General features: G+C 74.7%; 48 protein-coding genes and 1 pseudogene (2 of these 49 only partly in view). 13 read left to right on the top strand and 36 right to left on the bottom strand.

Translation table 11 applies throughout. The features are described 5' to 3' along the window. The 3 genes from menD to PU704_RS06605 form a co-directional block, all read right to left on the bottom strand. Positions 1-79: the start of a 2-succinyl-5-enolpyruvyl-6-hydroxy-3-cyclohexene-1-carboxylic-acid synthase gene (gene menD / locus PU704_RS06615; RefSeq protein ID WP_277550740.1), read on the bottom strand. 1,640 nt of this gene lie to the left of the window's left edge; only the first 79 of its 1,719 coding nucleotides appear in the window; its start codon is at positions 77-79; the stop codon falls past the left edge of the window. 82 nt (positions 80-161) lie between these two features. Continuing rightward, entirely contained in the window at positions 162-2,360 is a 2,199-nt protein-coding gene (locus tag PU704_RS06610; RefSeq protein WP_277550739.1) for a PhoX family protein, read from the bottom strand. A 265-nt stretch (positions 2,361-2,625) separates the two neighbouring features. Then, on the bottom strand, positions 2,626-3,639 hold the full coding sequence (locus PU704_RS06605; protein ID WP_277550738.1) for an o-succinylbenzoate synthase: 1,014 nt from the start codon (positions 3,637-3,639) through the stop codon (positions 2,626-2,628). A gap of 120 nt (positions 3,640-3,759) precedes the next feature. Between PU704_RS06605 and PU704_RS06600 the strand changes: the two genes are divergently transcribed. Continuing rightward, complete coding sequence (locus PU704_RS06600; protein ID WP_047803207.1) at positions 3,760-4,611, top strand: phosphatase PAP2 family protein; 852 nt, start codon at positions 3,760-3,762, stop codon at positions 4,609-4,611. Here PU704_RS06600 and PU704_RS06595 read toward each other — a convergent pair. Next, positions 4,544-5,437, bottom strand: a complete 894-nt coding sequence (locus PU704_RS06595; RefSeq protein ID WP_277550737.1) for an MBL fold metallo-hydrolase — start codon at positions 5,435-5,437, stop codon at positions 4,544-4,546. The genes PU704_RS06600 and PU704_RS06595 overlap by 68 nt on opposite strands. Positions 5,438-5,477: 40 nt before the next feature. On the opposite strand from PU704_RS06595, the gene gluQRS reads away from it, so the two are divergent. Continuing rightward, positions 5,478-6,479 carry a tRNA glutamyl-Q(34) synthetase GluQRS gene (gluQRS, locus tag PU704_RS06590; protein ID WP_277550736.1) on the top strand — a complete coding sequence of 334 codons (1,002 nt, stop codon included), beginning with the start codon at positions 5,478-5,480 and terminating at the stop codon, positions 6,477-6,479. On the opposite strand, the gene aceB is transcribed toward gluQRS, so the two are convergent. Both aceB and aceA read right to left on the bottom strand, forming a co-directional pair. Continuing rightward, complete coding sequence (gene aceB, locus PU704_RS06585) at positions 6,401-8,074, bottom strand: malate synthase A (protein WP_277550798.1); 1,674 nt, start codon at positions 8,072-8,074, stop codon at positions 6,401-6,403. The genes gluQRS and aceB overlap by 79 nt on opposite strands. A gap of 122 nt (positions 8,075-8,196) precedes the next feature. Continuing rightward, positions 8,197-9,480, bottom strand: a complete 1,284-nt coding sequence (gene aceA / locus PU704_RS06580) for an isocitrate lyase (protein ID WP_047803209.1) — start codon at positions 9,478-9,480, stop codon at positions 8,197-8,199. A 171-nt stretch (positions 9,481-9,651) separates the two neighbouring features. Here aceA and PU704_RS06575 point away from each other — a divergent pair, with 171 nt between their 5' ends. Then, the gene (locus tag PU704_RS06575; RefSeq protein ID WP_082157340.1) at positions 9,652-11,133 is read left to right on the top strand and encodes a helix-turn-helix domain-containing protein; all 1,482 of its coding nucleotides are present in this window, start codon (positions 9,652-9,654) and stop codon (positions 11,131-11,133) included. 151 nt (positions 11,134-11,284) lie between these two features. Then, positions 11,285-12,781: a sodium/proline symporter PutP gene (gene putP, locus PU704_RS06570; RefSeq protein ID WP_277550735.1), complete on the top strand. Its 1,497-nt coding sequence runs from the start codon at positions 11,285-11,287 to the stop codon at positions 12,779-12,781. 79 nt (positions 12,782-12,860) lie between these two features. Here putP and PU704_RS06565 read toward each other — a convergent pair whose 3' ends face one another. The 5 genes from PU704_RS06565 to PU704_RS06545 form a co-directional block, all read right to left on the bottom strand. After that, positions 12,861-13,829: an L-lactate dehydrogenase gene (locus PU704_RS06565; RefSeq protein ID WP_277550734.1), complete on the bottom strand. Its 969-nt coding sequence runs from the start codon at positions 13,827-13,829 to the stop codon at positions 12,861-12,863. Between the two features lie 217 nt (positions 13,830-14,046). Beyond that, the gene (locus PU704_RS06560; protein WP_277550733.1) at positions 14,047-16,035 is read right to left on the bottom strand and encodes a penicillin-binding transpeptidase domain-containing protein; all 1,989 of its coding nucleotides are present in this window, start codon (positions 16,033-16,035) and stop codon (positions 14,047-14,049) included. A 225-nt stretch (positions 16,036-16,260) separates the two neighbouring features. Further along, a complete protein-coding gene (locus PU704_RS06555) occupies positions 16,261-17,223 on the bottom strand; it encodes an HpcH/HpaI aldolase/citrate lyase family protein (RefSeq protein ID WP_277550732.1) in 963 nt (320 codons plus the stop codon). A 296-nt stretch (positions 17,224-17,519) separates the two neighbouring features. Beyond that, positions 17,520-20,144 (bottom strand): ATP-dependent helicase HrpB, encoded by a 2,625-nt coding sequence (hrpB, locus tag PU704_RS06550; protein WP_277550731.1) that lies wholly within the window; start codon positions 20,142-20,144, stop codon positions 17,520-17,522. A gap of 94 nt (positions 20,145-20,238) precedes the next feature. Next, positions 20,239-21,048, bottom strand: coding sequence for an alpha/beta fold hydrolase (locus PU704_RS06545; RefSeq protein ID WP_277550730.1), 810 nt, complete (start codon positions 21,046-21,048; stop codon positions 20,239-20,241). 171 nt (positions 21,049-21,219) lie between these two features. Between PU704_RS06545 and dhaK the strand changes: the two genes are divergently transcribed. The 6 genes from dhaK (at position 21,220) to PU704_RS06515 (ending at position 28,655) form a co-directional block, all read left to right on the top strand. After that, positions 21,220-22,221, top strand: coding sequence for a dihydroxyacetone kinase subunit DhaK (gene dhaK / locus PU704_RS06540; protein WP_277550729.1), 1,002 nt, complete (start codon positions 21,220-21,222; stop codon positions 22,219-22,221). Next, positions 22,221-22,853: a dihydroxyacetone kinase subunit DhaL gene (gene dhaL / locus PU704_RS06535; RefSeq protein WP_277550728.1), complete on the top strand. Its 633-nt coding sequence runs from the start codon at positions 22,221-22,223 to the stop codon at positions 22,851-22,853. The genes dhaK and dhaL overlap by 1 nt, the downstream gene beginning before the upstream one ends. Beyond that, complete coding sequence (gene ptsP, locus PU704_RS06530; protein ID WP_277550727.1) at positions 22,850-25,333, top strand: phosphoenolpyruvate--protein phosphotransferase; 2,484 nt, start codon at positions 22,850-22,852, stop codon at positions 25,331-25,333. Before dhaL ends, ptsP begins: the two co-directional genes overlap by 4 nt. Before the next feature lie 109 nt (positions 25,334-25,442). Then, the gene (locus PU704_RS06525) at positions 25,443-26,420 is read left to right on the top strand and encodes a 1,4-dihydroxy-2-naphthoyl-CoA synthase (protein ID WP_277550726.1); all 978 of its coding nucleotides are present in this window, start codon (positions 25,443-25,445) and stop codon (positions 26,418-26,420) included. An 80-nt stretch (positions 26,421-26,500) separates the two neighbouring features. Further along, positions 26,501-27,652 carry an AMP-binding protein gene (locus PU704_RS06520; RefSeq protein ID WP_277550725.1) on the top strand — a complete coding sequence of 384 codons (1,152 nt, stop codon included), beginning with the start codon at positions 26,501-26,503 and terminating at the stop codon, positions 27,650-27,652. A gap of 121 nt (positions 27,653-27,773) precedes the next feature. Then, on the top strand, positions 27,774-28,655 hold the full coding sequence (locus PU704_RS06515) for a 1,4-dihydroxy-2-naphthoate polyprenyltransferase (protein ID WP_277550724.1): 882 nt from the start codon (positions 27,774-27,776) through the stop codon (positions 28,653-28,655). Positions 28,656-28,670: 15 nt separating this feature from the next. Here PU704_RS06515 and PU704_RS06510 read toward each other — a convergent pair whose 3' ends face one another. Beyond that, complete coding sequence (locus tag PU704_RS06510; RefSeq protein ID WP_047804697.1) at positions 28,671-28,958, bottom strand: DUF4229 domain-containing protein; 288 nt, start codon at positions 28,956-28,958, stop codon at positions 28,671-28,673. A gap of 81 nt (positions 28,959-29,039) precedes the next feature. Here PU704_RS06510 and PU704_RS06505 point away from each other — a divergent pair, with 81 nt between their 5' ends. Then, positions 29,040-29,510 carry a PLDc N-terminal domain-containing protein gene (locus tag PU704_RS06505; RefSeq protein WP_277550723.1) on the top strand — a complete coding sequence of 157 codons (471 nt, stop codon included), beginning with the start codon at positions 29,040-29,042 and terminating at the stop codon, positions 29,508-29,510. An 834-nt stretch (positions 29,511-30,344) separates the two neighbouring features. Here the strand turns inward: PU704_RS06505 and ccsB are convergent. The 13 genes from ccsB to PU704_RS06440 all read right to left on the bottom strand — a co-directional run bounded on the left by ccsB (position 30,345) and on the right by PU704_RS06440 (position 42,488). Next, on the bottom strand, positions 30,345-31,418 hold the full coding sequence (gene ccsB, locus PU704_RS06500; protein ID WP_277550722.1) for a c-type cytochrome biogenesis protein CcsB: 1,074 nt from the start codon (positions 31,416-31,418) through the stop codon (positions 30,345-30,347). 13 nt (positions 31,419-31,431) lie between these two features. Continuing rightward, a complete protein-coding gene (gene resB / locus PU704_RS06495) occupies positions 31,432-33,168 on the bottom strand; it encodes a cytochrome c biogenesis protein ResB (RefSeq protein ID WP_277550721.1) in 1,737 nt (578 codons plus the stop codon). Positions 33,169-33,212: 44 nt separating this feature from the next. Beyond that, positions 33,213-33,974, bottom strand: a complete 762-nt coding sequence (locus PU704_RS06490) for a cytochrome c biogenesis CcdA family protein (protein ID WP_277550720.1) — start codon at positions 33,972-33,974, stop codon at positions 33,213-33,215. After that, complete coding sequence (locus PU704_RS06485) at positions 33,971-34,591, bottom strand: TlpA family protein disulfide reductase (RefSeq protein ID WP_277550719.1); 621 nt, start codon at positions 34,589-34,591, stop codon at positions 33,971-33,973. The genes PU704_RS06490 and PU704_RS06485 overlap by 4 nt, the downstream gene beginning before the upstream one ends. A 54-nt stretch (positions 34,592-34,645) precedes the next feature. Further along, complete coding sequence (locus tag PU704_RS06480) at positions 34,646-35,317, bottom strand: histidine phosphatase family protein (protein ID WP_277550718.1); 672 nt, start codon at positions 35,315-35,317, stop codon at positions 34,646-34,648. A gap of 49 nt (positions 35,318-35,366) precedes the next feature. Continuing rightward, on the bottom strand, positions 35,367-35,630 hold the full coding sequence (locus PU704_RS06475; RefSeq protein WP_277550717.1) for a glutaredoxin family protein: 264 nt from the start codon (positions 35,628-35,630) through the stop codon (positions 35,367-35,369). 117 nt (positions 35,631-35,747) lie between these two features. Next, a complete protein-coding gene (locus tag PU704_RS06470; RefSeq protein ID WP_005504750.1) occupies positions 35,748-35,846 on the bottom strand; it encodes a 30S ribosomal protein bS22 in 99 nt (32 codons plus the stop codon). A 161-nt stretch (positions 35,847-36,007) separates the two neighbouring features. Continuing rightward, the gene (locus PU704_RS06465) at positions 36,008-36,826 is read right to left on the bottom strand and encodes a FadR/GntR family transcriptional regulator (protein ID WP_047804688.1); all 819 of its coding nucleotides are present in this window, start codon (positions 36,824-36,826) and stop codon (positions 36,008-36,010) included. Positions 36,827-36,940: 114 nt separating this feature from the next. Then, positions 36,941-38,281: an NADP-specific glutamate dehydrogenase gene (gene gdhA, locus PU704_RS06460; RefSeq protein WP_277550716.1), complete on the bottom strand. Its 1,341-nt coding sequence runs from the start codon at positions 38,279-38,281 to the stop codon at positions 36,941-36,943. Positions 38,282-38,325: 44 nt separating this feature from the next. Next, complete coding sequence (locus PU704_RS06455) at positions 38,326-38,910, bottom strand: ArsR/SmtB family transcription factor (protein ID WP_075872616.1); 585 nt, start codon at positions 38,908-38,910, stop codon at positions 38,326-38,328. Positions 38,911-38,999: 89 nt separating this feature from the next. After that, complete coding sequence (locus PU704_RS06450; protein WP_277550715.1) at positions 39,000-40,211, bottom strand: acetoin utilization protein AcuC; 1,212 nt, start codon at positions 40,209-40,211, stop codon at positions 39,000-39,002. Between the two features lie 89 nt (positions 40,212-40,300). Further along, the gene (locus tag PU704_RS06445) at positions 40,301-41,002 is read right to left on the bottom strand and encodes a potassium channel family protein (protein WP_277550714.1); all 702 of its coding nucleotides are present in this window, start codon (positions 41,000-41,002) and stop codon (positions 40,301-40,303) included. A gap of 46 nt (positions 41,003-41,048) precedes the next feature. Next, on the bottom strand, positions 41,049-42,488 hold the full coding sequence (locus PU704_RS06440; protein WP_277550713.1) for a TrkH family potassium uptake protein: 1,440 nt from the start codon (positions 42,486-42,488) through the stop codon (positions 41,049-41,051). Positions 42,489-42,620: 132 nt separating this feature from the next. Between PU704_RS06440 and PU704_RS06435 the strand changes: the two genes are divergently transcribed. Then, positions 42,621-44,024 (top strand): TrkH family potassium uptake protein, encoded by a 1,404-nt coding sequence (locus PU704_RS06435; RefSeq protein ID WP_277550796.1) that lies wholly within the window; start codon positions 42,621-42,623, stop codon positions 44,022-44,024. Continuing rightward, the gene (locus tag PU704_RS06430) at positions 44,017-44,685 is read left to right on the top strand and encodes a potassium channel family protein (protein ID WP_047804683.1); all 669 of its coding nucleotides are present in this window, start codon (positions 44,017-44,019) and stop codon (positions 44,683-44,685) included. The genes PU704_RS06435 and PU704_RS06430 overlap by 8 nt, the downstream gene beginning before the upstream one ends. 81 nt (positions 44,686-44,766) lie before the next feature. Here the strand turns inward: PU704_RS06430 and proC are convergent, their stop codons facing one another. The 11 genes and pseudogenes from proC to PU704_RS06375 all read right to left on the bottom strand — a co-directional run. Beyond that, entirely contained in the window at positions 44,767-45,603 is an 837-nt protein-coding gene (gene proC, locus PU704_RS06425; RefSeq protein WP_277550712.1) for a pyrroline-5-carboxylate reductase, read from the bottom strand. 49 nt (positions 45,604-45,652) lie between these two features. After that, positions 45,653-46,516: a sugar phosphate isomerase/epimerase family protein gene (locus PU704_RS06420; RefSeq protein ID WP_277550711.1), complete on the bottom strand. Its 864-nt coding sequence runs from the start codon at positions 46,514-46,516 to the stop codon at positions 45,653-45,655. Beyond that, on the bottom strand, positions 46,513-47,490 hold the full coding sequence (locus tag PU704_RS06415) for a Ppx/GppA phosphatase family protein (RefSeq protein WP_075872620.1): 978 nt from the start codon (positions 47,488-47,490) through the stop codon (positions 46,513-46,515). The genes PU704_RS06420 and PU704_RS06415 overlap by 4 nt, the downstream gene beginning before the upstream one ends. A gap of 49 nt (positions 47,491-47,539) precedes the next feature. Next, entirely contained in the window at positions 47,540-50,413 is a 2,874-nt protein-coding gene (gene topA, locus PU704_RS06410; protein WP_277550709.1) for a type I DNA topoisomerase, read from the bottom strand. A 196-nt stretch (positions 50,414-50,609) separates the two neighbouring features. Further along, positions 50,610-51,047 carry a pyridoxamine 5'-phosphate oxidase family protein gene (locus tag PU704_RS06405; RefSeq protein ID WP_277550708.1) on the bottom strand — a complete coding sequence of 146 codons (438 nt, stop codon included), beginning with the start codon at positions 51,045-51,047 and terminating at the stop codon, positions 50,610-50,612. A 70-nt stretch (positions 51,048-51,117) separates the two neighbouring features. Further along, positions 51,118-52,773 (bottom strand): DUF7059 domain-containing protein, encoded by a 1,656-nt coding sequence (locus PU704_RS06400; RefSeq protein WP_277550707.1) that lies wholly within the window; start codon positions 52,771-52,773, stop codon positions 51,118-51,120. Between the two features lies 1 nt (position 52,774). Then, positions 52,775-53,725 carry an oxygen-dependent tRNA uridine(34) hydroxylase TrhO gene (gene trhO, locus PU704_RS06395; RefSeq protein WP_277550706.1) on the bottom strand — a complete coding sequence of 317 codons (951 nt, stop codon included), beginning with the start codon at positions 53,723-53,725 and terminating at the stop codon, positions 52,775-52,777. Between the two features lie 87 nt (positions 53,726-53,812). After that, entirely contained in the window at positions 53,813-54,265 is a 453-nt protein-coding gene (locus PU704_RS06390) for a pyridoxamine 5'-phosphate oxidase family protein (RefSeq protein ID WP_238986104.1), read from the bottom strand. A 180-nt stretch (positions 54,266-54,445) separates the two neighbouring features. Continuing rightward, positions 54,446-55,687 carry a galactokinase gene (galK, locus tag PU704_RS06385; RefSeq protein WP_277550705.1) on the bottom strand — a complete coding sequence of 414 codons (1,242 nt, stop codon included), beginning with the start codon at positions 55,685-55,687 and terminating at the stop codon, positions 54,446-54,448. Further along, the gene (gene galT, locus PU704_RS06380) at positions 55,684-56,784 is read right to left on the bottom strand and encodes a galactose-1-phosphate uridylyltransferase (protein WP_380113007.1); all 1,101 of its coding nucleotides are present in this window, start codon (positions 56,782-56,784) and stop codon (positions 55,684-55,686) included. The genes galK and galT overlap by 4 nt, the downstream gene beginning before the upstream one ends. 112 nt (positions 56,785-56,896) lie before the next feature. After that, a pseudogene (locus tag PU704_RS06375) lies at positions 56,897-57,110 on the bottom strand (carbohydrate ABC transporter permease); its annotated part runs 107 nt beyond the window's last position; the annotation flags it as partial.

The following is a 57,110-nucleotide window of genomic DNA, read 5'->3' as shown; positions in this document are numbered from 1 at the left end:
CGACGACGAGGTGGCGCATCCCGGAGCCGACGAGCTCCTCGAGGACGGCGCGGGCGGTGTCGAGGGACGGTGTGGTCACAGGAGACCAGGGTAGTCCCGGGAACCGGACGGTCCCCGTCCCGCCGGGCGGCGGGACGGGGACCGTCCGGTGCGGAGGTCGCTCAGTAGGAGCGGGCGGCGGTCCGGGCCGCGGCCTTGGTCTCCGCGGTGGCCTTGCCCTTGTAGCCGCGGTAGCGGGGCCCGCGCTCGCCGTTCTTGCGGCGCCGGCCCGCGTTGCGCTCCCGGCCGGGCCGGTCGGAGATCGCCCCGGGGAACTCGGGCTCCCCGTCGCGGCCCACGGGGAAGACCTGGGCGACGGAGGGGCGCGGGAGCGCCCACTCCCCGTCGCCCTGCCGGGTGGGCACGACGTAGTCCGGGAAGTAGGAGCGGGGCTCCTCGAACGAGCCGTCCTCCCCCGGGTGCTGCACGGCCACGTAGACCATCCGCTCGCGGTCGTGGACCACCGGGCCGCAGCACTCGGCGTCCTGAGGGACGGCGAGGAACTGCTCCACGTTCCCGCGCTGGCGCCCGGTCAGGCCCACCTTGTACATGCCGTCGTTGTAGCCGATCGTGCCCGGGGCGCCGTCGGTGGTGATCCACAGGTTGCCCGCGGAGTCGAAGGCGAGGTTGTCCGGGCAGGAGATCGGGGAGACCTTCTGCGCCGGGTAGCCGGAGAAGTAGGTCGACGCGTTCTTCGCGGGGTCCCCGGCGACCAGCAGGATGTTCCAGTCGAACTCCAGGGCGGCGGCGCGGTTGTTCCGCTCGGTCAGCTCGATGACGTGCCCGTCCCGGTTCTGGGTGCGGGGGTTCGCCTCGTCCGGGCCGGCCTTCCCGGCGGTGCCGCGCTGGGTGTTGTTGGTCAGCGCCACGTAGAGCTTGCCGGTCAGCGGGGACGGCTCGACGTCCTCGGGGCGGTCCATCTTGGTGGCCCCGGCCTTGTCCGCGGCGAGGCGGGTGAAGACCAGGACCTCCTCCACGGACATGCCCTCCACGACCGACTCGCCGTCCACGACCAGCGGCAGCCACCGCCCGGAGCCGTCGAACGCGCCGTCGGAGGGCAGCCGCCCGGAGCCGTCGATCTCGGCGGCGGTGTCCCCGGTGAACTGCGCGACGTAGAGATTGCCCTCGGCGAGCAGGGTCATGTTGTGCGCCCGGTCGCCCTCGACGTACTTCTTGGCGGAGACGAACTTGTAGAGGTAGTCGAAGCGCTCGTCGTCGCCGGAGTAGGCGACCACGGTGCCGTCCTCGGCCACGCGCACGTTGGCCCCCTCGTGCTTGAAGCGGCCCAGGCTCGTGTGCTTGACCGGGGTGGAGGACGGGTCCTGCGGGTCGATCTCCACGACCCAGCCGAAGCGGTGCGGCTCGTTCTCGTAGCCGGGCAGGGTCGAGTCGAAGCGGGGGTCCACCTCGTGCCAGCGGCGGCTCGGGTCGTCGGTGGAGATCCCGTAGCGCTTCTGCTCGGCGGAGCCGTTGCCCTTGAAGTACTGGTTGAAGTTCTCCTCCCCGGACAGGACGGTGCCCCACGGGGTGGTGCCGCCGGCGCAGTTGTTCTGCGTGCCCAGCACCACGGTGCCGGTGGGGTCGTCCCGGGTCTTCAGCAGGTCGGACCCCGCGGCCGGGCCGTCCACCGCGAAGGGGGTGCTCAGGGTGATGCGCCGGTTGCGGCTGCCCCCGCGCACGTAGGACCAGGGCCGGCCGGGTCCGGTGCGGGCGATCTCGACGACGGACATCCCGTGCGCGGCCATGGCCACGCGGGCCACGCGCTCCAGGTCCCCGAGCTGGTCGGCCGGGAACATGTTCGCCTCGTTGGTGTACTCGTGGTTGTTCACCAGCACGCCGGTGCGGCCGCCGCGGTCCTGCAGGATGTCCAGGTAGTCCGAGTTGTACCCGAACTGGCTCGCCTGCGCCTCGGGGGTCTGCTCCAGCGGGTCGAACTCCGGGGAGTCGGTGAACAGCGGGTCGCCCCAGCGGATGATCGGGGACCAGTCGTAGCCCTCGGGCACGGTCAGGTCGTCCACGGTGTTCGGGACGGGGGCGATCGGGGTGAAGGACAGTCCGGAGCGGCCGCGGCCGTGGGCCTGGGCCGCCTCGGGGGTGGCCCCGACGACACCGACGGTCACGGCCGCCGCGGCGCCCAGCCCGAGAGCGGAGCGGCGGGACAGGGCGGCGCTCGCGATGTCCCGGAAGTAGCCGTTGCCGGAGGTGTTGCACTCCGGGCCGGCGCAGGCGTTGCCGCACTTCAGTTGACAGGTGAGAGGACTGCGCTTGCCGCGGGCGTGGCCCAGCATGGGAAGGAGGGGGCGCTCGGCGATGTCGGTCATGGCTCTCCCAGGGGATCGGTTCCGCGGGGCGACCGCGGGCGGGGAACGGGTGCTCCGCCACTGCACCACCGCTGCGTGAGGCGTGGGGGGTGCCGAGGGAAAGCCCGCGTTAACGGGCGGTGACGCCCCGGGGCCGCGACGCGCCGATCGGACCCGGAGCCGCCGCTGCGTGACGGCGGGCGCCGCACCGCCCCGCCGGACCGTCCTGCCGGACCGTCCTGCCGGCGCGGGCCCGGAGCTCCGCGGCCCCCACGGGCCCCGCGGCTCAGGCCGGAACGGCCCCCGCCGCGGCGGCGTGCACCCGGCGCACCCGCTCCAGCCACCACCGGCGCCGGTCCGCGGGCACGGCCCGGGCCGCCAGCAGCCCGGGGTCCGGGACGGCATCCCGCAGCTCGAGCGCCCCGTCCACCGGGCGCAGCGGCTCGCGCAGGACGTCCTCGCGCATGAGCGAGACCGTGCCCAGCCCGCACGCGTACGGCAGCTCGGGCAGCGCGGCGGCGAGCGCCAGCCCGGCCCGGATGCCCACCGAGGAGTCCAGCGCGGAGCTGACCACGGCGGGCAGCCCGGCCTGCGCCACCACGTCCAGGGCCCGGCGCACCCCGCCGAGCGGGGCGGCCTTGACCACGAGCAGGTCCGCCGCCCCGGCCCGGGCCACCGCCAGGGGATCGCTCGCCCGGCGCACGGACTCGTCGGCGGCCACGAGCACCGGCACGCCGCGGTCGGCGAGCCCCTCCCGCACCGCGGCCAGGCCGGCCACGGTGGGCACGGGCTGCTCCGCGTACGCGAGCCCGTGCTCCCCCAGCCGCTCCAGCGCCGCGAGCGCTGCGGGCACGTCCCACCCGCCGTTGGCGTCCACCCGCAGCTCCGCGTCCGGGAGCCGGGCCCGCACCGCCGCGACGCGGGCGGCGTCGTCGTGGAGGTCCTGGCCGCGTTCGGCGACCTTGACCTTCACGGCGCGCACCCCCGTCCCGAAGCGGGCCAGCACCTCGGGCACCCGGGCCGCCGGGACGGCCGGCACCGTGGCGTTGACCGGGATCCGGGTGCGCCGGGGCGGAGGGAAGCCGTGCCACGCGGCCTCGACCGCGGCGCGCAGCCAGGCTGCGGCCTCGGTGTCCCCGTACTCGGGGAACGGCCCGAACTCGCCCCAGCCGGCCGGCCCGCGCAGCAGCATCGTCTCCCGCACCTCCACCCCCCGGAAGCGCACGCGCATCGGCAGGGCGACGACGTGCGCGTCGGCGAGCAGCTCGTCGAGCGGGGGCAGGGGCGCGGGCTCGGTCATGGCCACCAGCCTAGGCGCGGTTGCTCAGGCCGCACCGATCCGCCCGTGGAACAATGAGGGCTCCGCAGGCGCGGACCCGGCCGCACCGGCACACCCGCCCGCCCGACCACCAGGAGCTCCATGACCACGACCGCCCACCACCGTCCGGCGCCGACCGTCCTCCAGGCGCTCGCGCACGTGCTCGGCGCCGTCCTGCTGTTCGGCGGCGCCGTGGCGGTGGGCGTCGTGGCGCTGACCACCCCGACCGGCCAGTGGCTCGACGAGCTGGCCCTGCGGCAGGCCACGGGCGCGTTCCCCGGTCTCTCGGACCGGGCCCGGGAGCTGCTCGACCTCCTCCCCTGGGCGGTGGGGGTGGTCTCCGCCGTGTGCCTGGCCGTGCTCGTCGCGCGGTCCCGGCGCCTGGCCCCCGCCCTGACCGGGGCCGCGGTGGTGGTGCTGTCCAACCTCACGGTCCAGCTGCTCAAGCGCGTGCTCGTGGAGAAGCCGGACCTGGGCATCCAGGAGGCGGCCGGCAACTCCTTCCCCTCCGGGCACACGGCCGCCGCGGCCGCCGCCGTGGCGGTGGTGCTGCTGGCCGCGCCGGCCAGGTCCCGCCCGTTCGTGGCCCTGCTCGGGGCGGCGGCGACGACCGCGACCGGGATCGCGACCCTGCTCAACGGCTGGCACCGGCCCTCCGACGTCGTGGCCTCCCTGCTCGTCGTGGCGGGGTGGGCCGCGCTGGGCGGGCTGGTGCTGCGCGTGACCGGCCCGGTGGAGCGCCCCGCGCCCGGCGGGGGCCTGGTCGCGCTGCTGGCCGTCCTCGGCGCCGGTGCGCTGGCGGCCGGGCTGCTGCCGCTGTGGGCCGCGCTGCGGGTGCCGGGCGGCGGCTGGGCGGCGATGGCCGGCTGCGCGGCGATCCTGGGGGTCAGTCTGCTCGCGGCGGCGGCCCTGGCAGGGCTGCAAGCGCCGCGGTCGCGGCGTCCTCGACCCTGATCCGCTCGAGCCGGTCCAGGAGGATGCGCGCCGCACCGGGGTTGTAGGGCAGGCGGAACATCGAGGCCGTCACGGGCCGCAGGCCGTCCGGCTGCGCGGCGGCGGCCTCGCTCGCGTCCACCCGCTCGATCGCCGTGCGCATGGTCTGCGCCAGCTGGAGCACGAAGCCGCGCTCCACGGGGTGGCCGTGGCCGGGGACGAAGACCCGGTACCGGTCGAGGGCGGCGAGGTGCTCCAGGGCGGTGGCCCAGCCCCGCGGATAGGAGTCGTCGAAGCTGGGGTCGGAGCCCTGCTCCACGACGTCCCCGGTGAACACGACGTCGTCCACGCCCACGCACACGTCGTTGTCGGTGTGCCCGCGCCCGAGCGAGAAGAGCACGGCGCCGCGCTCGCCCAGGTCCACCCGGGTCAGCGCCGGGCGCCGGCCGCTGCCCGGCAGGTGCCGGTTGGGCACCACCAGGCGGGTGTCCGGGCCGTCCGCGGCGGCCATCTCGGGCTCGTGGGTGCCCACGTAGGAGCGCTGGTAGTCGCCGTGCTCCTGGATCGCCTCGGCGCAGCCGCGGTGGGCCCAGAACTCCTCGGCGCCGTCGCGCTGGAACACCGCGTTGCCCATGAAGTGGTCGTAGTGCGCGTGGGTGTTCACCACCGTGAGGGGCAGGTCCGTCAGCGAGCGCACCGCCCCGAGGATCTCCCGGGCCTGGCGGGGACCGGCCCCGGTGTCGACCACGAGGGCGCGGCGGGTCCCGAGCACGAGACCGGAGTTCAGTCTCCAGTTGTCCGTGCTCACGGCGAAGACGCCGTCGCGGAGTTCGTTGATGCGGGCCACCCTGCCAGGGTACCGACCGGCGCTGTCTATCCTGGCACCCATGACCACTTCCTCCTCCGGGGGTGCGTCCGGAGGCGCCGGCCGCTACGCGCCGTCCCCCTCCGGGGACCTGCACCTGGGCAACCTGCGCACGGCCCTGATCGCGTGGGCCGCGGCCCGCTCGAGCGGGCGGCGCTTCGTGCTGCGCATCGAGGACATCGACCGGGTGCGGCCGGGCGCGGCCGAGCAGCAGCTGGCCGACCTCGCCCGTCTCGGACTGGACTGGGACGGCCCGCCGCTGCTGCAGTCCACGCGCGAGACCGCCCACCGTGCCGCGGTCGCGGAGCTGACCGCGGCGGGGCGCACCTACGAGTGCTACTGCACGCGCCGGGAGATCCAGGCGGCGGCGAGCGCCCCGCACGGGGCGCCGGGCGCCTACCCGGGCACGTGCCGGGACCTCGGCGACGCCGAGCGCGCGCGCCGCCGCCGCGACCGGCCGCCGGCGGTGCGGCTGCGCGCGGACGTGCGCTCCCGCACGGTCGTGGACCGCTGGGCCGGCCCGTACACGGGTCTGGTCGACGACTTCGTGCTGCTGCGCAACGACGGGCGGCCCGCCTACAACCTCGCGGTGGTCCTCGACGACGCCCACCAGGGCGTGGACCAGGTGGTGCGCGGCGACGACCTGCTGCCCTCGACCCCGCGGCAGGCCTATCTGGCGGCGGTGCTCGGTCTGCCCGAGCCGCAGTGGGCCCACGTGCCCCTCGTGCTCACCCCGGAGGGCCGGCGGCTGGCCAAGCGCGACGGTGCCGTGACCCTCTCGGAGCTCGCCGCGGCGGGCCACGGCGCGCAGGAGGTGCTGGGGTGGACGGCCGCCTCGCTGGGCCTGCCCGGCCCGGTGCGCACGGCACAGGACGTCCTCGCGGTCTTCGCCGAGGACGTCCTGCCGCGCGAGCCGTGGGTGGTGGACCCCTCGGACTGGGCGCCTCAGGCGCGGATCCGGGACCGGGGACCGGCCTCCTCCGGGGCGTGCGGGTCCTCGGGCTCGGCCAGGAACCGCTCGTAGGCCGGGGTCGTCAGGAACGCCGGGTAGTCCTCGCCCAGGGCGACCTCCTCGAAGACCGAGCGGGCGTCGTCGAAGCGGTCGCCCTCGGCGCGCTCGATCCGCCCGAACTCCTCCTCGACGAGCTCCTGCACCCACTCCCGGGTGATCTCCTCGCCGTGGTCCGTGATCGCCCGGGAGTTCACCCACTGCCAGATCTGGGAGCGGGAGATCTCCGCGGTCGCGGCGTCCTCCATCAGGTGGTGGATGCCGACCGCGCCGTTGCCGCGCAGCCAGGCCTCGATGTAGCGGATCCCGACCTCGATGTTGCTGCGGATCCCGGCCTCGGTGATCCTCCCCTCGGCCGAGGCGATGTCGAGGAGCGCCTTGTCGTCGGGCACCACGTCCTCCCGCCGCCGGTCGAGCTGGTTGGGCCGGTCGCCCAGCACCTCGTCGAAGACCTCCCGGCACACGGGCACGAGGTCGGGGTGGGCCACCCAGGACCCGTCGAAGCCGTCCTGGGCCTCCCGCGTCTTGTCGGCCCGCACCTTCTCGATCGCGGCCCGGTTCACCTCCTGGTCGCGGCGGGACGGGATGAACGCGGCCATCCCGCCGATCGCCATGGCCTGCCGGCGGTGACAGGCCCGCACGAGCTGCTCGGTGTAGGCCCGCATGAACGGCTGGGTCATGGTCACGGCGTCGCGGTCGGGGAGGATGAAGCGCGGCCCCCGGGTGCGGAAGTTCTTGATGATCGAGAAGATGTAGTCCCAGCGTCCGGCGTTGAGCCCGGCGGCGTGCTCGCCGAGCTCCCACAGGATCTCCTCCATCTCGAACGCCGCGGTGATCGTCTCGATCAGGACGGTCGCCCGGATGGTGCCGTGGTCCGCGCCGAGCATGGACTCGGCCCGGGTGAAGACGTCGTGCCACAGCCGCGCCTCGCGGTGGGACTCGGTCTTGGGCAGGTAGAAGTAGGGGCCCAGCCCCAGCTTCTTGAGCCGGCGGGCGTTGTGGAAGACGTAGAGACCGAAGTCCACCAGCGCCCCGGCGATGGGCTCGCCGCGCACGGACAGGTGCTTCTCCTCGAGGTGCCACCCGCGGGGCCGCACCACGATCGTCGGGTTGGCCCGCGGGTCCTTGTTCTCCAGGGCGTACCGCTTGCCGTCCGGGTTGGTGAACTCGATGGTCCCCTCGAGGGCGTCGATGAGGTTCAGCTGGTTGGTGACCACGTTGGTCCAGTGCGGGGTGTTGGCGTCCTCCATGTCGGCGAGCCACACCTGGGCCCCGGAGTTCAGGGCGTTGATGGTCATCTTCCGCTCGGTGGGCCCGGTGATCTCGACCCGCCGGTCCTCCAGCCCCGGCGGGGGCGGGGGGACCCGCCAGCAGTCGTCCTCGCGGATCCTCGCGGTCTCGGGCAGGAACGCGGGGTCGGTGCCGCGGGCGATCGCCTTGCGCCGCTCCTCGCGGGCGGCCAGCAGCTCGCGGCGGCGCGGCTCGAACTCGCGGTGCAGGGCCGCCAGGAAGCCCAGCGCGTCGGGGCTGAGCACGCTGTTCTGCCGGGGCACGTGGTGACCGGTGAGGGTCACGCCGTTGATCGTCACGGGATCGCTGGTCATGGTCATCATGGCTGGCTCCTCGCCTGGGGAATGTCGGGGAAGAGATGCGGAGAAGAGGGTCGGGCAAGAGGTCGGGCGGGGCGGCCGGGGACCCGCCCTGGTCCCCGGCCGCCGTGCCCGCGGTCGGCTCAGAACTGGGCGGTCTCCGTGGAGCCGGCCAGCGCCGTGGTGGAGGACTGCGGGTTGAGCACGGTGGAGACCAGGTCGAAGTAGCCGGTGCCCACCTCCCGCTGGTGCCGGGTGGCGGTGTAGCCGCGCTCCTCGGCCGCGAACTCCCGCTCCTGCAGCTCCACGTAGGCCGTCATCTGGTTGCGGGCGTAGCCGTGGGCCAGGTCGAACATCGAGTAGTTCAGCGCGTGGAAGCCGGCGAGGGTGATGAACTGGAACTTGAAGCCCATCGCGCCCAGCTCCCGCTGGAACTTCGCGATCGTGGCGTCGTCCAGGTGCTTCTTCCAGTTGAAGGACGGCGAGCAGTTGTAGGCCAGCATCTGGTCCGGGTGCTCCGCGTGGATGCCCTCGGCGAACTGCTTGGCCAGCTCGAGGTCCGGGGTGCCGGTCTCCATCCACAGCAGGTCGGCGTACGGGGCGTAGGCGTTGCCGCGGGCGATGCACGCCTCCAGGCCGTTGCGCACCTTGTAGTAGCCCTCCGCGGTGCGCTCACCGGTGACGAACGGCTTGTCCCGGTCGTCGACGTCCGAGGTGATCAGCGTGGCCGCCTCCGCGTCGGTGCGGGCGATGATCAGCGAGGGGACGTCGGCGACGTCGGCCGCGAGCCGGGCCGCGCTGAGCGTGCGGATGTGCTGCTGGGTGGGGATGAGCACCTTGCCGCCCAGGTGGCCGCACTTCTTCTCGGAGGCCAGCTGGTCCTCCCAGTGCACGCCCGCGGCGCCGGCCGCGATCATCGACTTCATCAGCTCGTAGGCGTTGAGCGGGCCGCCGAAGCCGGCCTCGGCGTCGGCGACGATCGGGACCAGCCAGTCCTCGACGGTGCGGATGCCCTCCGAGTGCTCGATCTGGTCGGCGCGCATCAGCGCGTTGTTGATCCGCCGCACGACCGCCGGGACGGAGTTGGCGGGGTAGATCGACTGGTCGGGGTAGGTCTGGCCCGCGAGGTTCGCGTCACCGGCCACCTGCCAGCCGGAGAGGTAGATGGCCTTCAGACCGGCCTTGACCTGCTGGACGGCCTGGTTGCCGGTCAGGGCGCCCAGCGAGTTGACGAAGTCCTCGGTGTGCAGCTTCTGCCACAGCTGCTCGGCGCCGCGGCGGGCGAGGGTCTGCTCCTCCTGCACGGTGCCGCGCAGGCGGACGACCTCCTCCGCGCCGTACTCGCGGGTGATGTTCTGCCAGCGCGGGTCGGCGTCCCACTCCTGGCGGATCTCGTCGGCGGTCTTGGGGGCGTTGGGGTAGGACATGTCAGCTCCTCGTCGAGTGGTCCACGGTGGTGCGGCGGTGGTACGAAGGGATTCGTGGGTCCCCGGAAGTTCGCGTCTTCCTGGTGACACACACCACTGTGCGCCCCGAACAACCCCGATGGACCCGGGTTTCGCCGCGAACTTCCCGGATTTTTCGCATATCATGAAGAAATGACGACCAGTGCGTGGGGCTACGAGCAGCCGGCCTCGGACGAGCAGCCCCGGACCACCGACCTCATCGGCCTCGGCCGGCGCATCCGGTCGCTGCGCAAGGACCGCGGCCTGACCCTGGCCGAGCTCGCCGGACGGGCCGGCACGGCCGCCTCGCAGCTGTCCGTGATCGAGAACGGGCGGCGGGAGCCGCGGCTGAGCCTGCTGCAGCGGCTCGCCGAGGTCCTCGGCACGAGCGTGGACGCGCTGCTCGGGGCCGAGCCCGCCAACCGGCGGGAGGCCCTGGAGATCCGGCTCGAGCGCGCCCAGCGCTCCCCGTTCTACGAGCAGCTGGGCCTGCCGACGGTGCGCGTGAGCTCGGCCCTGTCCACGGAGGTGCTCGAGGCGCTCGTGGCCCTGCAGGACCGCCTGGCCCAGGCGCTGGAGAAGAACTCGGCCACCCCGGAGGAGGCCCGCCGGGCCAACGTGCAGCTGCGCCGGCTGATGCGGGAGCGGGACAACTACTTCCCGGACCTCGAGCAGGCCGCCAAGCAGCTGCTGACCCTGGGCGGGTACTCCTCGGGGCCGGTCTCCAACTCGGTGATCTCGGAGATGGTCGGCAAGCTGGGCTACAGCATCCACCACGTCACCGACCTGCCCCACTCCACCCGCTCGGTCACCGACCTGCTCAACCGGCGGATCTACCTGGTGCAGAGCCCGCGGGCGGACCACGACCCCCGCGCGGTGCTGCTCCAGGCGGTCGGCCACCAGGTCCTGGGCCACGAGCCCCCGAAGGACTACGCCGAGTTCCTGGCCCAGCGGGTGCAGGCGAACTACTTCGCCGCGGCGGTCATGCTCCCCGAGGACCAGACCGTACCGTTCCTGCTCGAGGCGCAGAAGAACCGCGATCTCTTCCTGGAGGACCTCAAGGACCGGTTCGCCGTCTCGCACGAGACGGCGGGCCACCGCTTCACGAACCTCGCGACCCGCCACCTGGGCATCCGCACCCACTTCCACAAGGTGCACTCGTCCGGGGTGATCCACAAGGCCTACGAGAACGACGGGCTGGCGTTCCCCACCGACCACACCGGCGCCATCGAGGGGCAGATCTCCTGTCGCAAGTGGTCCGGACGCACGGTGTTCGACCAGCCCAACCAGTTCACCGCCTTCGCCCAGTACACCGACACCCCCTCCGGCACCTACTGGTGCTCCACCCGCACGGAGCTCTCCGGCCAGGGCACCTTCTCGATCGGCGTGGGCGTGGCCTTCACCGACGCCCGCTGGTTCCGCGGCCGGGACACCCCGCACCGCACCGTCTCCACCTGCCCGGACCCCTCCTGCTGCCGGCGCCCGCCGGAGGACCTGAGCCGGGTCTGGGCCGGCCACGCGTGGCCCAACACCCGGGCGCACTCCCACGTGCTCGCCGCCCTGCCGGAGGGGGCCTTCCCGGGCGTGGACGAGCGGGAGGTGTACGAGTTCCTGCAGGCCCACGACGGCGGCTGAGCCGCTCCGGCGCGGGCTCCGGGCGGTCTGCCTATACCCGTAGTAGCTGGTCAGTGACCGGGAGCACGCGTAAAGTGCTGTGGGACCTCCGACCCACCCACCCTCCTGGACGCTGCGCTCCACCGGGCCGGCGCCGGGCGGAAAGGACGCCATGACCCAAGAGATATCCCAGACGATCGCGATCGTCATCTACTTCGCCGCCATGATCGCGATCGGTCTCTACGCCAACAGCCGGACCAAGAACCTCGACGACTACATGCTCGGCGGGCGCAACCTGAAGCCCGGCGTGGCGGCACTCAGCGCCGGGGCGTCCGACATGTCCGGCTGGCTGCTGCTCGGCCTGCCGGGCGCGGTGTTCCTCTCGGGCCTGGTTGAGGCGTGGATCGCCGTCGGGCTGATCGTCGGCGCGTGGGTGAACTGGAAGTTCATCGCGCCCCGGCTGCGCTCCTACACCGAGGTCTCGCACAACTCGATCACCATCCCGTCCTTCCTGGACAACCGGCTCAAGGGCGGGACCCGGATGCTGCGCATCGTCTCCGGCCTGATCATCCTGGTGTTCTTCACCTTCTACGTCTCCTCCGGCATGGTCGCCGGCGGGCTCTTCTTCCAGTCCTCCTTCGGCTCGACCTACCACGCCGGGCTGCTGCTGGTCGTGGGCGTCACCATCGCCTACACCCTCTTCGGCGGATTCCTGGGCGCCACCTACACCGACGTGGCCCAGGGCGTCCTCATGTTCATCGCCCTGCTCATGGTCCCGGTCGTCGGGATCGTCAACGTCGGCGGCTTCGGCCAGATGGCCGAGAACATCACCGCGGTGAACCCGGACGCCCTCTCCATGGTCTCCGGAGCCACGGTCCTCGGCGTGATCTCGGCCCTGGCCTGGGGCCTGGGCTACTTCGGCCAGCCGCACATCATCGTCCGCTTCATGGCCATGCGCTCCCCCGCCGACGCCAAGACCGGCCGCCGGATCGGGCTGACCTGGATGGTCCTCAGCGTCATCGGGGCGATCGCCACCGCCCTGGTGGGCCTGGCCTACTACGGCAACCGCCCCGACGAGAGCCCCACCGACCCCGAGTCCGTGTTCCTGGACCTCGCCCAGGTCTTCTTCCACCCCGTTGTCGCCGGATTCGTGCTGGCCGCGGTGCTGGCCGCGATCATGTCCACGGTCTCCTCCCAGCTCATCGTCTCCTCCTCCGCCCTGGTGGAGGACCTGTACAAGCTGACGGTCAAGGAGACCCCGTCCGAGCGCAAGCAGGTCTGGCTGGGCCGCGCGGGCGTGGCCGCCGTCGCCGTCGTGGCCACCTTCCTGGCCTGGGAGCAGAACAACACGATCCTCGGCCTCGTGGCCTTCGCCTGGGCCGGCTTCGGCGCCTCGTTCGGGCCGATCGTGATCCTGTCCCTGTTCTGGCGCAAGCTCACGAACCTCGGCGCGATCACCGGCATGGCCCTGGGCGCGGTCACCGTGTTCGTCTGGACCGTGACCCCGTGGGCCGACCTCTACGAGATCATCCCCGGCTTCATCGTCTCCCTGGTCTCCGCCATGCTGGTCTCGAAGGCCACGTACCGGCGTGACGAGGACGTCGAGCGCGAGTTCGACGACGCCGTGCGCCTCACCCACGCGGCGCAGGACGAGATGGCCGCGCGCTGACCACCCGCACTGCACGACCGGGGCCCGTTCCGCCGGAACGGGCCCCGGCGCCGTTCCCGGGGCGGTGCCAGCGCGCAGGTCAGTACCCGATCGAGGCGAGGGTCGCCCGGATCGCCTCCGCCGAGCGCTGCAGCATGGCCTGCTCCTGCTCGTCCATGGGCACGACCAGGCGTTCGACGACGCCCTGCCGCGCGACGATCGAGGGCACCGACAGGGCGACCCCGCTGATCCCGCGGTAGTCCTCCAGGACCGTGGACACCGGCAGCACGGCGTGCTCGTCGCGCAGCACGGCCTCGGCCACCCGGGTCGCCGCGAGGCCGATCGCGTAGTTGGTGGCGCCCTTGCCCTGGATCACCGTGTACGCCGCGTTGATCGTCCGGTGGGTGATGTCGTCGAGCCGCTCCTCGGTGAAGGGCCGGCGTCCCTCCACCGTCCAGTCCCGCAGGGGGATCTGCCCGATGTTCGCGTTCGACCACAGCGGGAACTCGGTGTCCCCGTGCTCGCCGACGATCGTGGCGTGCACGCTCGTGGTGGACACCCCGCCCTCCTCGGCCAGCAGCCAGCGCAGCCGGGACGTGTCCAGCACGGTCCCCGAGGCCATCACCCGCCCCGGGGGCAGGCCGGTGAGCTTCTGCGCGATCACCGTGAGCACGTCGCAGGGATTGGTGACCAGCACGTACACGGCCTCGGGCGCCTGCTCCACCAGCCGCGGCATCAGCGTCTCCAGGATCTGCGCGTTGGCGCCCGCCAGCTCCATCCGGGTCTGACCCGGCCGCTGCTTGGCGCCGGCGGTGACGAGGACGAGGTCGGAGCCGGCCAGCACGGCGACGTCGTCGGAGCCGGTCACCCGCGAGCTGGGGGTGAACATCGCCCCGTGGGCGAGGTCCAGGCCCTCGGCGCGGACCCGGTCCCCGGCCAGGTCGTAGAGGGCGACCTCCTGGGCGACGCCCTTGATCAGCGCCGCGTAGGCCAGGGACGAGCCGACGGAGCCGGCACCGACCACGCCGATCTTGGTGCGCGCGGAAGGAGTGGGAACGTTCTCGGGCACGGGGAGCTCCTGAGGGTCGGCGGTCTGCGGCGGCGGACGGGACGTCCTCCCCCATCCTCCGCCAGCGGGGCGCGCGCCGGAAGGGCCCGCCCCGCGGGTCGTCCCCGCACGCGCGGGGCCGCCGGCGCGGACCGGCACCCCGAGGCCCCTCGGCCGGTGCGGGCCGACAGCCCGTCCGGTCCCTCGGCCGGTCCGGTCCCTCAGCCGGTCCGGTCCCTCAGCCGGTCCGGGCCGCGGAGGCGGCCGCCAGGAAGTCGCGCATCAGCGGTCCGCCGGTGATCGAGCCGAGACCGCCGTCCTCGACGAAGACCGCGACGGCCAGGTCCTCGTGCTCGGCGATCACCCACGAGTGGGTCCGGGGCGGGTCCTCGTCGCCGAACTCGGCGGTGCCGGTCTTGCCGATCGCGGTGTCCGGCTCCAGCTCCTGCAGCACCTCCAGGTGTCCCGAGGAGACGACGGCCCGCATCATGGTGCGCAGCTGCTCCGCCTCCGGACCGGTCAGCGGCTCCGCGGGACCGGGCCCGGTCGTGGCGGCGTCGTCGAGCAGGCCCCCGGTGGTGACCAGCCGGGGGGTCACGAGCTCCCCGGCGGCGACCGAGGCCGTCAGGTTGGCCATGGCCAGCGGCGAGACCAGCGTGCGCCCCTGCCCGAACAGCGCGGCGGCGTGCTGGGCCGGCTCCTCCTCCGCCGGGACGGCGCCGGTGAACACCGGCAGCCCGAGGTCCGTCTCGGCGCCGATCCCGAGGGACCCGGCCGCGGCGGCCAGCTCCGCCTGGCTGACCCGCTCGTGCTGGTCCACGAACGCGGTGTTGCAGGAGTGGGCGATCGCCTCGGTGAGCGTGATGGTGCCGGTGAACTCGGGCGGATAGGACTCGACGTTGTCGACCTGCACGCCCGCGGCGGTGGTCGAGGGCGGGCACCGCACCTCGGTGCCGGGCGTGTCCCCCTCGCGGAGCATGCTCAGGGCCGTCACCACCTTGAAGGTGGATCCGGGCGCGTACTGGCCCAGCAGCGCGGTGGAGTAGCCCTCCGACCCCGGCCCGTTGGCCGACACGACGACCTCGCCCGTGGAGGGCCGGACCGCCACGATCGCGGACGGGGACTCGATGCCGGTCAGGAGCTCCTCGGCGGTGGCCTGGAGCCCGCGGTCCAGGCTCACCGTGACCGGTTCGCCGGCCTGCGCGGGGACCTCGAACAGCGGCTCGCCGGCGGAGGCCGGCCCGCCGTCGGCGCCGGGCACGACCTCCTCGACCACCACGCCGGGGGTCCCGCCCAGCCGGTCGTCGAACTGCTCCTGCAGGCCGCCGCGGCCGACCAGCGCACCGGTGGCCAGGTCGCCGCCGGAGGCCTCGAGGTCCTCGGCGGTCGCCGGGGCCACCGCGCCCAGCAGGTCGGCGGCGAAGCCGCGGGAGGGTGCCAGCGGCAGCTCGTCCTCGACCACGAGCAGCCCCGGGACGGCGTCCATCTGCTGCGCGTCCAGCTCCCGGAAGTCCTCCAGCCGCAGCGGGACGGCCTCGACGAACGCCTCGGGCCCGGCCTGCTCGACGGCCTCGGCGTAGGCGTCGGCGTCGATGTCCACGGCCGCGGCGAGCCGGCGGGCCGCCGCGGCGGGCTCCGCCCCGTCGAGCTGCGACCGGTCGATCCCGACCCGGCGGATCGGGCGCTCCGTCACCAGGGTCTCCCCGTCCGCGCCGAGGATGTCCCCGCGGTCGGCGGCGACCGTCCGGGCGCGCAGGGCCTCGCCCTCCTCCAGCCCCGGCCGCACCACGCCGGGTGACCACTCGGGGACCCACTCCCCGCCCGCCGAGCGGACCAGGGGGAGCACGGCGTCGTACGCCCAGTCCCGGTCCGTGCCCGGCAGGTCCCAGGACCAGGCCAGGGTGGCCTCCCGCCGGTCCTCCTGCCCGGTGTCCTCCACCGTCGTGACCTCCACGGACCCGGTGGCCTCGCCCAGCCCGGCGGTGGCCTCCTCGTACTGCTGCTGGGCGAAGGGCCCGGCGACGGCGCCGAAGCCCAGGTCCTCGACGCTGCCCGCGGTCAGCGCCGCCGCGACCCGTTCGGCGCTCTCGCGCCCGTCGTCGGCGGTGAGCGCCGCACAGCCGGACGCCAGGAGACCGGTGCCCAGCGCGAGCGAGAGGGCCGCGGCCCGGCGGGCGGCCGGGGGTCGCGGAGCGGGGCGGGCGGTGGAGGACCGGTGGGTGCGCACCCGCCCAATCTAGCGGGGCGGCCCGGGCCGGACCGGGACCGCTCGTCGCGAGGGGACACGGACACCGGCCGGCCGGGGTCGCGCCCAGGACGGACCGGGCCGGGGCGGACGGCGGAAGGACCGGTGGGCGCCGTGTCTGCACGGCACCCACCGGTCCCTCGGACGCGCGGCAGGGGGTGCGCCGCCGCGCGCGGTCGGGCCGGTGGCCGGCCCCTCACCACCGGGTCAGCAGTGGTACGTGTCGGTCGGCGCCTCGAAGTGGACGTCGTAGCCCTCGGGCACGCTCAGGCCGAAGGCCCCGGCGAGACCGAGGATCTTCCGGGCGCGGGCGAGCCGGGGCAGGTCGGAGCCGTTGCGGATCTCCCCGCCGTCGGCGTCGAACTCCTGCAGGAACTCGGTGGCCCAGGACAGCTCGGACAGGGAGGGGCTCAGGCCCTCGTTGACCGTGGCCGCCTGCTCGGGCATCAGGCACAGCTTGCCGGTCATGCCGAACTCCAGGGTCACGGACGTCGCCTCGGCCAGCTTCGGGCCGAGCGCCCCGACGGCGGGGCCGTCGATGGGCCCGGGCAGGTTGGCGGCCCGGGAGGCGATCGTGAACTGCGAGCGCGTGTACGCCAGCGTCAGGGGGTTCTCGCCGAAGCCCGTGTCGCGGCGGAAGTCGCCGAGGCCGAAGCCGAGCCGGTAGGTGGACCGGGCCCCGGCGATGGCCTGCAGGTGCTGCACCCCGCGGGCGGTCTCGACGAGCGCGACGATCTTGGTGTCCTTGAGCAGCTCCGCGGTGCGGGTCACGTGCTCGGGCGACTCGACCATGGCCAGCATCACCCCGTCGAGGCCGCGGACCCCGGCGAGGGCGCGGAGGTCGTCCTCCCACCACTGCGTGCCGAAGCCGTTGACGCGCACCCAGGCGTGCTGCTGCGCCCCGTGCTCGTCGCGGGCGTCCAGCCAGCTGATCACGTTGCGGCGGGCGCGCTCCTTGTCCTTGGGCGCCACGGAGTCCTCGATGTCCAGGACGACGACGTCGGCCGCGCTCCCCGCCGCGACCGCGAAGCGCTCGACCTGGGCGCCGTTGACGAGCAGCCAGGAGCGGGCGAGCTCCGGGCCGACCGCCGGCGCGGCGACCTGGGGAGCCAGCGGCGAGGTGGTGGTGGTCGAGGTCGTCGTGGTGGACTCGATCGAGGTGGCAGTCATGAGTGCGTACCCATTCCGTGTGGCGCAGCGTGCTGCGGTGCGACAAGCGAGCCGGGGCGCCCGAGCCGGGGGTCGGGGGCTGCCCGGCGGAACCGTGACCGGTGGCGGTCCCGCGGGGACGATGGCGTCGCGGGGGTCCGTCCGGTGCGTGCCTCGGGCCGGGGGTCGCGGAGTGGGCGAGCCGGTCCGTGCGCGCTGGATCGACGCGCTCGGCAGGTGCGGTGGCCCCACCGTAACGCAGATCACACGGTGGCGCCAACCGTGCGGCGTCCACCGTGCGGCGCCGACCGTGCGGCTCAGGCCCGGCGCGTCGTGCGGGCCGTGGCCGCCGCGGACCACGGGTCCTCGGGCCACGGGTGCTTGGGGTAGCGCCCGCGCATCTCGCCCCGCACCTGCCGGTAGGGCCCGGCCCAGAAGGAGGCGAGGTCGTCGGTGACCGCCAGGGGCCGCCCGGCCGGGGAGAGCAGGTGGAACAGCACCGGTGCCCGCCCGCCGGCGACCGCGGGCGTCTCCGCCCAGCCGAAGCACTCCTGCAGCTTCACGGCCAGCACGGGCCGGCCCGCGGGGTCGTCGGCCGCCGGGTAGTCGATCAGGACCCGTGACCCGCTGGCCACGGTGAGGCGCTCGGGGGCGAGCTCGTCGAGGCGGCCGGCCTCCGGCCACGGGAGGAGCCGGCGCAGGGCCCCGGCGAGGTCCACGGGCCCGCCGGCGGCGAGGGTGTCCAGCTCGGGGGCGAGCCACTCGTCGAGCCGGGCCCGGAGGGCGTCGTCGGAGACGTCCGGCCAGGGGGCGCCGAGCCGGTGGTGCAGCAGCGCCAGCCGGCGCCGGAGCCCGTCCGCCGCCCCGGACCAGGCGAGCAGGCCCGGGCCGTGCTCGGCCAGGGCCGCCCGCACGGCCTCGCGGGCCGCCGCGGGGGCCGGTCGCACGGGGGTGGCGGACAGCTGGATCGCCCCGAGGGCGCGGATCCGCCGCGCGCTCACCCGCCCGCCGTCGTACCGGGTGTCCACCGCGTCGGTGAGCAGGTGCTCGGCGCACCGCTCGGCGGTCTCCCGGTCGAGGGCGGCGGCGGTCCGGACGACCGCGCCCGTGCCGGCGGCGGCCCGTCCGGCGGCGCGGGTGGCCTCGGCGACGGCCAGCCACTCGTGGCCGGCCAGGGGGCTGCCCTCCGGGAGGCCGGCCCGGGTGCCGGAGGCGAGCAGCCAGGTGCCGCCCGACCGGTGGGCGATCCGCTCCGGGAAGGCCAGGGCGAGCACCGCGCCGGGCACCAGCTCGCGAGGCACGGGGTCGACGGGCACCGGCGCGGGGCGCTCCGCCCGGACCCGGTCGCGGCTCTCTGCGACCTCGGCCCGGACGGTCCCGGCCTCTCCGGTGCCCGCCTCGCGGGCGGCGCGCCGGAGCCGGTCCGTCTCCTCGGTCCACCGCCGGGCGCCCGGGGCGCGCCCCGAGCGCAGCCCGGCCAGCAGCCGGGCCAGGTCGCCGTCCGGGGCCCGGTGGTCGTCGGCGAGGGCCGCCACCACCTCGGCGGCGGCCCGCTCCCCCACGAGGCGGGAGCCGGCCAGCAGACCGCGGGCGAGCCGGGGGTCGGCCGGCACCCGGGCGAGCGCGCGGCCGGCCGCGGTGGCGCGGCCCTCGGCGTCGATCGCGCCGAGCCCGCGCAGCACCGCCTCCGCCTCGGCGAGGGCGGTGGGCGGGAGCGGATCGGGCAGGGCCAGGCCGCGCCCGCCCGGGGAGCCCCAGCAGGCCAGCAGCAGGGCGGCGCCGGTGAGGTCGGCGGCGGCGACCTCCGGGGTGCCGTGGGCGGGCATCGCCGTCCACGTGCGCTCGTCGTAGCAGCGCACCACGGTGCCGGGCCCGAGCCGGGCCGCGCGCCCGGCGCGCTGCTCGGCGGAGGCGCGGGAGGCGGCGACCGTCACGAGCCCGGTCATCCCGCGGGCCGCGTCCCGGCGGGGCTCGCGGGCGAGCCCGGAGTCCACCACCAGGCGCACGCCCGGGACGGTGAGGGAGGACTCGGCCAGGGCTGTGGCCACGACCGCGCGCGGGGGCCCGCCCGGCGCGCGCCCGGCCGTGGCCCGGTCCTGCTCGGCGGCCCCGACCCGCCCGTGCAGCTCGAGGACCTCGGTGCCGGGGGCCTGCTCCCGCAGCCGGCGGGCGACCTGGGCGACCTCCCACGCGCCCGGGAGGAAGACCAGGGCGTCGGTGCCGGGATCCGCGGCCAGGGCCCGGGCGTGGGCGGCGGCCGCGGTGCGGGCGAGGTGGTCGAGGAACTCCGGGCGCACCCCGCGCTCGTCGGTGCGCCGGCCGGGGCCAGGGGCCCACTCGACGCCCAGCGGGTGCAGGACGGCGGGGCTGTCGACGACGGGCGCCGGTCCGTCCCGGCCCAGCAGGGCCGCGAAGCGGGCGGCGTCCACGGTCGCGGACATCGCCGAGAGCACCAGGTCCTCCCGCAGCTCGCGCAGCTCGGCGAGCATCCCCACGAGCAGGTCCGTCTCGAGGCCGCGCTCGTGCACCTCGTCGAGGACCACGGCGCCGGTGCCGGGCAGCTCGGGGTCGTGCAGCAGGCGGCGCAGCAGGATCCCGGGGGTCACGAACTCCACGAGCGTGCCGGGCCCGGTCCGCCGGTCCCCGCGCACGGTGTGGCCCACGAGCCCGCCGACGCGGGTGCCGGCGAGGGAGGCGAGGCGCCGGGCGGCGGCACGGGCGGCGACCCGGCGCGGCTGGGTGACGACGACCCGCGAGGGGCCGGTCCCGCGCTCGTGCAGCAGCGCGGCCACCAGCGGCGGCACCAGGGTGGTCTTGCCGGACCCGGGCGGGGCCTGGACCACGGCGGCGCCGCCGGCCAGGGCCGCGCGCAGGGCGCCGGCGGCCCCGGCCACGGGCAGGCCGGCGCCGACGGCGTCGAGGTCGAAGGGTGCGTGGCTCACGTCCCTCAGTGTGGCACCACGGCCCGGGACGGCCGGAGCGGACGGCAGGGGGACCGGCCGGGGCGGACCGGGCGGCGCGGCGCCGGCCCGGGGGTCAGGCCTCCGTGTGCGCCAGGAACCCGCGCAGCACCTCGACGAACTTCTCCGGCTCCTGCGAGTGGACCCAGTGGCCGGCCTCGCGGATCGTCACCCGGTGCGCCCGGGGGAACAGCTGCCGCATCCGCGGTGCGTGCTCGTCACGGACGTAGTCCGAGCGCCCGCCGGCCACCCACAGCACCGGCCCCTCGTAGACGGCCTCCCCGGTGTCCGGGAAGCCGCCGATGGCGTCCAGGCTGGACCGCAGCAGCTCGAGGTTCGGCTCCCACGAGAGCCCGTCCGGGCCGCTGCGCAGGTTCTGCAGCAGGAAGCTGCGGGTGGTGTCCCACGGGATGGGCTCCTTGAGGGCCTCGTCCGCGTCCGAGCGGCGTTGCACGGCCGTCAGGTCCACGGCCGCGAGGCTGTCCAGCAGATGGGCGAACTCCCCCTCCCCGCCCCCGGAGCGGGTGGGCGCGATGTCGACCACGACGAGCCGGGAGACGAGCTCCGGGTGGCGCAGCGCCAGCACCATGGCCACCTTGCCGCCGAGGGAGTGCCCCACGACGGCGACCGGGCCTCCCGCGGCGAAGTCCTCCCGGAGGGCCGCGGCCACGGAGTCGGCCATCTGCCGGTAGTCCACCCGGTCCGTCCAGCCGGACCGGCCGTGGTTGGGCAGGTCCACCAGCAGGCTGCGGAAGCCCGGTTGGAGGTCCTTGGCGATCCGGGTGAAGTTCTTGCCCCGGCCGAACAGGCCGTGCAGGAAGACGATGCGGTCACCGTCGTCCCCGACGCGGGTCGTGTGCAGGGTGCTCGTCCGGAAGTCAGCCATCCTCCGAGCTTAGGGTCTCCGCCGCCGCAGGCCCGCACGGCGGGAGGACAGCGCGGCACCCGGGTCCGGCCGCCCGGAGCACGGCGCCCGGGTGGCACGCCGTCGACTCAATGCCCCACAGTGGCACCGAACTGTTGTCACGGCCACCGGCGGAGTGGTCCGATAGTGCACATGAAGAAGCTCATCAACGACCCGGCCGACGTCGTGCGGGAGGCCCTGCTGGGCATGCAGGCCGCGCACGGGGACCGCCTGCGCGTGGACCACTCCAACCGCGTCGTCTTCCGGGCCGACGCCCCCCGGCGCGGCAAGGTCGGGCTGGTCTCCGGGGGCGGCTCCGGGCACGAGCCGATGCACGGCGGGTTCGTGGGCCCGGGCATGCTCGACGCCGCCTGCGCCGGGGAGGTGTTCACCTCCCCGGTGCCGGACCAGATGCTGGCCGCGACCCTCGGCGTCGACGGCGGCGCCGGCGTCCTGCACATCGTGAAGAACTACACCGGCGACGTCATGAACTTCGAGATGGCCGCCGAGCTCGCCGCCGAGAACGGTGTCGAGGTGGTCTCGGTCGTCACCGACGACGACGTCGCGGTGCAGGACAGCCTGTACACCGCCGGACGTCGCGGCGTGGGGGTGACCGTGCTGCTGGAGAAGATCGCCGGTGCGGCGGCCGAGGAGGGCCGTCCGCTCTCCGAGGTCGCCGACATCGCGCGGCGGGTCGACGAGCAGGGGCGCAGCATGGGCATGGCGCTCACCTCCTGCACGGTCCCGTCCGCGGGCAGGCCGACCTTCGAGCTCGACGAGAACGAGATCGAGGTCGGCATCGGCATCCACGGCGAGCCCGGACGGGAGCGGCGTCCGCTCGCCCCCGCGCGGGAGGTCGCGGCCATGCTCGTCGAGCCGGTCCTCGCCGACCTGCCCGTGGCCGACGGCGCCCCGGTGATCGCGCTGCTCAACGGCATGGGCGGCACGCCGCTGATCGAGCTGTACATCATGTACGCCGAGGTGCAGCAGCTGCTGGAGAAGGCCGGCGTCCCGGTCGCCCGCAGCCTGGTCGGCAACTACATCACCTCGCTGGAGATGGCCGGCTGCTCGGTGACCCTGCTGCGCGCGGACGACGAGCTCGTCCGCCTGTGGGACGCCCCGGTCAACACGCCCGGACTGCGCTGGGGCATGTGATGCCGGAGGTCACCGCCGAGGGGCTCGAACGCTGGCTGCGGCGGTTCGCCGACGTCGTCCACGACCACGCCGCGGAGCTGACGGAGCTCGACTCCGCCATCGGCGACGCCGACCACGGCAGCAACATGGACCGCGGCATGCGCGCGGTCGTCGGCGCGCTGGACGGCGGCGCCGCCGGTGCCCCCGACGCGCTCCTGAAGAAGACCGGCATGACTCTGGTCAGCACCGTCGGCGGGGCCAGCGGCCCGCTGTACGGCACGTTCTTCCTGCGGGTCGCCGGCGGGCTGGTCGGTGGGCAGGCCGTCGACGCCGCCACGCTGGGCCGGGCGCTGCGGGCCGGGCTGGAGGGCGTGGTCGCCCGGGGCAGGGCCGAACCGGGCGACAAGACGATGGTGGACGCGCTGGCGCCGGCCCTCGACGCGTACGACGCGGCGGTGGCCGGGGGCGCCGGCATCGCCGACGCGCTGTCCGCGGCGGCCGACGCGGCGGAGGAGGGCTGCGCCGCGACGATCCCGCTCGTGGCGCGCAAGGGCCGGGCCAGCTATCTGGGGCCGCGCAGCGCGGGCCACCAGGACCCGGGCGCCACCAGCACGGCGCTGCTGCTGCGCTCCGCCGCCGACAGCCTGCCGTGATCGGCATCGTCGTCGTCTCGCACAGCCGGGCGCTGGCCGAGGCGGCCGTCGAGCTGGCCTGCGAGATGGTCGACGAGCGCCCGCCGATCGCCCTGGCGGCGGGCGCCGGCGACGGGTTCGGCACGGACGCGGCCGCGGTCGCCGAGGCCATCACCGCCGTCGACGCGCCGGACGGCGTGCTGGTGCTCCTCGACCTCGGCAGCGCCGTGCTCAGCGCGGAGATGGCGCGGGAGTTCCTGCCGCCCGACGTCGCCGAGCGGGTGCGCGTGTCGCCCGCTCCGCTCGTCGAGGGGCTGGTCGCCGCCGTGGTGACGGCGGCCACCGGCGCGCCGCTGGACGCGGTGCTCGAGGAGGCCGGCCGCGGACTGGCCGCCAAGCAGGACCACCTGGGGGAGGCGGCGGACCCGGCGGCGTCCGGGACGCCGGCGCCGCCCGCGGCACCCGAGGTCGTCGCCGAGCTGCCCGTGGACACCCCGCACGGCCTGCACGCGCGCCCGGCCGCCCGGCTGGTCGGGCTCGTGCGGGCCGCCGACGCGACCGCCGCGGTCACGAACCTGCGCACGGGCCGAGGTCCGGTCGACGCCCGCAGCCTGTCCGGGCTCGTGACGCTCGCCGTCCGGCAGGGCGACCGGCTGCGCTTCGAGGCGTCCGGACCCGGGGCCGAGTCGTTGACCGAGGCGGTGCGGGCGCTGGCCGCGGACTCCTGGGGCGACCGGTCCCCCGGCCCGGCAGCCCCCGCGGCCCCCGGACCGGAGGGTGCACCCACGCCGCCCGCCGCCGGGTCGGGCACCGACGTCGCCCTCGGCCCGGCGGTCGTGCGAGGCGGCGCGATCGACCTCTCCGGCTACCGGCCCGGCGATGCGGCCGAGGAGCGGCGGCGCTCGGACGCCGCCGTGGCCCGCGCCCTCGCCGAGCTGGCCGCCCTGCGCCGGTCCGCCGCCGGCGGCCCCGGCCCGGCGGGCGCCGTCCTCGAGGCCCACGAGGCCCTGCTGGCCGACCCCGAGCTGGCCGGCGCGGTGGCCGCCGACGTCGCCGCCGGCGCGGCCGCGCCCACGGCGTGGGGGGACCGGCTCGCCGCGCTGGGCGGGGAGCTCGAGGCGATGGACGACCCCTACCTGCGGGCGCGCGCCGAGGACGTCCGCAGCGTGCGGCGGCGGGTGCTCGCCGCGCTGGCCGGACCCGGCGCCCCGGACGAGGCGGTCCCGGCGGACGGTCCGCCCGTGGTCCTCGTGCTGCGGGAGCTCGACGCCGCGACGGCGGCGACGCTGGACCCGCAGCGGGTCGCGGGCGTCGTCGCGCTGGCGGGCGGGGACACCGGCCACGGCGTCCTGGTCGCCCGCGCGCGCGGCGTCCCGGTGTACCCCGACGCCGGTCCGGCCGCGGCGGCCGTGGCACCCGGCGCGGTCATCGGCTTCGACGCGCGGGACCGGCGGTTCTTCGTCGACCCCGACGAGGACACCCGGCGCTCCCTCCGCGAGGTGTCGGCCGCCCGGGCCGCCGAGGCCGATCGCGCCCTGGCGCGGGCCCACGAGCCGGGCGCGACCGCGGACGGCCACCCGGTGCCGGTGCTCGCCAACGTCACGACGCCCGCCGACGCCGGCCGTGCCGTCGCGTCCGGCGCGCAGGGGTGCGGGCTGCTGCGCACCGAGATCCTGTTCGGCCACCTCGACGACGCCCCGTCGGTCGACGCGCAGGCGGCCGCGTTCGCCGGGATCGCCGAGGCGTTCGCCGGGCGGCCCGTGACCGTCCGCACCTGGGACGTGGGCGGCGACAAGCCGCTGCCGTTCCTGCCGGCGCCCGCCGAGGCGAACCCGTTCCTCGGCGAGCGCGGGCTGCGGCTCATGCGGCGGGCCCCGGAGGTGCTCCTCGACCAGCTGACCGCGGTCTGCCGGGTGGCCCGGGACCACCCGGTGCACGTCATGTTCCCGATGGTCAGCACCGCCGAGGAGGTGGCGTGGGCGCTGGAGCGGCTCGACGAGGCGGCCGCGGCGGCCGGCGGCCGTCCGGCGGGGATGCGGGTCGGCGTCATGGTCGAGGTCCCGGCCGCCGCCCTGGCCGTGCGCCGCGTGGCGCAGGGCCTCGACTTCGTGAGCATCGGCACCAACGACCTCGCGCAGTACACGATGGCGGCCGAGCGGGGCAACACCGCGGTCTCCGCGCTGGCCGACGCCCGGCACCCCGCCGTGCTCGACCTGGTGGCCCGGGTGTGCGCCGACGTGCCCGAGGGCACGCACGTCGCGGTGTGCGGCGACCTCGCCGGTGACCCGGCGGCGGCGGTGGTGCTCGCCGGGCTGGGCGTCGAGGAGCTCAGCGTGGTGCCCACCCAGGTGGCCCTCGTCAAGGCGCGGCTGCGGGAGGTGACCCTGGCCGGCGCGCGGGACCTCGCCCGGCGGGCGCTGGCCTGCGGGTCCGCCGACGAGGTCCGTGCGCTGCTCGCGGGCGCCGCCGGCCCGGCGGACGCGGACCGGGCGGGACGCTGACCGTGCCCGCCCCTGCCCGGCCGTGGCCGCCCGCCCGCCACGGCACCGCTCGGGGCGGTCCAGGGGCCCGGCTCGAGGCCGGCGGGAGCGGCCCCGTAGACTCGGACCCGTGACCGACGCGACCCCGACCCCTGCCGGCAGCCACCTCCCCGAGCGGGTCTCCGAGCTCTTCGACCCGGCGCAGTGGCGCACGGTCGAGGGCTTCGAGGACCTCGGGGACCTCACCTACCACCGCGCCGTGGAGCGGGACGGCGACGGCGCCGTGCTGCGCGACCTGCCGTGGGTGCGGGTCGCCTTCCACCGCCCGGAGGTCCGCAACGCCTTCCGCCCCGGCACCGTGGACGAGCTGTACCGCGCCCTCGACCACGCCCGGATGAGCTCCGACGTGGGCGCCGTGATCCTCACCGGCAACGGCCCCTCCGCCAAGGACGGCGGCTGGGCCTTCTGCTCCGGCGGGGACCAGCGCATCCGCGGCCGCGACGGCTACCGCTACGCCGGGGGCGAGACCGCCGAGTCCATCGACCCGGCCCGCGCGGGGCGGCTGCACATCCTCGAGGTGCAGCGGCTGATCCGCACGATGCCCAAGGTGGTGATCGCCGCGGTGCCCGGCTGGGCCGCCGGCGGCGGCCACTCCCTGCACGTGGTCTGCGACCTCACGATCGCCTCCCGCGAGCACGCCCGGTTCAAGCAGACCGACGCCACGGTGGGCTCCTTCGACGCCGGCTACGGTTCGGCCCTGCTGGCCCGCCAGGTGGGGCAGAAGTTCGCCCGGGAGATCTTCTTCCTCGCCCGCGAGTACGACGCCCAGCGGATGCTCGAGATGGGCGCGGTCAACGAGGTCGTCCCGCACGCGCAGCTGGAGGACGCGGCGGTCGCCGCCGCCCGGGACGTGGCCGCGCAGTCCCCGCAGGCGATCCGGATGCTGAAGTTCGCGTTCAACCTGCCCGACGACGGCATGGTCGGCCAGCAGGTCTTCGCCGGGGAGGCGACCCGGATGGCCTACATGACCGACGAGGCCGTCGAGGGCAGGGACGCGTTCCTGGGCAAGCGGGACCCGGACTGGTCCGGCTTCCCGTACTACTTCTAGGCCGCGGTGCGGCCGGGGCGGGGCGGCCAGGCCCTCCCGGCCGGACCGCCCCGGCCGGCAGCACGAGGAGGAGGGCCGTGATGGCCGAGCTGATCGTTCCCGACGACGCCGTGGTCCTCGACGGCCCCGTGGCCGGCGACCCCCTGCGGCTGCTGTCGCCGCTGACCCGGGTCCTCGGGCGGGCGGGACCCGCCGTCGTGGTGCGCACCTCCGGGTCGACCGGCCGCGCCAAGCGCACGGTGCTCACGCGGGACGCCCTCGCCGCGTCCTCCATGGCCACCGCGGTGCGCACGGGCGCGGTGGGCCAGTGGCTGCTGGCCCTGCCCGTCCACTACGTCGCCGGGCTCCAGGTCCTGGTCCGCTCCCTCTACGCCGGGACGGACCCCGTGGTGCTGGACCCCGCCGCCCGCTTCACCCCGGAGGCCTTCGCGGAGGCCGCCGCACGGCTGGAGGACCCGGTGCGCTTCACCTCCCTGGTCCCCACCCAGCTGCAGCGGATCCTCGAGCCGGAGTCCGGGGTCCGCAACGGGGACGCCGTCTCGGCCCTGAAGAGCTTCTCCGCGGTCCTGCTGGGCGGCTCGGCGGCCTCCCCGCGGCTGCTCGCGGCCGCCCGGGAGGCGGACCTGCGGGTGATCAGCACCTACGGGATGTCCGAGACCTGCGGAGGCTGCGTCTACGACGGCGTGGCCGTGGACGGGGTCTCCGTGCACGTCGAGCAGGACGGCGGGCGGCCCGGCACCCCGTCCGCGCCGGGGCCCGGGCGGATCTGGCTGGGCGGGGCGGTGGTCGCCGCGGGCTACGCCGGGGACCCGGAGCAGACCGCGCGGCACTTCCACGAGGCCGCGGGGACCCGCTGGTACCGCACGGACGACCTCGGGGAGCTCTCCCCGGACGGCGTGCTCGCCGTGCACGGGCGGGTCGACGACGTCCTGAACACCGGCGGGGTGAAGGTCTCCGCGGGGCGGGTCACCGCCGTGCTGGACCGGCACCCGGCCGTGCGCCAGGCGCTCGTGCTGGGCGTGCCGGACCCCGAGTGGGGCCAGGCGGTGGGCGCCGCCGTGGTCGCGGCCGCGGGCACCGACCGGGCCCGGCTGCGCGCCGAGCTCGCGGAGGCGGTGCGCGCCGAGCACGGGAGCGCCGCCGTGCCCCGCCGCTGGGCCTGGCCCCAGGAGCTGCCGATGCTGCCCACCGGCAAGCCGGACCGCGCGGCGGTGGCCCGCCTGCTCGGCTGAGCCGGGCGGGCCGGGCCCGGGACCGTGACACAATGGTGGGCGGCCCGGACCCCCGCCGCGGTCCCCACCCCGCGCGGGACGCACCGCGGCCGCGCCAGACGCATCTTGACGGAGGTAGCCCGTGGCCACGCCAGCACAGTGGATCGAGGGAGCCCGGCTCCGGACGCTGCCCATGGCGGTGGCCCCGGTCGTGGCCGGCTCCGCAGCGGCCCAGGCCCTGCACTCCTTCGACCTCGTCCGCGCGGTCCTCGCCCTGCTGGTGGCCCTCTTCCTGCAGATCGGCGTGAACTACGCCAACGACTACTCCGACGGCATCAAGGGCACCGACGACGTGCGGGTCGGCCCGTTGCGGCTGACCGGCTCCGGGGCCGCGGCCCCCGGGCAGGTGAAGGCGGCGGCGCTGCTGTGCTTCTGCCTGGGCGCGCTCGCCGGCGCGGCCCTGGTGGTGCTCAGCCGCCAGTGGTGGTTCATCCCCGTGGGGCTCTCCGCCGTGCTCGCCGCGTGGGGCTACACCGGCGGGCGGACCCCGTACGGGTACCGGGGGCTCGGCGACGTGTTCGTGTTCGTCTACTTCGGGCTCGTGGCCGTGCTCGGCACCACGCTGACCCAGGCCGGCGCCCTCAATCCCGAGGCGTGGGTCGCGGCCCTGTCCACCGGCCTGATCGCCACCGCCCTGCTGATGGCCAACAACATCCGGGACCTGCCCGGGGACCGGGAGGTCGGCAAGCGGACGCTGGCCGTGAGGCTGGGCGATCCGCCGGCCCGGGTGGTGTTCACCGCCGAGATCGCCGTGGCGCTCGCGCTGGTGCTGTTCCTGGTGCCCGGCAACCCGTGGATGCTCCTCGTGCTGCTGCTCGTGCCGGTGGCGCTGCCGCCGGTGGCCACGGTCCTGCGGGTGCAGGACCGCCGCCAGCTCATCCCCGTGCTGAAGCAGGTCGGGGTGCTCAACGTGGGGTGGGCCGTGCTGTTCTCCCTGGCGGTGCTGCTGCAGCAGTGGCTGTGAGCCCGCGCTGAGCGCTCAGACCTCGCGCCCGTCCTCGCGCAGCGTCCGGTCCACGTAGGCGTCCTCGGCCTCCTGGTCCTCGAGCGCCACCCGGTCACGGGGCCGCGGGGAGCGGGCGACCCACCGGCGCAGCTCCTCCCCCGCGGCTGTGTGCAGGCGCGGGAAGAACAGGTAGGAGACCGCGAAGGACGCGGCCACGGCGGCGATCCCGGACAGGATCAGCCCCACGCCCAGCCACATGCTGAGCAGGAAGACCAGCACGAGGATGCCGAAGCGGAGCAGGGAGTACTTCAGGAAGTTCACCCCGCCAGTCTACCGAGCGCACCTGGAAGATCTCCCCGGGCGCTGAGCTGGCGCCCAGGCAACTCCCCTACGATTGTCGGCATGGGCAGAGCCATCCTCATCATCGGCGCAGCCGCACTGGCGGTGGGCGTCATCGTGTACTCCCTCATCGAGTGCGCCCGGACCGACAGCGCCGCCATGCGCGGCCTCCGCAAGGGGGGCTGGATCGCGGTGATCGTCCTCCTCCCGCTGCTCGGCGCCCTCCTGTGGCTGTTCCTGGGCCGCCCCCGGGGCACCGCGGACTCCTCCGCCCCCGCGCGCGGGAAGGGCCCGGACGACGACCCCCAGTTCCTGCGCAACCTCGAGGAGCGCCGCCGGCAGCAGGAGCAGGCCGAGAAGCTGCGCCGGTGGGAGGAGGAGCTGCGCCGCGGCGGCGGGACCACCGGTGGGCGCCCCGATCAGGGCGGGCCCGGGGGCGGCTCCCCGGGAGGGTCCCCCGGCGGCTCCTCGGCCGGCCGCGCCGACGACGCCTCCGACGACTCCCCCGGCAAGAACCGGCCGCCGCGCGACTGACGCCCCGCCCCACGGCCGCGACCCTGCTGCTGTCCCTGAACCTGCAGGCGGCGCCCTGTCCGGCCCTGCGGGCATTCCCCGTGGGCGGCGCACTCGGTCTCCGCCCGCGGGCGGCAGGGCCCGCTGCCCGCGGGCGTGCTCTGCGCCGTAGTCTTCGGCCACCACCTCGCTGGCCGGTTGCCCTCCGGCGCCGGGCTGGAGGTCCACCGGATCGTCCAGGAAGGCGCTCACCAACGCCCTGCGCTACGCCCCGCAGCTGCGCACGGTGACCGCGGAGTTGCGGTGGACCCTGGGGGCTCACCGGGTCCGTGCACAACGACGGCGTCGCGCCCCCGCCCGGCGGCGCCCCGGCCCCGGGAACGAGCTGTGCGGGACGCGCGAGCGCGCCGACCTCTGCGCGGGCAGGGTCTCGGCCGGGCCCTGCCCGCGGACAGCTTGCGCGCCCGGTTTTCCGTCCCCACCAGGGGCGCTGACCGTGCCCCTCTCCCCAGCGACCGCCCCGGTGCCCGAGCCCGTGCAGGTGCGCATCCTCGGCGACCAGCAGCTCGTGCGCGGCGGCTTCCGCATGCTGCTCGACTCCCCCGCCGGATCGCTTGGTGGTCGCCGAGAGCGGGGAAGGTGCCAACGCCGTGCGCGCGGTGGAGCACCTGCGGCGGGCCGGGTCGGGGCCGCGGTCGGAGCACCGCCGCGCGCGGCCTGCGGACCCGGACCGTGGCGCCAAAAGCGCCCGTGCCGTGGTGAGAGTGCTGCGCGGCGAGCCCGCCGCGCGGTGGGCCCGCCGCGCGGTGGGCCCACCGCGCGGTGAGCCTGCCGCGCGGTGAGCGGCCGGGCGGCTCAGACGCCGGCGTAGGAGTGCAGGCCGGCGAAGAGCGTGTTGACCACGGTGAAGTTGAAGATGATGCACAGGTACCCGGCGATCGACAGCCACGCCGAGCGGGTGCCGGTCCAGCCGCGGGTCGCGCGGGCGTGCATGTAGGCGGCGTAGACCACCCAGATCACGAAGGTCCAGACCTCCTTGGTGTCCCAGCCCCAGTACCGGCCCCACGCCTGCTCGGCCCAGATGGCCCCGGCGGCGAGGGTGAAGGTCCAGAAGGCGAAGCCGACCGCGTTGAGCCGGAAGGACAGGTTCTCCAGCGCCTGGGCGGACGGGACCATCCGCAGGAAGTCCATGCCGGGGGCCTGCCCGGCCAGGATCGCCCGCTCGCGCCGGGCCTGCAGCAGCTGCAGCACGGCCATGGCGAAGGTGATGGTGAACACGCCCGAGGCCGCCACCGCGATGGACACGTGGATCACCAGCCACCAGGACTGCAGGGCCGGCTGCAGCGGGCCCACGGGCGTGGGGAAGCCGATCGTCGCCGCGCAGAGCATGATCACCACGAGCCCGGAGACGAGGGTCCCCACGAAGCGCAGGTCCCGGGCGAGCAGGGCCAGCAGGTAGACCCCGGCGACGACGAGGGCGCCCGTGGTGCAGAACTCGTACATGTTGCCCCAGGGCACCCGGCCCGCGGCGAACGCCCGGCTCACCACGGCGGCGGCGTGGACCAGGAACGCGAGGACCATGACGGCCACGGCCACGCGCGCCGCGGGTCGGCGCTCCCCGGTGTAGCGCATCTGCTCGTCGGCCACGTGCCCGGCCAGCGCGGAGCGGGCACCCGTGCGGTAGCCGCGCCCGCGGTGGCCGGCCCCGTGCCCGGCCCGCGCGTCGGCGGGCTCGGCGGCGTCCTGCGCCCCCGCCCGGGCCGTCGCGGCGCCGACGAGCTCGCGGTCCTCGGCCTCGGCCGTGCCGCGCAGGGTCTTGGAGTGGGCGGCCATGTCCCACGCGAAGGCGACGAAGCTGACCAGGTAGGTCATGGCGGCCAGGAGCATGAACAGCTCGCTCCAGGCGCCCAGGGTCTCGTTGACGGTCATGCCGCTCATCCTCTCACTCGTTCCCGGACGCCGGCTCGGAGCCGGCCCGGGCGGGGGCGGGCCCCGCGGTCTCCCGATCCTGCACGCCGGCGGACTCCCACTGCCCGGTCCACAGCTCGCCCAGCCGCTCGGCCTCGGCCGCAAGCCGGGGGTCCTCGCCGCGCGCCAGCAGCCCGTACTCGAGCACCGTGCAGGCCCGGCCGTCCTCGTCCGTGCCCCGCGCCGCCCGCACCCAGACGCGGCGGCGGGAGATGAACAGGGACATCAGCAGCCCCGTGAAGGCCAGCACGAAGGAGACCAGGGCGCCCGTCTTGCCGGGGTCGTAGTGGACGTCCAGGCCCACGTAGCGCTTCACGTCGAGGAACTCCACAGTGCCCTTGCCGTCGGGCAGCTCATGCACGGGGTTCGCGGCGTCGAGGGTGATCGCGCCGTTCTCGTTGGTCATGGCGTTGAGCTCGGTGAGCTGCTCGACGTCGAGCACGTACACGTTCTGCGGGGCGCCGGTGTCCAGGCCCAGGTCTCCGTGGTAGGCGGAGAGGATGAGCCGGGGGTTGGCCAGGCCCGGGTCCACCGAGCGGGGCATCTCCCCCTCCCCGCCCACGGCGGTGGGCAGGAGCAGCCCCACGAAGCCGAGCTGGTCGGGCCGGGCGTCCGGGACCTTGAGCACGAGCGAGGAGGTGTACACGCCGTCGGAGGGGACGGTCACCACGGGGCCCTCGAAGGCGACGTCCCCGTTGCCGTCCGTCACCCGGATCACCGGGGCGTAGCCGTTGCCCACGAGGTAGCTCTTCACACCGTTCACGTTCAGCGGCTGGTTGACCTTCAGGACCTCCTCCCGCGGCTCGGCCCCGGGCTCGTCCTGCACGGTGACCTCGGCGGTGAAGTCCAGCGGCGCCCCGTAGTTGCGCGGGTTCGTGGTGTCCCGGTTGAACTCGGCCTCGAAGCGGTCGAGCCGGATCGAGAACGGCTCCAGCCAGTCGGCGTCGTAGTTGGTGCCGGGGGTGAAGGAGTCGTAGCCGATGAGGGTGTTGACGAAGGACTCGCCCTCCACGACCACCCGCTGGCCCTTGTAGCCGAACAGGGACCCGACGGCCACGGAGACCAGCACGCCCAGTAGCGCCAGGTGGAAGACGATGTTGCCGACCTCCTTCCACATCCCGCGCTCGGCGGCGACCGAGGGGGCGGCCGAGCCGGCGTCCCGCACCGCGACCCGGTAGCCGCGCTTCTTCAGCAGCCGGGCCGCGTCGGCGACGACGTCGTCGGGGGCCGGGGCCTCGGCGCCGTCGCGGCCGCCGAGCGTCAGCGCGCGGTGCTCGGGCAGCCGCTCCAGCCGCCGCGGGGTGCGCGGCGGCTCGGCCCGCCAGGCCCTCCAGTGCTTGGCCGCGCGCGGCAGCACGCAGCCCACGAGGGAGACGAACAGCAGGATGTAGACGGCGGAGAACCAGGCCGAGGAGAACACGTCGAAGAACTGCAGCCGGTCCAGCCACTCCCCCAGGACCGGGTTGTTGTCCAGGTAGTCCTGCACGGCCGCCGGGTCCTGGATGCGCTGCGGGAAGATCGAGCCGGGCACCGCCGCGACGGCCAGCAGCAGGAGCAGGAACAGGGCCGTGTTCATCTTCGTGAGCTGCGTCCACGCCCACCGGGCCATGCCGCGGGGCCCCAGGGCGGGGAGCTCGGCGTCGGAGGAGCGCCCGCGGGGCGGTTCCGTGGGCGCGGCGGGACCCGACGAGGGAGGCGCTGGTGTGCTCATGCCGGTCTTTCTGTGGTCGGGGCGGGACGGGGTGCCGGAGGTGCTCAGATCGGCATCACCCAGTCGGTGACGAGCTCGGCCTGCACCCAGGAGACGAACGCGGTCCACGCTCCCGTCATCATGAGCAGCCCGACCAGGACGAGGAGACCCCCGCCGGCGCGCTGGATGGTGAGGCGGTGCCGGCGGAAGAAGCCCATGGCCCCCATGCCGCGGCGCAGCGCCAGGGCCAGGGCCAGGAAGGGCACCCCCAGGCCCAGGCAGTAGGCCACCGTGAGCACGGCGGCCTTCCCGGCCGAGGCGCCGTCCACGTACACGAGCGCCTGCACGGCGGCGAACGTCGGGCCGATGCAGGGCGCCCAGCCGAGGCCGAAGGTGACGCCGAGCAGCGGGGCGCCCCACAGACCGGGCGGGGGGCGGCGCTCGATCTTGCGGTCCCGCTGGAAGAACGACACCCCGCCGAGGAAGACGACGCCCATGAGCACCACCAGGGCGCCGAGGACCACGGTGATCCAGCTCTGCCCCAGGAACCAGGCGTAGGCGCCCAGCTGGGCGAGCAGCACGGACATGAGCAGGAACACGGCGGAGAAGCCGAGCACGAAGAGGCTGATCCCGGCCAGCACCCGGCCGCGGCGCTGGTCCTGCAAATCCGCGCCGGTCAGGCCCGTCACGTAGCCCAGGTAGCCGGGCACGAGCGGCAGCACGCACGGGGAGGCGAAGGAGACCAGTCCGGCGAGCAGGGCCACGGGCAGGGCGACGAGGAGGGAGCCGTCGAGGACGATCTCGGCGAACGGGTTGCCGGCCGTCATGCCGCTTCGGCCACCGTGTCCTCGAGCAGGGTCTCCAGCACGGAGCGCTCGGCGATGCCGAGAATGCGGGCGGCCACCCGGCCCTCGGCGTCGAGGACCAGCGTGGTGGGCACGGCCTGCGGGGGCACGTAGGCGCTCAGGGCCATCAGCACGCCCCCGTCCTTGTCCTCGAAGGAGGGGTAGGGGATCTCGAAGGTGCGCTCGAACGCCTCCGCGGTGGCCTGCTCGTCGCGCAGGTTCACGCCGTAGAAGGCGGCCCGGCCGTCGAAGCGCTCGGCGAGCTCCCGGAGGTCGGGGGCCTCGACCCGGCACGGGGCGCACCCGGCGTACCAGAAGTTGAGCAGCGCGGGGGCCCCCCGGAGGTCCTCGGCCGAGACCACGGTGCCGTCGAACAGGGTGCCCTCGAACTGCACGGGCTCCCCGCGCTCCCCGACCGCGTACTCCGAGACGGTGCCGTCGCCGGCGATGTAGCCCTTCTGGTCCCCGGAGTTGGCCTGCTGGGCCAGCGAGTCCTCCTCGGTGCACCCGGTGAGGGCGAGCCCGAGGACGCCCAGGCCCACGAGCGAGAGTACGCGGCGGCGGGACGGACGGGAGGAGGGCGAGGGACGGGAGGTCACGGACGGATCACCTGGTGCTCTGGACGGGACGGGGACGGCGGCGGCGCCCCGCCATTATGAACCGGGAAGCTGGTTGACCCCTGGATAGTAGGCGGCGGCTGGCTCGCGGTACTCGACCCGGGGCGGGCGCCCGGCGTCGAGGTCGTCGAACACGAGCGAGGTCAGGGAGGCGAGGTTGCACTGCCGCCGGCGCGGATCGTGCGGCAGGGGACGGCCCTCGGCGGAGCGCCGGGTGAGCCAGATCGGCAGCTGGTGGGAGACCACCACGGCCTCGGCGCCGTCCCCGCCGCGCTCCACGGCCGTGCGCCCGGCCTCCAGCACGGCCTCGGCCATGCGGGCGACCTGACGGCGGTAGGGCTCCCCCCAGGAGGGGGTCAGCGGGTTGCGCAGGTGCGGCCAGTGCCCCGGCCTGAGCAGCTCGAGGGCGTCCACGTGCAGGCCCTCGAAGTGGTTGTGGGCCTCGATCACCCGTTCGTCCGGGTGCACCGGCAGCCGCAGCTCCCGGGCCACGGGCGCGGCGGTCTCCCGGGCCCGCTGCAGCGGGGAGGAGACGAGGTGGACGATGCGCGAGCCGTCGTTCACACGGCGGGCGAGCTCGGCGGCGGCGGCCTCGGCCATCCGCGCGCCCAGCTCGGTGAGGCCGTAGCTGGGGAGCCGTCCGTAGACGATGCGGTCCGGGTTGAGGACCTGGCCGTGGCGCAGCAGGTGGACGGTCGAGGAGGGCATGCCCCCATGATCCCAGACGGGCGCGGCGGGCCCCAAAACGGGGCCCGGCTCAGCCGGCCAGGAGCTCGCGCAGCAGCCGGGCGAGCCGGCGCTCGTCGATCTGCCAGAAGTCGCGGGGCACGCCGTCGACGAACAGCACCGGGATCTCCTCCGCGTGCCGGCGGGCCAGCCCGGGGTCGCCGTCGACGTCCACCTCGGCCCAGCCCAGGCCCAGCGCGGAGGTGACCCGGTCCACGGACTCCCGGGCCGCCTCGCAGAGGTGGCACCCCGGGCGGGTCAGCAGGGTCACGGCCGGCGGCATCGGGGAGCTCATGGGTCCATGCTACGGCCCGCCCCGACCCCGGCGCCGGTCCCCGGGATGGGCCCGGCAACGCCACGGGGCCGCCGTCCTGGAGAGGACGGCGGCCCCGTGGGCGGTGTCAGCGCCGGGTCACTTCTTGTTGCGGCGCTGGTGACGGGTCTTGCGGAGGAGCTTGCGGTGCTTCTTCTTGGACATCCGCTTGCGGCGCTTCTTGATCACTGAACCCATAGGATCCCTCGCATCTTCATGTCTCGGTGGTGTTCCCCGGGGACTCCGCGACAGGCGGGAACCGGGGTGCCGGCCCTCGGACGGGAACGGCCGGGCAAACGTTCACTGACACCCTACCGTCTCGCAGGGAAATTGCCGTATTCGTGCCCGGTGGACGGGTCTCAGGCGCTGCGCGGCACCTCCGACGGGCCGCCGGGCTGCTCCCCGGCGTGCACCGGCAGCTCCCCCGTGGCGACGGGCACGGCCGGGTCGGCCGGCGCGTCCGGGGCGGGGCCGGGGGTGCGCTGCTCCTGGTCGGGGTCCACGCCGGCCTCGCGGTACTGGTACTCGATGTGCTCGGCCACCAGCCGCGCCGCGAGCCGGCGGTCGCCCGCCTCCACGGCGGAGTAGATCGCCTGGTGCTCGGCGCGCAGCCGCTCCGAGGTGGCGCTCCACAGGGGCACGTGGCCCACGAGGGCCATCGTGTACTCGTAGATCGAGTCCCGCAGCGAGGACATCAGGGCGGAGACCACCGTGTTGCCCGCGGTCTTGCACAGCGCGATGTGGAAGCTCACCTCGAGGTGGTGGAACTCCTTGAGCGAGAGGTCGTCCCGGCCCATCTGCTCGAGCAGCGCCCGCAGCTCGGCCATGGCCGGGTGCCGGGGGTCCGAGCGCTCCAGCGCCCAGGTCTCGAGCAGCACCCGGGTCTGCACGATGTCCCGCAGCGGGTAGTCCGAGGTGGCCATGTGCAGCTGCAGGGCGGGACCGGCGGACGCCGCCGGCTCCCGCACCAGCATGGGCAGGATCGACTTGCGCGGCCCGTCGAAGAGACGGACGATCCCCTGCGCCTCCAGGGTCTTGAGCGCCTCCCGCATGTTGTTGCGGGACACGCGGTGGATGGCCGCGAGGTCGCGGTCCGAGGGCAGTTGTTGGCCCAGCACGAGATGGCCGTCGAACAGCTCGTTCTCCAGCCACTGCAGGACCTGTCGATGCGTTGCCATAGTCTCCAGGGTAGGTCCACCGCGGCCCTCCGTGGGGCGGTCGCGGGTCCGGACGTGTCGGAAGTGCGGACGGGTGGGACCGCCGGGCCCGGCCGGAGCCGGACCCGGCGCGGATCAGATGAGGCCCTGGGCCATCATGGCGCCGGCCACCTTGACGAAGCCGGCGATGTTGGCGCCGGCCACGTAGTTGCCGGGCATGCCGTAGTCCTCGGCCGTCTCGGCGCACCGGTCGTGGATCGACGTCATGATCTGCCCGAGCCGCTCCTCCGTGTACCCGAAGGTCCACGAGTCGCGGGACGCGTTCTGCTGCATCTCCAGCGCGGAGGTGGCCACGCCGCCGGCGTTGGCCGCCTTGCCGGGGCCGAAGAGCACCCCGGCCTCCTGGAACATCCGCGTGGCCTCGCCGGTGGAGGGCATGTTGGCGCCCTCGGCCACGGCCACCACGCCGTGCGCCAGCAGCTTCCTGGCGTGGGAGCCGTCCAGCTCGTTCTGGGTGGCGCACGGCAGGGCCACGGTGCCGGGGACGTCCCACACGGAGCCCTTGGCGATGAACCGGGCGCGCCCGCCGCGACGCTCGGCGTACTCCGAGATCCGGCCGCGCTCGACCTCCTTGATCTGGCGCAGCAGCTCCAGGTCGATGCCGTCGGGGTCCACCACGTAGCCGCCGGAGTCGGAGGCGGTGATCACCGTGGCCCCCAGGCGCTGGGCCCGGGCGATCGCGAAGGTCGCCACGTTGCCGGACCCGGAGACCAGCACCGTCTGCCCGTCGAAGGACTGCCCGCGGGTGCGCAGCATCTCCTCGGCGAACATGACGGTGCCGTACCCGGTGGCCTCGGTCCGCACGAGGGACCCGCCCCAGCTCAACCCCTTGCCGGTGAGCACGCCCGACTCGTAGCGGTTGGTGATGCGCTTGTACTGGCCGAACAGGTAGCCGATCTCCCGCCCGCCGACGCCGATGTCGCCGGCCGGGACGTCCGTGTACTCGCCGATGTGGCGGTAGAGCTCGGTCATGAAGGACTGGCAGAAGCGCATGATCTCCGCGTCGGAGCGCCCGCTGGGATCGAAGTCCGAGCCGCCCTTGCCGCCGCCGATGGGCATGCCGGTGAGGGCGTTCTTGAAGATCTGCTCGAAGCCAAGGAACTTCACGATGCCCAGGTAGACGGACGGGTGGAAGCGCAGTCCGCCCTTGTAGGGCCCCAGCGCGGAGTTGAACTCCACGCGGAAGCCGCGGTTGATGTGCACGCGGCCCTCGTCGTCGGTCCACGGGACCCGGAAGATGATCTGGCGCTCCGGCTCGCAGATCCGCTCGAGCACGGCGGCCTCGAGGAGCTCGGGGTGCCGGGCCACCACGGGGCCGAGGGAGTCGAAGACCTCGTCCACCGCCTGGTGGAACTCCACCTCACCGGGGTTGCGGGCCAGGACGGCCTGACGGATGGGATACAGGTCCTCGTGCATCGTGCTCCTCGTGCTTCTCGTGCTGGTCGGAAGGGTGGAGCCGGTCACCGTCGCGGGTGCCGGGGGCGACGGCGCAGGCCGGGCAGACCGGCCAGGAGGTCCGCGGCGCGGGCCCCGGCCCCTCGGGCCGGGCGCCGGGGCGTCCCGCCGGCAGGACGCCCGGCCGCGGACGGCTCGGCCCCGGGAGGTTCGGACATGAGCAGCTCCGGGCCCGGTTCCCGGAGCGCCGGGGCGGTGACCACCAGCTCCTCCGGGGCGCTCGTGAAGGGCTCGTCCGCCGCGGCCGCGGCGGTCCCGGGCGCCGCGCCCGGTTCCGGTGCGGTCGGTCGTGGTGCGGTGGGCTCCGGTGCGGCCCGCTGCTGGACCGCGTCGCCGGTGACCTCGTGGATCCAGCGGGTCACCTCGGCGAGGGGCTCGGGCCGTACGGCGTACAGCCGCCGCTGCCCCTGCGCCTCCATGGACACCATACCGGCCTCGCGCAGGATCTTCAGATGCTTGGAGACGGTGGGCTGGGAGACGCCCAGCTCCTCGACGAGGTCCCCCACGGGCCGCTCGCCGTCCTTGAGCACAGTGAGGATCCCCCGCCGGGTCTTGTCGGCGATCACCGCGAACACGTCGTTGTTGCCCATCCGATCACTGTAAACGCGTTGGCGGGCGGCACCCGGCAGCGGCACGTCCACCCGGCTCCCCCGCTCGCCGGCAGCCGCGGGCTCGGGGCTCAGTCGAACCACGGGTCCAGCCCCCACTGCGGGAAGACCTCCTTGCGGGTGGCCATGATCGTGCGGTCGGTCTCGTCGTTGGGGTCGAAGCCGACCTCCCACGAACGCCACCACAGGTCCACCTCGTCGCCCATCACCCGCGGCGCCTCGGCCCCGTAGCGCTCGCGCACGTGGTCCCGCCACGGCTGCGGCACCGCCGCGCCCACGTCCACCGGGTGCCCGGCGGCGATCGCGACCAGGTGCGTCCACGACCGGGGCACCACGTCGTGGCAGTTGTACCCGCCCCCGCCCGTGGCGATCCACCGGCCCTCGCACAACTCGTCGGCGAGCCCGGAGAGGGCGACGGCGGTCTGCCGCTGGGCGTCCACGCTGACCCGCAGGTGGGTGAGCGGGTCGGCGAAGTGGGAGTCGCAGCCGTGCTGGCTGACCAGGACCTCGGGGGCGAACTGGCGCAGCAGCGGCGGGACCACGGCGTCGAAGGCCCGCAGCCACATGGCGTCGTCGGCGGTGGCGGGCATGGCGACGTTGACGGCGTACCCCTCGGAGGCCCCCCGGCCCGTCTCGTTGGCGAAGCCGGTGCCCGGGAACAGGGCCAGGCCGGTCTCGTGCAGCGAGATGGTGAGCACCCGGGGGTCGTCGTAGAAGATCGACTGGGTCCCGTCCCCGTGGTGGCCGTCGACGTCCACGTAGGCCACCCGCCGGACGCCCTGCTCGAGCAGGTGCTGGATGCCCACGGCGCAGTCGTTGTAGATGCAGAAGCCGCTGGCCCGCTCCGCGTGGGCGTGGTGCATCCCGCCCCCGAAGTTCACGGCGCGCACCGCGTCCCCCGTCAGGAGGGCCGCGGCGCCCTGGTAGGTGCCGCCCACCAGCCGGGCGCTGGCCTCGTGCACCCGGGGGAAGGCCGGGGTGTCCTCGGTGCCGAGGCCGCACTTGGGGATCTCCAGGGAGGGGTCCGCGCCGACCGCCCGCACCAAGTCCAGGTAGTGCTGGGGATGGACGAGGCGCAGGACGTCGTCCGGGGCGACCTCCGGGGCCTCCACGGTGACGTTGGCCCGGCGGTCGAGGCCGAACTCCTGGACGAGGCGGTGCGTGAGCTCGAGCCGGGAGGGGTGCATCGGGTGGTGGGGCCCGAAGTCGTACTCGAGCAGGGCGGGGCCCCAGAACAGTCGCGTGGGGCGCGGGGCGCCGGGCCCGGATGTAGCAGGAGTCACACGGCCATTAGACCACTCGCGCCGTCGCCCCGCCGCCGGCCCGCGGCGCCGGGGCCCAATGTGTCCGCCCGGGCCGCGTCCCCGCACGCTCAGTCGAGGTCGCTGAACGCCTGCACCTTCCGGGTGGGCCCGATGACGAGGATCTGGTCGGTCTTGTACAGGACGGTCCCCGGCTCGGCCGGTTCCCAGGCCTCTCCCGGGCGCCGCACGGAGACCACGGAGACCCCGTGCGCCCGGCGGAGGTTGAGCGCGTCCAGGGGGCGCTGCTGGACCGCTTCGGGAGCGGGGCAGCGGATCAGCGCGAAGCCGTCGTCGATCACCACGAAGTCGAGCACCCGGCCCTGGATCAGGTGGGCGGAGCGCACGCCCATGTCGTGCTCGGGGCTGATCACGTGGTGCACCCCGAGCTGCTCGAGGATCTCGGCGTGCGGACCGGTGATGGCCTTGGCCCAGATCTCCGGGTGGCCGAACTTCAGCAGCCGGGAGGCGACCAGGATGCTGGCCTGCACGTCCGAGCCGATCCCGACGACGACCTTGTCGAACTCGTCGACCCCCAGCTGGCGCAGCAGCTGCTCCTGGGTGGCGTCGGCGCGCACCACGGCGGTCAGCTGCCCGTTGAGCTCCTGGACCACGCCCTCGTCGGTGTCGACGCCGAGCACCTCGGCGCCGTTGTGCATCAGTTCCAGGGCGAGGGCGGCGCCGAAGCGGCCCAGGCCGATCACGGCCACCGTGCCGGGTGTCCGGCGGCCGGAGGGGTGTCGCGCGGTGCTGGCCGGGCGGGTGGGGAACATGCGGGGACCTCCTGGAGGTGTCAGGGCGGGGGTGGGGGAATGGGGATCAGCCGATCAGCGGGCGTTCCTTGGGCAGCTCGTAGAGGGCTCTGCGCGGCCGGGCGGCCATGGCGGTGGCCACCGTGATGGGTCCCAGCCGCCCCAGGAACATCAGGGCGATGAGCACTCCCTGGCCCGCCGGCGAGAGAGCGGCGGTGATCCCGGTGGACAGGCCCACCGTGGCGAAGGCGGAGATCACCTCGAACAGCAGCCGGTCCAGGCCGATGTCCTCGTGCAGCAGCATCAGCACCATCGTGGCGGTGGCCACCGCGCCCAGGGCCAGCACCACCACCGTGGTGGCCTGGCGCTGCACCGAGCGGGACAGCCGCCGGCCCAGCACGTTGACCGCCGCGCCGCCGGTGACCTCCGTGTAGGCGATGAAGCCCAGGACGACGAACGTGGTGACCTTCAGGCCGCCCGCGGTTCCGGCCGGCCCGCCGCCGACGAGCATCAGCAGGTCCAGGCCCAGCCAGGACACCGGGTGCATGGCGGAGATGTCGATGCTGTTGAAGCCGGCGGTGCGGGCGATGGTCGACTGGAAGAAGCCGGCCAGCAGCTTCTCGTCCGCCCGCATCGGGCCCAGGGTGGCGGGGTTGGCCCACTCCACCGCGCACAGGAAGACCGTGCCGGCGGCGAGCAGCACCACGGTGGCGAACAGCACGATGCGGGTGTTCATGCTCCACCGCCGCGGCCGGCGCCACTCCCGGCGCAGCTCGTAGAGCACCGGGAAGCCGAGCCCGCCCAGGATCACCGCGGCGATGAGCGGCAGGTTGATCCAGGGGTCGGTCGCGAAGTCCATGATCGAGAGGGTGTACAGGGCGAACCCGGCGTTGTTGAACGCCGAGACGGCGTGGAACACCCCGTGCCAGACCGCCTGTCCGGCCCCGTAGCCGTAGCCGGCGGCGAAGCGCAGGGCGAGCGCGGCGGCCACGAGCGTCTCGATCACCAGGGTGGTGACCAGCACGCGCAGCAGCACCCGGCGCATGTCCCCGTAGCCGGGGCTCTTGGTCTCGGTCGAGCTCATGATCCGGGCCGTCAGGCCGAGCCGGCGGGCCAGCAGGATCCCGAGCACGGTCGCGAAGGACATCACCCCGAACCCGCCGATCTGGATCAGGGCCAGGACCACGGCCTGCCCGAACGGGGTCCAGTAGGTGGGGGTGTCCACCACGATCAGCCCGGTCACGCAGATGGCCGAGGTCGCGGTGAAGAAGGCCTCCATGAAGGAGGCCCCGCCGGGGCCGACGCGGGCGACCGGGAGCAGCAGCAGGACGGTGCCGGCGACCAGTGCGGTCGCGAAGGCGCCGATGATCAGCTGGGCGGTGCGCGCCGCGGTCACCTCCCGCGGGTCGGTGCTCCGCCGGGACGCCCGGGGGCGTCTGCGGCGGGGCCTGGAGGCGTGGGTCAGGCGGCGGACCCGGGCCCGCAGCAGGGCCTCTTCCAAGGGCATGGGCGATAACCTACACCCGCGGGGCGGCACGCCGCGCCGCGGGTGCGATACTGTCTCGGGCCGGGGCACGCGCCGCGGCCGACGCCGTCCGGGCCGGGCGGCCCGGACACAGGAGGAGGGCCCGTGAGCAACCTGCAGCACCGGTCCTGGGTGTCCCGCGAGGAGCGGGGCCGCTTCTGGCTGCTCACCTCGCTGCGCGACCTCGTGGACCGGATAGCGGCCGGCTCCCCCGCCCGCCTCGCCGTGATCTCCTTCGCCGCGGTCGTGACCCTGTTCTCCTTCCTGCTGTGGCTGCCCGTCTCGTCCGCGCCCGGGGTGGACACGGAGCTCGAGGACGCCGTCTTCACCGCCACCTCAGCCGTCACCGTGACCGGGCTGACCACGGTCCCGACCGCCACGAACTGGTCCTTCTTCGGGCAGTTCGTGATCCTGGTCGCGATGCAGATCGGCGGCCTGGGCACCCTGACCATGACCTCGATCCTGGCCCTGGCGATCGGCCGCAAGCTGGGCCTGAAGTCCCGGCTGATCACGCAGGAGGCGCTGAACATCGGGCGCCTCGGCGAGGTGGGCTCGCTGCTGCAGGTCATCGTGGTGATGTCGGTCGTGATCGAGGCGGTCCTGGCCGCCGTCCTGACGATCGGCTTCCTGCTGGTCGGGGAGCCCTTCCTCACCGCCCTGTGGCACGGGGCGTTCTATGCGGTCTCCGCCTTCAACAACGGCGGGTTCACGCCCCACTCGGACGGGCTCGTGCCCTACACGGACGCGGTGCTGATCCTCCTGCCGATCGCCCTGGGCGTCTTCCTCGGCTCCCTGGGGTTTCCCGTGGTCCTCGTCCTGCGGCAGACGGGTCTGCGCTTCTCCCGGTGGAACCTCAACACGAAGCTGGTCGTGGTGACCACCACGATCCTGCTGTTCGTCGGCTGGGCGCTGTTCCTGGCCTTCGAGTGGTCCAACCCGGACACCCTGCAGGGGCGGCCCGTGACGCAGAAGGTGTTCGAGGGGTTCTTCCACTCGGTCATGGTCCGCTCCGGCGGCTTCAACCTGGTGGACATGAACAGCCTGGAGCCGGTCACGCTGCTCATGACGGACGCGCTGATGTTCGCCGGCGGCGGCCCCGCGTCCGTGGCGGGCGGGATCAAGGTCACCACGCTCGCCGTGGTGTTCCTGGCGATCCTGGCCGAGGCCCGCGGCGACCGGTCGGTCATCGCCTTCTACCGCACCATTCCCGAGGACGCGCTGCGCATCGCGATCTCGGTCATCATGATGGGCGCCACCGTGGTCCTGGTCGGCTGCGGGATCATCGTGGAGATCTCCGAGGAGCCCCTCGACCGGGTGCTGTTCGAGGTGATCTCCGCCTACGCCACCTGCGGGCTGAGCGTGGGCCTGTCCGGCGAGCTCCCGCCGGAGGGAAAGTACGTCCTGTCCGTCATCATGCTCGTCGGCCGCATCGGCACCACCACCGTGGCCGCCGCGCTGGCGCTGCGCTCGCGCCGCCGTCTGTACAAGTACCCCGAGGAAAGGCCGATCATTGGCTGACCGTTCGTCCCACAGCGTTCCCGTCCTGGTGATCGGTCTCGGCCGCTTCGGCACGGCCACGGCCCTGCAGCTGGCCCGGCAGGGGCGGGAGGTCCTGGGCGTGGAGCGGGACGCGCAGCTGGTGCAGAAGCTCTCGGGCCAGCTCACCCACGTGGTCGAGGCCGAGGCCACCGACATCGACGCGCTGCGCCAGCTCGGCGCCGCCGAGTTCGACTCCGCGGTGGTGGGCGTCGGCACGTCGATCGAGTCCAGCGTGCTGATCACGGCGAACCTCGTGGACCTCGGCGTGAGCCGGATCTGGGCGAAGGCCATCACCCCGGCCCACGGCAAGATCCTCTCCCGCATCGGCGCCCACCACGTGATCTTCCCCGAGGCCGACGCCGGCCGGCGCACCGCGCACCTGGTCTCGGGCCGGCTGCTGGACTACATCGAGTTCGACGACGACTTCGCCATCGTCAAGATGCACCCGCCGCGGGAGGTGCAGGGCTTCACGCTCGGGGAGGCCCACGTGCGCTCCAAGTACGGCGTGACGGTGGTGGGCGTGAAGTCGCCCGGGGAGGACTTCACCTACGCCCGTCCCGAGACGAAGGTGACCTCCCGGGACCTGCTCATCGTCTCCGGGCACGTGGACCTGCTGGAGCGCTTCGCCGCCCGGCCCTGACCGGACCCGGGCGGGCCGCCGCGGACCCGGGCGGGCCGGCGCAGGGGGCACGGCGCGCCCGGTACGGGAGCGGCGCGGGGCTCAGCCGGCGCTGAACTCCCGGGTCAGCTCCGCGGAGCGGTCGGCCGAGGCCTGCGCGGCGGCGGCGACGAGGTCCTCGAAGCCGTTCTCCTGGAAGGTCGTGATCGCCCGGTCCGTGGTGCCCTTGGGGCTGGTCACGGCCCGGCGCAGCGCCGCGGGGTCGGCCTCGGCCGGGCGCAGCAGCTCACCGGCGCCGGAGACGGTCTCCTTGGCCAGCACCCGGGCGACGTCGGCCGGCAGCCCCATCCGCTCCCCCGCCTGCTGCATCGCCTCGGCCAGGAGGAACACGTAGGCCGGTCCGGAGCCCGAGACCCCGGTCACGGCGTCGACCTGGTCCTCGGGGACCTCCACGACGGTGCCGACGGCCTCGAGCACCCGGCGCACGGCGCGGGTCTGCTCGGCGGTGGTGGCGGCGCCCGGGGTCACCGAGACGACGCCGCGGCCCACGCTCGAGGGGGTGTTGGGCATGGTCCGCACCACCGGCTGTCCGGCGGGCAGGGCCTGCTCGAGGGCGCCGACCGAGATGCCGGCGGCCACGGAGGCCACGACGGTGCCCGGGCGCAGGGCGGGGGCGATCTCGCGGGCGAGTTCGAGGATGCCGACCGGCTTCACGCCGAGCAGCACGACGTCGGCCTCGCGGGCGGCCCGGCGGTTGGCCTCGGGGTCCTCACCGGTGACGTACGGGCGCACCCCCGTCTCCTCCTGGAGCCGGTGCGCGCTCTCGGCGGAGCGGACGGTGGCCCGGACCTGCTCCACGGGCACGCCGGAGGCCAGCACCCCCCGCAGGATGGATCCGTTCATGGAGCCGCAGCCCAGGAAGGCGAGCACAGGTGTCATGGTCGGTGGGGTCCTCTCGAAGCGGGATTGGGTCGGTTCGGGGCGGCCGTCAGCCGCCCGGGGCCTCGTCGGCCGGTGCCCCGTCGGCCGGGGCGTCCTCGGCCGGGGTGGTGTGGCGGCGGGCGAAGTCCAGGGACTCGGCGAGCCACTGGGTGCGCTCCTCGGTGCTCGTCGAGCGGCGGGTGGAGACCTCCACCCCGATCACCCCCTGCCACCGGGTGGCGGCGAGGTGCTGGAGCGACTCGGCGACCGGCTGCACGCCGTGGCCGGGCAGCAGGTGCTCGTCCGCGGTGGTCTCCCCCGACCCGTCCGTGAGGTGGACGTGGCCCAGGCGGGGGCCGAGCTCCTGGATCGCGGCGAGGGAGTCCATCCGGGCGGTCGCGGCGTGGGAGAAGTCCCACGTCACCCAGTCGTAGTCCTGCCCGAGCGGGCTGTAGTGCGGGGCGTAGACCACGGTGTCGCGCCCGCGCACCCGCCAGGGGTACATGTTCTCCACGGAGATCTTCACGCCCGTGGCCTCCGAGACCACGCGCACGCCCTCCACGAAGTTCGAGGCGTACTTGCGCTGCCACCGGAAGGGCGGGTGCACGACGACGACCTCCGCGCCGACCTGCTCGGTGAGCGCCGCGGCCATCTGGATCTTGGTCCACGACTTGCCCCAGACCTGCTGGGTGAGCAGCAGGGTGGGGGCGTGGATGGTGGAGATGGGCAGCTGGTGGCGCTGCACGAGGTCGCGCAGCTGGTGGTTGAGCTGGCTCATCCGCTCGTGGGTGACGAGCACCTCCACGCTGTCGTAGCCCAGCTCCACGGCCGCCTCGAAGGTCTCCGGGACCCCGAGCGGGTAGAGCGAGCTGGTGGACAGCGCCACGTGCGCCCGGTACGGCTCCCCGGCGGAGCCCTGCTGCTCGCTCATGCCGCCCCCACCAGGTGCCGGGGGTCGACGGTGCGGACGTCGGCGTGGCTGCTGAGCTGGTCCAGACGGCGCAGGATCAGCCCCTCACGCAGGGCCCACGGACAGATCCGCAGCGAGTCGATCCCGTAGGCGTCCATGGCGGCCTCGGCCACCACCGCGCCCGCCAGGATCTGCCGGGCCCGGGCGGGCGAGACCCCGGGCATCTCGGCCCGCTCGTCCGGGGTCATCGCCTCCATCCGCCGGGTCCACAGCCGCAGGTCCTCCAGGTGCAGGGTCCGCGGGACGTAGGGCCCCATGGCGTAGGGGGCGGCTCCGCAGATCCGGGCGAGGGAGCGGAAGGTCTTCGACGTGCCGGCCACGCAGGTGGGCTCCCCGGCCGCCCGGACCTTCGCGACGGCGGGCTTGAGCTCCCGGCGCACGTGCTTGCGCAGGGCCTTCATCTCCTGGGGCGTGGCGAGGTCACCGGCGATGAACGTGCGGGTGAGCCGCCCCGCGCCCAGCGGCACGGAGGTCGCCACGGCGGGCAGGGCATTGTCGCCCAGCGCCATCTCGAAGGACCCGCCGCCGATGTCGAGGTCCAGGACGGTGCCCGCCCCCCAGCCGAACCAGCGGCGCACCGCGAAGAAGGTGACGGCCGCCTCCTGGTCCCCGGCCAGCTCGGTGAGGGTCACCCCGGACCGGGACTGCACGTGGTCCAGCACCTGGGCCCCGTTGCCGGCCTCGCGGATCGCGGAGGTGGCGAAGGCCAGGAAGTCCTCCGCGGCGTTGTCCACCGCGAAGTCCCGGGCCTCGATCACGAAGGAGGTCAGGGCGTCCCGGCCGGCGTCGGAGATGTTGCCGTCCTCGTCCAGGTACTGCACGAGCCGCAGGGCCAGCTTGTGGGACGCGTACGGCTCGGGCCGGGAGCCCGGGTAGACGTCCAGCAGCAGCAGGTGGACCGTGTTCGATCCGACGTCGAGGACTCCCAGACGCATGCCGTGGTGCTCCTTCGAGTTCCGTGTCCGTCCCGCGGCGCGGGGCGGCTCAGCCCTTGGTCCCGGCGCGGGCGGGGCGGCCCGTCGCCGGCTTCCCGGCCGTGCTCTTCCGCGTGCCGCTCTTCGCGGCCGGGGACTTCCCGGCTGCGGACTTCCCCGCTGCCGACTTGCCGGCCGTGGACTTGGCCGGGGCCTTGGCGGTGGAGCGCGCGGCGCGCTTGGGCGCCGGGCCCTGGGCGCGCTTCTCGGCGAGAAGCTGGCTGGCGCGCGCCGGGGTGATCTGCTCCACGGTCTCCCCGCGGGGGACCGTCACGTTCGTCTCCCCGTCGGTGATGTAGGGCCCGAAGCGCCCGTCCTTGATCACCATGGGCCGCTCCGTGATCTGATCGGTGCCCAGGTCCGCGAGCGGCGGCTTGGCGGTGCCCCGCCCGCGCTGCTTGGGCTGGGCGTAGATCTGCAGCGCCTCCTCGAGGGTGATCGTGAACAGCTGCTCCTCGGACTGCAGGGAGCGGGAGTCGGAGCCCTTCTTGAGGTAGGGGCCGAAGCGGCCGTTCTGCACGGTGATCTCGTTGCCCTCGGCGTCGGTGCCCAGGGTCCGCGGCAGGGACAGGATCTTCAGCGCGTCCTCGAGGGTCACGTCCTGCAGGGTCATCGAGGACAGCAGCGACCCCGTGCGCGGCTTCTCCTTGACCGGCTTCTTCGGGGGCTTCGGCTTGCCGTTCTTGTAGTACTCGACCGGCTGGGCCGCGAGCTCCTCGGCGGTGGGCTCGGGGATCACCTCGGTGACGTAGGGGCCGTAGCGGCCGTCCTTCGCGATGATGGCCCGCCCGGTGCCCGGGTCCCGGCCGAGCTCCCGGCCGTCGGCCTTGCCGGTCTCGATGAGCTCGCGGGCCTTCTCGGGCGTCAGCTCGTCCGGGGCCAGGTCCTCCGGCACGTTCGCGCGGATCGGCTCCGTGATCTCGCCCGTTCCGGGATCCACCGCGCCCGCGACCTCGAGGTAGGGGCCGAACTTGCCCACGCGCAGGGTGATGGTGTCGGTGACGGGGATCGAGTTCACCGCGCGGGCGTCGATCTCGCCGAGGTCGTCGACGATGGGCTTGAGCCCGTTCTCGTGCTCCTGGGAGCCGAAGTAGAAGTCCTGCAGCCAGTCGGTGCTGTCCTCCTCCCCGCGGGCGATGCGGTCCAGGCCCTCCTCCATCTCCGCCGTGAAGTCGTAGTCCACGTAGTCCGAGAAGTGCTCCTCGAGCAGGCGCACCACGGAGAACGCCGTCCACGACGGGATGAGCGCCGAGCCCCGGACCCGGACGTAGCCGCGGTCCATGATCGTGGAGATCACGGCCGCGTAGGTCGACGGCCGCCCGATGCCCAGCTCGTCGAGGACCTTGACCAGGGACGCCTCCGTGTAGCGCGGGGGCGGGGAGGTGCGGTGGCCGTCCGCGGCGACGTCGGTCGCCTCGAGCCGGTCGCCCTCCGCCATGCGCGGCAGCCGCTTGTCCCCGTCCTTGCCCTCGGCCGGCTCCTCGTCGCGGCCCTCCTCGTAGGCGGCGAGGAAGCCGCGGAACGTGATGACGGTGCCGGACGCCGAGAACTCGGCGTCCCGCCCGGAGGACGAGGTCGCCCCGAGCCGCACGGTGGCCGTGGAGCCCTTGGCGTCGGCCATCTGCGAGGCGACGGTGCGCTTCCAGATCAGCTCGTAGAGCCGGTAGGCGTCCGCGGAGAGCTCCCCGCGGACCTGGTTGGGCGTCCGGAAGGAGTCCCCGGCGGGGCGCACGGCCTCGTGCGCCTCCTGGGCGTTCTTCGACTTCGAGCTGTAGACGCGCGGGGAGCCCGGCACGGCGTCGGAGCCGTAGAGCTCCGCGGCCTGCCGCCGGGCGGCCGAGACCGCCTGGTCTGACAGCGCCACGGAGTCGGTGCGCATGTAGGTGATGTAGCCGTTCTCGTAGAGCTTCTGCGCCACCTGCATCGTGGTGCGCGAGGTGAACCGCAGCTTGCGGGCGGCCTCCTGCTGCAGCGTGGACGTGGTGAACGGCGCGGCCGGGCGGCGGGTGTAGGGCTTGGTCTCCAGCGACCGGACCGCGAACGCGGCGTCCTCGAGCCCGGCGGCGAGGTCCCGGGCCGCCGTCTCGTCCAGGTGCACGAGCTTCCCGGCCGCGCTCTTGAGCGCGCCGTCGTCGCCGAAGTCCCGGCCCCCGGCCACGCGCTTGCCGTCCACGGAGGACAGCCGCGCGCTGAAGGCCGTGCCGGCGTCCTCGCCGTCGGTGCGGGCGAAGGTCCCGCTGAGGTCCCAGTAGTCGGCGGGCACGAAGGCCATGCGCTGGCGCTCGCGCTCCACGACCAGACGCGTGGCCACGGACTGGACGCGGCCCGCGGACAGGCCGGAGGCGATCTTGCGCCACAGCACCGGGGAGATCTCGTAGCCGTAGAGCCGGTCCAGGATCCGCCGGGTCTCCTGCGCGTCGACCAGGTCCTGGTCCAGCTCGCGCAGCTCCCCGAAGGCGCGCTCGATGGCCTCGCGGGTGATCTCGGGGAAGGTCAGCCGGTAGACGGGGACCTTGGGCTTGAGCACCTCCAGCAGGTGCCAGGCGATGGCCTCGCCCTCGCGGTCGCCGTCGGTGGCGAGGTAGAGGGCGTCGGCCTCCTTGAGCTTGCGCTTGAGCTCGGTGACCTTCTTCTTCTTGTCCGGGTTCACCACGTAGTACGGCTCGAAGCCGTGCTCCACGTCCACCGCGAACTTGCCGTAGGGCCCCTTCTTGAGCTCCGCCGGCAGCTCCGAGGGCTGCGGGAGGTCACGGATGTGCCCCATGGAGGACTCCACCTCGTAGGCGTCGCCGAGGTACCCGGCGATGGTCTTGACCTTGGAGGGGGACTCCACGATGAGCAGGCTCTTGCCCGTTCCCGGGCTCTGGGTGGCCTTCGTTGGCACGGTACTCCTTGCTGCGGTCCGCGCAGGCCGCGGGACGCGGCGCTGCTGGACGTCGGGTCGGACGGGCGGGCGGGCGTCGTCCGGCCCGCCTTGCGCTCCACCATAACGTGTCGCCGGCGGCGTCCCTCGCGCCGCGGAGGACACGGGGGACGCCGGCGGCAGCCGGCGCGGTCGGGCCCGTGGCCGGGCCGCCGGCTCAGGAGGGGTAGTGCTCCGGCTCCTCGGCGATCGTGAACTCGCGTCCGGTGGCGGTCTCCACGTCGATGACCACGAAGTTGTACTTCAGCGTGGGCGCCCACGGCTTCAGCGGCAGCTCCTCGGCGGCCTCGATCTCCGCGCGGGTCTCCAGCCGGCGGGCCCGGCCGTGCACCACGACGGAGCGCACCACGTCGTCGTCCGTGACCTCGTCGATCTCGAAGGCCACCTGGTCGTTGACGATCAGGCTGGAGAGCTTGGAGCCCTGGGCCGTGCGGAAGTACAGCTTGTGCTGGTGCGCCACGTAGTTCACCGGGAAGATGTCCACGAGCCCGGCGGCCTCCACGGCCAGGCGGCCGAACGGGTGCTCGGCCAGCAGCTGCCAGACGGTGTCCTTGTCCAGGGTCTTGATGGGGTTGAGGTTGTCTCCGATGCTCATGCACTCATCCTTCCACCCGCGACGCCCCGGCGTCCCGTGCTCATCCGCCCACATCCGTCCGGACCCGAGGTCAGGCCGGTGGCTGCTCGAGCGGCACGAGGAAGCCGTCGAGCACGAGGTGCCGGACCTCCTCCGTGAGCCGCTCCCGCTCGTTCCCGGCCCACTCCAGCAGCGCGGCGAGCGCGGCGAGGATCTGCCGGGCGCTCAGCTCGCCGTCGCAGGCGCCGGCGAAGCCCGCGGCCTCGCTGGTGAGCACCGTGGTCCGGCGCAGCCCCGCCCCCTGCCGGAGCAGGATCACCCCCGGGTGCTCGGCGCCGGGGCGCTGGTGGCGCTCCTCCGTGACGTCCTCGGCCGCGACCAGGTGGGCGTCCGGCCAGTCCTGCGGGTGCTCCGCGAGCCAGTCGGCGCGCGCCCACGCGGCCGCCAGCGCCGGGGCGAGCGGCTGCTGCACCGGGTGCGGGACGTGCTCGAAGCGGCGCAGCGCCCCGCCGTGCGGGCGCGGCGCGTGCGGTCGGCGCAGCCGGATCATCCCGAAGCCCACGGCCTCGACCCCGCGGGCGGCGAAGTCCTCGAGGTAGGCCCGGTAGGCCCGTTCGTAGTGCTCCGGGTCCCGGGACTCGGCGGCGTCGCGCAGCCACGTCTCGGCGTACTCCTCCGGACCGGCCAGCTCCCGCTGGATCCACCACGTGTCGATCCCCTCGGGCACCCAGCGCTGCGGCCGGTGCATCCACCGCTCGGCGACGGGCACGGGCTCCCCGGCGGCGTCCTCGGCGGCGAGGACCTCCCAGTTGCCGAGCAGGTGCGCGGTGGCACCCGGGGCCATGACCCCGGGCAGCGCCCGCACGAGGTCGGCCACGATCCGGTCCCCGGCCAGGCCGCCGTCGCGGTAGGTGAAGCGGTCCGCCGGGGTCTCCCCCGGGGCGCGGGGGGTGATGACGAACGGCGGGTTGGAGACCACCAGGTCGAACCGCTCCCCGGCCACGGGCTCGAGCAGGGAGCCCGCGCGGAGGCTCACCCGGTCCTCCAGCCGGTGCGGGTCGAGGGCGAGGGCCTCGGCGTTGAGCAGCAGGTTGAACCGCGTGAAGCCCAGGGCCCGGTCGGAGAGGTCGGTGGCGGTCACGTGCCGGGCGTGGGCGAGCAGGTGGAAGGTCTGGATGCCGCAGCCGGTGCCCACGTCCAGCGCCCGCCCCACCGGCCGGCGGTCGGTGGTCTGCGCCAGGGTCAGCGACGCCTGCCCGATGCCCAGCACGTGGTCGCGGCGCAGCACGCCGGGGCGCTGGGACTCGCCCAGGTCGCTCGCCACGTAGAGCTCGGTCCCGTCGTCGGCGGCGTGGGGCCGCAGGTCCACCGTGGAGCGCAGCCCGCCGGGGATCTGCTCCGCGAGGCCCAGTCCGACCAGGTCCTCGGGGGCGACGGCCGAGGCGGCGAGCACCTCGGCCGGGACGGCGCGGCCCAGCAGGAACAGGACGACCAGTCCCGCCGTCCCGCGGTCCGGGTGCCCGGGCGTGCCGAGCACCGGCTCGAGCACCCGCAGGGCGGGCACGGCCTGGTCGCGGGCGAGCGCGTCCATCGCGGCCGCGCCCAGCAGCCCGGCCACGCGGTCGTGGGTGAAGCCGCTGCCGCGCAGGGCGCCGTGCAGGGCGGCCAGCCGGCGCGGGTCGTCGGAGACGGGGGTGCCGGGCACCCGGGAGAAGACGGGGGCGACGTCGGGGCTGTCCGGGACCATGTCAGTGCTCCTGTCCGGGCGTGGTCGCGCCGTGCGGGAGCAGGGCGGGGGGCGGAGCGCCGCCGGGCGTGCTGCCGCACCCCGCCGGGCAGGTCGCCGCAGGGCGCTCCCCGCGGCAGGCCGGGCAGGCCAGGAAGAGGGCGCGGCAGGAGCCGTCCGCGCAGTTGACGAAGCGGTTGGCGGGCGCGCCGCACCGGTCGCAGCGCCCGATCGTCACGGCCTCCGGGGTGAACTGCACGTGCATCCGCCGGTCGAAGACGTACAGGGACCCCTCCCACAGGCCCCGGTCCCCGCGCTCGCGGCCGTACGCCGCGATGCCGCCGTCGAGCTGGTAGACCTCGTCGAAGCCGCGGCGGCGCATCAGCGCGGAGAGCACCTCGCAGCGGATGCCGCCGGTGCAGTAGGTCACCACGGGCCGGTCCTTGAGGTGGTCGTAGGCCCCGGAGTCGAGGGCGGCCAAGAAGTCGCGGGTGTGCGCGACGTCCGGCACCACGGCTCCGCGGAAGCGCCCGATCCGCGCCTCGTGGGCGTTGCGCCCGTCGAAGAACACGACGTCCTCGCCGCGCCGTGCCACCAGGCGGTCGACCCCGTCCGGGCTCAGCCGCGTCCCGCCGCCGACCACGCCGTGCTCGTCCACCTCGAGCTCGTCCGGGGCGCCGAAGGAGACGAGCTCGTCACGGACCCTGACCGACAGCCGGGGGAAGTCCTCGGCCGAGCCGTCCGACCAGCTGAGTGCCACGTCCTGCAGCGCCGGGTGGGTGCGGGTGTCCCGCGCGTACCGCTTGAGCGCCCCGACCTCACCGCCGACGGTGCCGTTGAGCCCGTGCGGGGAGACCAGGATCCGCCCGCGCAGCCCCAGGGCCTCGCACAGGGTGCGCTGCCAGAGCATCACGGCCGCGGGGTCGGGCAGCGGGGCGAAGACGTAGTGGGAGAGGATCCGGTGCTGTGCCACCGCACCAGGCTACAAGTGCCGCGGCGCCCCCCGCGCCGCCCGGGTCAGTGCCCCCGGTTCAGCGTCCCGGGTCCGTGCCCCCCCGGTTCAGTGCCCCAGGCGGAACACGCGGCCGGTGACCTTCGTGGGGGCCACCTCCACGTACTCGGGCTTGGTGGTCTCCACCCACGGCCGCAGCGGGAGCTCGTCCACCCGGGCGGTCTCCTCGGGGTCGGTCAGCCGGCGGGCCGTGCCGCGCACCATCACCGACCACGCCTCCCCGCCCTGGGCGTGGTCGACCTGCACCGCGACGTGCTCGTTGAGCACCAGGTGCAGCAGCTTGGTGCCCTGGGCGGTGCGGAAGTAGATCTTCCCGTCGTCGGCCACGAGGTTGACGGGGGTGATCTCGATCTCGTCGCCGTCCGTCGTGGCGATCCGCCCGAAGCGGGCGCTGCAGAGGTGCTCCCAGCACTGCTCCTGGGACAGCTCCGTGACCGGGGGCCGGTGCGTCCGGTCCTCCTTCGCGGGGTTGTGCCCGGAGATGTCCATGGGGTTGCTCATGCGGTCATTCTGGCACGCGGTCCCGGCCGGGGTGACGCGTGTCATGTTCGTGACCACACCGTCGTCGCCGCGTGCGCGGGCCCGCCCGCTGGGCGCGAACGGGTCCTCCCCACGGCTCGGGCCCCTCGCCGGGACCGGCCGCCCGCCCCGGTGCGGTGTCCGCCCGGGCGGGCGGCGGGCTCAGCGGACCCGGCCCGCGCCCTCCCCGGGGGCGACCACGAACGTGCCGGGGGCCCGGTGGCCGGCCCGGGCGAAGGCCTGGGTCACCGCGGCGGCGGTCCGCTCGGCCTCCCCGGCGGCCACGAGGGCGATCGCCGAGCCGCCGAAGCCACCGCCGGTCATCCGCGCCCCGATCGCCCCGGCGGCCAGGGCCGCCTCCACGGCGAGGTCCAGCTCGGGGCAGGAGACCTCGTAGTCCTCGCGCAGCGAGGTGTGGGAGGCGATCAGCAGCTCGCCGATGCCGGCCACGTCCCCGGTGCGCAGCCGCTCGACGGTGGCCAGCACCCGGGCGTTCTCGGTCAGCACGTGGCGCACCCGCCGGGCGGTCACCGCGTCGAGGGCGCTCAGGTCGGCGTCGGCGGGGACCTCGCGCAGGGAGGCGGCCCCGAGGGCGGCGGCCCCGGCCTCGCAGGAGGCCCGCCGGGCGCCGTAGCCGCCGTCGGCGTGGGAGTGGGCGACCCTGGTGTCGATCACCAGCACCGCCAGCCCGTGCTCGGCCAGCGGCAGCGGGACGGTCTCGGCGGCCAGGCTCCGGCAGTCCAGGAACAGGGCGGCCCCGGCGCGGCCCATCAGCGAGGCGGACTGGTCCATGATCCCGGTCGGGGCGCCGACGAACTCGTTCTCCGCCCGCTGGGTCAGCCGGGCCATGCCCGGCCGGTCCAGGCCCAGCTCCAGCAGGTCGTTCAGGGCCACGATCGTGGCGACCTCCACGGCGTGGGAGGAGGACAGTCCCGCGCCCACCGGCACGGTGGAGTCCAGCAGCAGCTCGAAGCCGGGCACCTGCACCCCCTCCAGCCCCGCCAGCACGTGCACGACCCCGGCCGGGTAGGCCCCCCAGTCGCCGACCGCCCCCGGGGCAAGGTCGGGGATGCGGAAGCGGACCCGGGACAGGCGCTGCCCGTCGGGGGCGTAGGTGGAGGCCAGCTCCACCGTGCCGGGGTCCGGTTCCGAGGCCCGGCGCAGCCGCACCGCCACCATCGCGGAGCGGTCGATGGCGAAGGGCAGCACGAACCCGTCGTTGTAGTCGGTGTGCTCCCCGATCAGGTTCACCCGCCCGGGGGCTCGCCACACCCCGTCCGGGGCGTGGCCGTACACCTCGGCGAAGCGGTCCGCGAGCTCGCCGGCCCGGGCGGCGCCCCGGCCCCCGGTGTGCCGGCCGGCTCCCGGCCGGGCGGTCTGCTGGTGGGTGCGCGGTGCGGTCATCGTGCGGCCTCCCTCAGGCGTGCGGCGGTCTGCTCGGCGGTGACGTCGTTGATGAACGCGCCCATCGCCGCCTCCGAACCGGCCAGGAACTTCAGCTTGTCCTCCGCCCGCCGCGGGCTGGTCAGCTGCAGGTGCAGCCATCCGGCCTCCCGGTCCGCGGCGTTCACCGGGGTCTGGTGCCAGGCCGCGATGTAGGGGGTGGGGGTGGTGTAGAGCCGGTCCACCCGCTGCACCAGGTCCTGGTAGAGCACCGCCAGCTCGTCGCGCTCGGGACCGGTCAGCGCCGCCAGGTCCGGGACCTGCCGGTGCGGGAGCAGGTGGACCTCCAACGGCCAGCGCGCGGCGTAGGGCACGTAGGCGGAGAAGTGCTCCCCGGCCAGCACCATCCGCTCCCCCGCCGCGGTCTCATCGGCGAGCACCTCGCCCATCAGCGCCCGCCCGGTCTCCTGCAGGTGCGCCCGCGAGCGGGCGGCCAGGCGGGCGGCGTGCGGGGCCGGATACGGATAGGCGTAGATCTGCCCGTGCGGGTGGTGCAGGGTCACCCCGATCTGCTCGCCGCGGTTCTCGAAGGGGAACACGTGCCGGATCCCGGCCGTTCCCGAGAGCGCCTCGGTGCGCTGGGCCCACGCCTCCACCACCGTGCGCGCCCGCTCGGGGGCCAGGTCCGCGAAGGAGCCCCGGTGCTCGGGGGTGAACACCACGACCTCGCACCGGCCGTAGGCCGGGGACGGGACCCCCCACAGCGTCCGCTCCTCCGCCCCGGCCGGCTCCGGCAGCGCCCCCAGCTCCGGACCCAGGGACGGGAAGCGGTTCTCGAAGACGACGACGTCGAAGTCCTCCGCCGGGATCTCCGACTCCCGCCCGCCCACGGACGGGCACAGCGGGCACTGGTCGGCCGGGGGCAGGTAAGTGCGGGTCTGCCGGTGGGCGGCCACCGCCACCCACTCCCCGGTCAGCCGGTCGAAGCGCACCTCGCCGTGCCCGGCCCGCTCCCCCAGCGGACGACGGTCGGTCACCTGCTCGACCGGCTCCGTGCCGCGGTCGGCGAAGAACACCGCCTCCCGCCCGTCGGCCAGGTGATGCACCCGGTGCGCGATGGCCGTGTGCTGCCCCCGCGTGGTCGGGACGGCGGGAACCGGGGGTGTCTGCTGCTGGGGCACGTCGGGCCCTTCCTGACGGTGGGTGGTCGTTGGGGAGGTGTGCACGGCCCTACTGTCCCCCCATGCCGGAGGTCGCGAAGCCGCGGATGATGTGGCGCTGGAAGAGCATGAACACGATCAGCAGCGGCAGTGCGCCGATCACGGCACTCGCGAGCTCCTGGGCGTACTGCACCCCGTAGGCATTCTTCACCGTACCGAGCCCGACGGGGATCGTCATGAGCTCCGGCGAGTTGGTGACGATGAACGGCCAGAGGAAGTTGTTC

This window comes from Kocuria oceani (genome assembly GCF_029524215.1).
Taxonomy (GTDB): Bacteria; Actinomycetota; Actinomycetes; order Actinomycetales; family Micrococcaceae; genus Kocuria; species Kocuria oceani.
This window is presented reverse-complemented; position numbering and strand designations above follow the sequence as displayed.

Excerpts from the sequence above, each read along its gene's own strand:
- PU704_RS06610 (WP_277550739.1), bottom strand. The coding sequence starts at position 2,360 with ATGACCGACATCGCCGAGCGCCCCCTCCTTCCCATGCTGGGCCACGCC.
- PU704_RS06605 (WP_277550738.1), bottom strand. The coding sequence starts at position 3,639 with ATGACCGAGCCCGCGCCCCTGCCCCCGCTCGACGAGCTGCTCGCCGAC.
- PU704_RS06600 (WP_047803207.1), top strand. The coding sequence starts at position 3,760 with ATGACCACGACCGCCCACCACCGTCCGGCGCCGACCGTCCTCCAGGCG.
- gluQRS (WP_277550736.1), top strand. The coding sequence starts at position 5,478 with ATGACCACTTCCTCCTCCGGGGGTGCGTCCGGAGGCGCCGGCCGCTAC.
- aceB (WP_277550798.1), bottom strand. The coding sequence starts at position 8,074 with ATGACCATGACCAGCGATCCCGTGACGATCAACGGCGTGACCCTCACC.
- aceA (WP_047803209.1), bottom strand. The coding sequence starts at position 9,480 with ATGTCCTACCCCAACGCCCCCAAGACCGCCGACGAGATCCGCCAGGAG.
- PU704_RS06575 (WP_082157340.1), top strand. The coding sequence starts at position 9,652 with ATGACGACCAGTGCGTGGGGCTACGAGCAGCCGGCCTCGGACGAGCAG.
- putP (WP_277550735.1), top strand. The coding sequence starts at position 11,285 with ATGACCCAAGAGATATCCCAGACGATCGCGATCGTCATCTACTTCGCC.
- PU704_RS06555 (WP_277550732.1), bottom strand. The coding sequence starts at position 17,223 with ATGACTGCCACCTCGATCGAGTCCACCACGACGACCTCGACCACCACC.
- PU704_RS06545 (WP_277550730.1), bottom strand. The coding sequence starts at position 21,048 with ATGGCTGACTTCCGGACGAGCACCCTGCACACGACCCGCGTCGGGGAC.
- dhaK (WP_277550729.1), top strand. The coding sequence starts at position 21,220 with ATGAAGAAGCTCATCAACGACCCGGCCGACGTCGTGCGGGAGGCCCTG.
- dhaL (WP_277550728.1), top strand. The coding sequence starts at position 22,221 with ATGCCGGAGGTCACCGCCGAGGGGCTCGAACGCTGGCTGCGGCGGTTC.
- PU704_RS06520 (WP_277550725.1), top strand. The coding sequence starts at position 26,501 with ATGGCCGAGCTGATCGTTCCCGACGACGCCGTGGTCCTCGACGGCCCC.
- PU704_RS06505 (WP_277550723.1), top strand. The coding sequence starts at position 29,040 with ATGGGCAGAGCCATCCTCATCATCGGCGCAGCCGCACTGGCGGTGGGC.
- ccsB (WP_277550722.1), bottom strand. The coding sequence starts at position 31,418 with ATGACCGTCAACGAGACCCTGGGCGCCTGGAGCGAGCTGTTCATGCTC.
- resB (WP_277550721.1), bottom strand. The coding sequence starts at position 33,168 with ATGAGCACACCAGCGCCTCCCTCGTCGGGTCCCGCCGCGCCCACGGAA.
- PU704_RS06490 (WP_277550720.1), bottom strand. The coding sequence starts at position 33,974 with ATGACGGCCGGCAACCCGTTCGCCGAGATCGTCCTCGACGGCTCCCTC.
- PU704_RS06480 (WP_277550718.1), bottom strand. The coding sequence starts at position 35,317 with ATGCCCTCCTCGACCGTCCACCTGCTGCGCCACGGCCAGGTCCTCAAC.
- PU704_RS06475 (WP_277550717.1), bottom strand. The coding sequence starts at position 35,630 with ATGAGCTCCCCGATGCCGCCGGCCGTGACCCTGCTGACCCGCCCGGGG.
- PU704_RS06470 (WP_005504750.1), bottom strand. The coding sequence starts at position 35,846 with ATGGGTTCAGTGATCAAGAAGCGCCGCAAGCGGATGTCCAAGAAGAAG.
- PU704_RS06465 (WP_047804688.1), bottom strand. The coding sequence starts at position 36,826 with ATGGCAACGCATCGACAGGTCCTGCAGTGGCTGGAGAACGAGCTGTTC.
- gdhA (WP_277550716.1), bottom strand. The coding sequence starts at position 38,281 with ATGCACGAGGACCTGTATCCCATCCGTCAGGCCGTCCTGGCCCGCAAC.
- PU704_RS06455 (WP_075872616.1), bottom strand. The coding sequence starts at position 38,910 with ATGGGCAACAACGACGTGTTCGCGGTGATCGCCGACAAGACCCGGCGG.
- PU704_RS06445 (WP_277550714.1), bottom strand. The coding sequence starts at position 41,002 with ATGTTCCCCACCCGCCCGGCCAGCACCGCGCGACACCCCTCCGGCCGC.
- PU704_RS06440 (WP_277550713.1), bottom strand. The coding sequence starts at position 42,488 with ATGCCCTTGGAAGAGGCCCTGCTGCGGGCCCGGGTCCGCCGCCTGACC.
- proC (WP_277550712.1), bottom strand. The coding sequence starts at position 45,603 with ATGACACCTGTGCTCGCCTTCCTGGGCTGCGGCTCCATGAACGGATCC.
- PU704_RS06420 (WP_277550711.1), bottom strand. The coding sequence starts at position 46,516 with ATGAGCGAGCAGCAGGGCTCCGCCGGGGAGCCGTACCGGGCGCACGTG.
- PU704_RS06415 (WP_075872620.1), bottom strand. The coding sequence starts at position 47,490 with ATGCGTCTGGGAGTCCTCGACGTCGGATCGAACACGGTCCACCTGCTG.
- PU704_RS06405 (WP_277550708.1), bottom strand. The coding sequence starts at position 51,047 with ATGAGCATCGGAGACAACCTCAACCCCATCAAGACCCTGGACAAGGAC.
- PU704_RS06400 (WP_277550707.1), bottom strand. The coding sequence starts at position 52,773 with ATGGTCCCGGACAGCCCCGACGTCGCCCCCGTCTTCTCCCGGGTGCCC.
- PU704_RS06390 (WP_238986104.1), bottom strand. The coding sequence starts at position 54,265 with ATGAGCAACCCCATGGACATCTCCGGGCACAACCCCGCGAAGGAGGAC.
- galK (WP_277550705.1), bottom strand. The coding sequence starts at position 55,687 with ATGACCGCACCGCGCACCCACCAGCAGACCGCCCGGCCGGGAGCCGGC.